Origin of the sequence: Neobacillus niacini NBRC 15566 (genome assembly GCF_001591505.1) — a bacterium.
In the GTDB taxonomy this organism is placed as follows: domain Bacteria; phylum Bacillota; class Bacilli; order Bacillales; family Cytobacillaceae; genus Neobacillus; species Neobacillus niacini.
Map to the genome: position 1 here is coordinate 1 of NZ_BCVA01000033.1, position 57,671 is coordinate 57,671.

At 37.7% G+C, this 57,671-nt stretch carries 63 protein-coding genes and 1 riboswitch (1 of these 64 running past the window's edge); of the genes, 18 read left to right on the forward strand and 45 right to left on the reverse strand.

Annotation, left to right across the window (positions count from 1 at the left end):
* Positions 1-281 precede the first annotated feature (281 nt).
* Positions 282-428 carry a hypothetical protein gene (locus BANA01_RS29625; protein WP_157411840.1) on the forward strand — a complete coding sequence of 49 codons (147 nt, stop codon included), beginning with the start codon at positions 282-284 and terminating at the stop codon, positions 426-428.
* Positions 429-476: 48 nt separating this feature from the next.
* Here the strand turns inward: BANA01_RS29625 and BANA01_RS20120 are convergent, their stop codons facing one another.
* From BANA01_RS20120 to BANA01_RS20145, 6 genes are all read right to left on the reverse strand, one after another.
* The gene (locus BANA01_RS20120) at positions 477-1,250 is read right to left on the reverse strand and encodes a class I SAM-dependent methyltransferase (RefSeq protein WP_034673460.1); all 774 of its coding nucleotides are present in this window, start codon (positions 1,248-1,250) and stop codon (positions 477-479) included.
* Positions 1,251-1,343: 93 nt separating this feature from the next.
* Positions 1,344-2,099 (reverse strand): exodeoxyribonuclease III, encoded by a 756-nt coding sequence (locus BANA01_RS20125; RefSeq protein ID WP_034673462.1) that lies wholly within the window; start codon positions 2,097-2,099, stop codon positions 1,344-1,346.
* 327 nt (positions 2,100-2,426) lie between these two features.
* Positions 2,427-3,212: a divergent polysaccharide deacetylase family protein gene (locus tag BANA01_RS20130; protein WP_063254424.1), complete on the reverse strand. Its 786-nt coding sequence runs from the start codon at positions 3,210-3,212 to the stop codon at positions 2,427-2,429.
* 106 nt (positions 3,213-3,318) lie between these two features.
* On the reverse strand, positions 3,319-3,756 hold the full coding sequence (locus tag BANA01_RS20135) for a peptidylprolyl isomerase (RefSeq protein WP_034673452.1): 438 nt from the start codon (positions 3,754-3,756) through the stop codon (positions 3,319-3,321).
* A 222-nt stretch (positions 3,757-3,978) separates the two neighbouring features.
* The gene (locus tag BANA01_RS20140) at positions 3,979-4,428 is read right to left on the reverse strand and encodes a CBO0543 family protein (RefSeq protein WP_235847188.1); all 450 of its coding nucleotides are present in this window, start codon (positions 4,426-4,428) and stop codon (positions 3,979-3,981) included.
* The gene (locus BANA01_RS20145) at positions 4,355-5,419 is read right to left on the reverse strand and encodes a DUF2515 domain-containing protein (protein WP_052106291.1); all 1,065 of its coding nucleotides are present in this window, start codon (positions 5,417-5,419) and stop codon (positions 4,355-4,357) included. The genes BANA01_RS20140 and BANA01_RS20145 overlap by 74 nt, the downstream gene beginning before the upstream one ends.
* A 153-nt stretch (positions 5,420-5,572) precedes the next feature.
* On the opposite strand from BANA01_RS20145, the gene shc reads away from it, so the two are divergent.
* Complete coding sequence (gene shc, locus BANA01_RS20150) at positions 5,573-7,438, forward strand: squalene--hopene cyclase (protein ID WP_034673474.1); 1,866 nt, start codon at positions 5,573-5,575, stop codon at positions 7,436-7,438.
* A gap of 762 nt (positions 7,439-8,200) precedes the next feature.
* On the opposite strand, the gene mug is transcribed toward shc, so the two are convergent.
* The 19 genes from mug to BANA01_RS20235 form a co-directional block, all read right to left on the reverse strand.
* Entirely contained in the window at positions 8,201-8,710 is a 510-nt protein-coding gene (gene mug / locus BANA01_RS20155) for a G/U mismatch-specific DNA glycosylase (RefSeq protein WP_034673456.1), read from the reverse strand.
* A 40-nt stretch (positions 8,711-8,750) separates the two neighbouring features.
* Positions 8,751-9,329 carry a YitT family protein gene (locus BANA01_RS20160; protein WP_034673458.1) on the reverse strand — a complete coding sequence of 193 codons (579 nt, stop codon included), beginning with the start codon at positions 9,327-9,329 and terminating at the stop codon, positions 8,751-8,753.
* A gap of 95 nt (positions 9,330-9,424) precedes the next feature.
* A complete protein-coding gene (locus tag BANA01_RS30435; protein ID WP_268875101.1) occupies positions 9,425-9,826 on the reverse strand; it encodes a Na+/H+ antiporter NhaC family protein in 402 nt (133 codons plus the stop codon).
* Between the two features lie 9 nt (positions 9,827-9,835).
* On the reverse strand, positions 9,836-10,738 hold the full coding sequence (locus BANA01_RS20165) for a Na+/H+ antiporter NhaC family protein (RefSeq protein WP_235847190.1): 903 nt from the start codon (positions 10,736-10,738) through the stop codon (positions 9,836-9,838).
* Positions 10,739-10,930: 192 nt separating this feature from the next.
* Positions 10,931-11,923: an L-glyceraldehyde 3-phosphate reductase gene (mgrA, locus tag BANA01_RS20170; RefSeq protein ID WP_063254425.1), complete on the reverse strand. Its 993-nt coding sequence runs from the start codon at positions 11,921-11,923 to the stop codon at positions 10,931-10,933.
* 98 nt (positions 11,924-12,021) lie between these two features.
* On the reverse strand, positions 12,022-13,896 hold the full coding sequence (gene abc-f / locus BANA01_RS20175) for a ribosomal protection-like ABC-F family protein (protein WP_063254426.1): 1,875 nt from the start codon (positions 13,894-13,896) through the stop codon (positions 12,022-12,024).
* A 146-nt stretch (positions 13,897-14,042) separates the two neighbouring features.
* Entirely contained in the window at positions 14,043-14,177 is a 135-nt protein-coding gene (locus BANA01_RS30785; RefSeq protein WP_369689650.1) for an RAxF-45 family protein, read from the reverse strand.
* Between the two features lie 120 nt (positions 14,178-14,297).
* The gene (locus tag BANA01_RS20180; RefSeq protein ID WP_063254427.1) at positions 14,298-14,711 is read right to left on the reverse strand and encodes a hypothetical protein; all 414 of its coding nucleotides are present in this window, start codon (positions 14,709-14,711) and stop codon (positions 14,298-14,300) included.
* Between the two features lie 23 nt (positions 14,712-14,734).
* Positions 14,735-15,628: a peptidylprolyl isomerase gene (locus BANA01_RS20185; protein WP_063254428.1), complete on the reverse strand. Its 894-nt coding sequence runs from the start codon at positions 15,626-15,628 to the stop codon at positions 14,735-14,737.
* Between the two features lie 21 nt (positions 15,629-15,649).
* Positions 15,650-17,062: a S1C family serine protease gene (locus tag BANA01_RS20190; RefSeq protein WP_082799610.1), complete on the reverse strand. Its 1,413-nt coding sequence runs from the start codon at positions 17,060-17,062 to the stop codon at positions 15,650-15,652.
* A gap of 160 nt (positions 17,063-17,222) precedes the next feature.
* Positions 17,223-18,644 carry a sensor histidine kinase gene (locus tag BANA01_RS20195; RefSeq protein WP_082799611.1) on the reverse strand — a complete coding sequence of 474 codons (1,422 nt, stop codon included), beginning with the start codon at positions 18,642-18,644 and terminating at the stop codon, positions 17,223-17,225.
* On the reverse strand, positions 18,616-19,317 hold the full coding sequence (locus BANA01_RS20200; RefSeq protein WP_063254429.1) for a response regulator transcription factor: 702 nt from the start codon (positions 19,315-19,317) through the stop codon (positions 18,616-18,618). The genes BANA01_RS20195 and BANA01_RS20200 overlap by 29 nt, the downstream gene beginning before the upstream one ends.
* A 179-nt stretch (positions 19,318-19,496) precedes the next feature.
* The gene (locus tag BANA01_RS20205; protein WP_063254493.1) at positions 19,497-20,471 is read right to left on the reverse strand and encodes a quinone oxidoreductase family protein; all 975 of its coding nucleotides are present in this window, start codon (positions 20,469-20,471) and stop codon (positions 19,497-19,499) included.
* 16 nt (positions 20,472-20,487) lie between these two features.
* Positions 20,488-21,267, reverse strand: a complete 780-nt coding sequence (locus tag BANA01_RS20210; RefSeq protein ID WP_063254430.1) for an enoyl-CoA hydratase/isomerase family protein — start codon at positions 21,265-21,267, stop codon at positions 20,488-20,490.
* A 34-nt stretch (positions 21,268-21,301) separates the two neighbouring features.
* Positions 21,302-22,363, reverse strand: a complete 1,062-nt coding sequence (locus BANA01_RS20215) for a phosphotransferase family protein (RefSeq protein ID WP_235847191.1) — start codon at positions 22,361-22,363, stop codon at positions 21,302-21,304.
* Positions 22,364-22,485: 122 nt separating this feature from the next.
* On the reverse strand, positions 22,486-23,049 hold the full coding sequence (locus tag BANA01_RS20220; protein ID WP_063254432.1) for a TetR/AcrR family transcriptional regulator: 564 nt from the start codon (positions 23,047-23,049) through the stop codon (positions 22,486-22,488).
* Between the two features lie 96 nt (positions 23,050-23,145).
* Positions 23,146-24,759, reverse strand: a complete 1,614-nt coding sequence (locus tag BANA01_RS20225; RefSeq protein ID WP_063254433.1) for a long-chain-fatty-acid--CoA ligase — start codon at positions 24,757-24,759, stop codon at positions 23,146-23,148.
* A 58-nt stretch (positions 24,760-24,817) separates the two neighbouring features.
* Positions 24,818-26,026: an acyl-CoA dehydrogenase gene (locus BANA01_RS20230; RefSeq protein ID WP_063254434.1), complete on the reverse strand. Its 1,209-nt coding sequence runs from the start codon at positions 26,024-26,026 to the stop codon at positions 24,818-24,820.
* Positions 26,027-26,135: 109 nt separating this feature from the next.
* Entirely contained in the window at positions 26,136-26,348 is a 213-nt protein-coding gene (locus BANA01_RS20235) for a hypothetical protein (RefSeq protein ID WP_374933543.1), read from the reverse strand.
* 211 nt (positions 26,349-26,559) lie between these two features.
* Here BANA01_RS20235 and BANA01_RS20240 point away from each other — a divergent pair, with 211 nt between their 5' ends.
* Positions 26,560-27,438, forward strand: coding sequence for a VanW family protein (locus BANA01_RS20240; protein ID WP_063254436.1), 879 nt, complete (start codon positions 26,560-26,562; stop codon positions 27,436-27,438).
* Between the two features lie 27 nt (positions 27,439-27,465).
* On the opposite strand, the gene BANA01_RS20245 is transcribed toward BANA01_RS20240, so the two are convergent.
* Both BANA01_RS20245 and pssA read right to left on the reverse strand, forming a co-directional pair.
* Positions 27,466-27,735 (reverse strand): hypothetical protein, encoded by a 270-nt coding sequence (locus tag BANA01_RS20245; RefSeq protein ID WP_063254437.1) that lies wholly within the window; start codon positions 27,733-27,735, stop codon positions 27,466-27,468.
* A gap of 145 nt (positions 27,736-27,880) precedes the next feature.
* Positions 27,881-28,378 (reverse strand): CDP-diacylglycerol--serine O-phosphatidyltransferase, encoded by a 498-nt coding sequence (pssA, locus tag BANA01_RS20250; RefSeq protein ID WP_411834977.1) that lies wholly within the window; start codon positions 28,376-28,378, stop codon positions 27,881-27,883.
* A 143-nt stretch (positions 28,379-28,521) separates the two neighbouring features.
* Here pssA and BANA01_RS20255 point away from each other — a divergent pair, with 143 nt between their 5' ends.
* On the forward strand, positions 28,522-28,773 hold the full coding sequence (locus BANA01_RS20255) for a sigma-G-dependent sporulation-specific acid-soluble spore protein CsgA (protein WP_063254439.1): 252 nt from the start codon (positions 28,522-28,524) through the stop codon (positions 28,771-28,773).
* 276 nt (positions 28,774-29,049) lie between these two features.
* On the opposite strand, the gene BANA01_RS20260 is transcribed toward BANA01_RS20255, so the two are convergent.
* Positions 29,050-29,919 carry a YitT family protein gene (locus BANA01_RS20260; protein WP_063254494.1) on the reverse strand — a complete coding sequence of 290 codons (870 nt, stop codon included), beginning with the start codon at positions 29,917-29,919 and terminating at the stop codon, positions 29,050-29,052.
* 1,168 nt (positions 29,920-31,087) lie between these two features.
* Between BANA01_RS20260 and BANA01_RS20265 the strand changes: the two genes are divergently transcribed.
* The 5 genes from BANA01_RS20265 (at position 31,088) to BANA01_RS20285 (ending at position 34,666) form a co-directional block, all read left to right on the forward strand.
* Positions 31,088-31,870, forward strand: a complete 783-nt coding sequence (locus BANA01_RS20265) for a GNAT family N-acetyltransferase (RefSeq protein ID WP_063254440.1) — start codon at positions 31,088-31,090, stop codon at positions 31,868-31,870.
* Between the two features lie 106 nt (positions 31,871-31,976).
* A complete protein-coding gene (locus BANA01_RS20270; protein ID WP_235847192.1) occupies positions 31,977-33,227 on the forward strand; it encodes an erythromycin esterase family protein in 1,251 nt (416 codons plus the stop codon).
* Between the two features lie 87 nt (positions 33,228-33,314).
* Positions 33,315-33,518, forward strand: a complete 204-nt coding sequence (locus tag BANA01_RS20275; protein ID WP_063254442.1) for a DUF1657 domain-containing protein — start codon at positions 33,315-33,317, stop codon at positions 33,516-33,518.
* Between the two features lie 64 nt (positions 33,519-33,582).
* A complete protein-coding gene (locus tag BANA01_RS20280; RefSeq protein ID WP_063254443.1) occupies positions 33,583-33,786 on the forward strand; it encodes a DUF1657 domain-containing protein in 204 nt (67 codons plus the stop codon).
* Between the two features lie 19 nt (positions 33,787-33,805).
* Positions 33,806-34,666, forward strand: coding sequence for a DUF421 domain-containing protein (locus BANA01_RS20285; RefSeq protein ID WP_063254444.1), 861 nt, complete (start codon positions 33,806-33,808; stop codon positions 34,664-34,666).
* A 40-nt stretch (positions 34,667-34,706) separates the two neighbouring features.
* On the opposite strand, the gene BANA01_RS20290 is transcribed toward BANA01_RS20285, so the two are convergent.
* A complete protein-coding gene (locus tag BANA01_RS20290) occupies positions 34,707-35,675 on the reverse strand; it encodes a DMT family transporter (RefSeq protein ID WP_063254445.1) in 969 nt (322 codons plus the stop codon).
* Between the two features lie 184 nt (positions 35,676-35,859).
* Between BANA01_RS20290 and BANA01_RS20295 the strand changes: the two genes are divergently transcribed.
* Complete coding sequence (locus BANA01_RS20295; protein ID WP_063254446.1) at positions 35,860-36,474, forward strand: PH domain-containing protein; 615 nt, start codon at positions 35,860-35,862, stop codon at positions 36,472-36,474.
* A 76-nt stretch (positions 36,475-36,550) separates the two neighbouring features.
* Here the strand turns inward: BANA01_RS20295 and BANA01_RS20300 are convergent, their stop codons facing one another.
* On the reverse strand, positions 36,551-36,751 hold the full coding sequence (locus BANA01_RS20300; RefSeq protein WP_063254447.1) for a cold-shock protein: 201 nt from the start codon (positions 36,749-36,751) through the stop codon (positions 36,551-36,553).
* Between the two features lie 260 nt (positions 36,752-37,011).
* A complete protein-coding gene (locus tag BANA01_RS20305; protein ID WP_063254448.1) occupies positions 37,012-37,233 on the reverse strand; it encodes a helix-turn-helix domain-containing protein in 222 nt (73 codons plus the stop codon).
* 140 nt (positions 37,234-37,373) lie between these two features.
* On the opposite strand from BANA01_RS20305, the gene BANA01_RS30210 reads away from it, so the two are divergent.
* Entirely contained in the window at positions 37,374-37,568 is a 195-nt protein-coding gene (locus BANA01_RS30210) for a hypothetical protein (RefSeq protein WP_063254449.1), read from the forward strand.
* Positions 37,569-37,617: 49 nt separating this feature from the next.
* On the opposite strand, the gene asnS is transcribed toward BANA01_RS30210, so the two are convergent.
* Entirely contained in the window at positions 37,618-39,009 is a 1,392-nt protein-coding gene (asnS, locus tag BANA01_RS20315) for an asparagine--tRNA ligase (protein WP_063254451.1), read from the reverse strand.
* Between the two features lie 245 nt (positions 39,010-39,254).
* Between asnS and BANA01_RS20320 the strand changes: the two genes are divergently transcribed.
* Positions 39,255-39,485: a hypothetical protein gene (locus BANA01_RS20320; protein ID WP_063254453.1), complete on the forward strand. Its 231-nt coding sequence runs from the start codon at positions 39,255-39,257 to the stop codon at positions 39,483-39,485.
* Here the strand turns inward: BANA01_RS20320 and BANA01_RS20325 are convergent.
* A complete protein-coding gene (locus BANA01_RS20325) occupies positions 39,474-39,959 on the reverse strand; it encodes a GNAT family N-acetyltransferase (RefSeq protein WP_063254455.1) in 486 nt (161 codons plus the stop codon). The two genes, BANA01_RS20320 and BANA01_RS20325, sit on opposite strands and share 12 nt — an antisense overlap.
* An 83-nt stretch (positions 39,960-40,042) precedes the next feature.
* On the opposite strand from BANA01_RS20325, the gene BANA01_RS20330 reads away from it, so the two are divergent.
* Positions 40,043-40,180 (forward strand): BA3454 family stress response protein, encoded by a 138-nt coding sequence (locus BANA01_RS20330; RefSeq protein WP_063254457.1) that lies wholly within the window; start codon positions 40,043-40,045, stop codon positions 40,178-40,180.
* Between the two features lie 43 nt (positions 40,181-40,223).
* Here BANA01_RS20330 and helD read toward each other — a convergent pair whose 3' ends face one another.
* The 3 genes from helD to BANA01_RS30000 form a co-directional block, all read right to left on the reverse strand.
* On the reverse strand, positions 40,224-42,548 hold the full coding sequence (helD, locus tag BANA01_RS20335) for an RNA polymerase recycling motor HelD (RefSeq protein WP_063254459.1): 2,325 nt from the start codon (positions 42,546-42,548) through the stop codon (positions 40,224-40,226).
* Positions 42,549-42,721: 173 nt separating this feature from the next.
* Positions 42,722-43,615 carry a hypothetical protein gene (locus BANA01_RS20340; protein ID WP_063254461.1) on the reverse strand — a complete coding sequence of 298 codons (894 nt, stop codon included), beginning with the start codon at positions 43,613-43,615 and terminating at the stop codon, positions 42,722-42,724.
* Positions 43,590-43,754, reverse strand: coding sequence for a hypothetical protein (locus BANA01_RS30000; RefSeq protein WP_169803729.1), 165 nt, complete (start codon positions 43,752-43,754; stop codon positions 43,590-43,592). The genes BANA01_RS20340 and BANA01_RS30000 overlap by 26 nt, the downstream gene beginning before the upstream one ends.
* A gap of 401 nt (positions 43,755-44,155) precedes the next feature.
* Between BANA01_RS30000 and BANA01_RS20345 the strand changes: the two genes are divergently transcribed.
* Positions 44,156-46,558: an immune inhibitor A domain-containing protein gene (locus BANA01_RS20345; protein WP_063254463.1), complete on the forward strand. Its 2,403-nt coding sequence runs from the start codon at positions 44,156-44,158 to the stop codon at positions 46,556-46,558.
* 40 nt (positions 46,559-46,598) lie between these two features.
* Here the strand turns inward: BANA01_RS20345 and BANA01_RS20350 are convergent, their stop codons facing one another.
* The 6 genes from BANA01_RS20350 to BANA01_RS20375 form a co-directional block, all read right to left on the reverse strand.
* Positions 46,599-47,330 (reverse strand): DUF3784 domain-containing protein, encoded by a 732-nt coding sequence (locus tag BANA01_RS20350; RefSeq protein WP_063254465.1) that lies wholly within the window; start codon positions 47,328-47,330, stop codon positions 46,599-46,601.
* Positions 47,331-47,453: 123 nt separating this feature from the next.
* The gene (locus BANA01_RS20355) at positions 47,454-47,948 is read right to left on the reverse strand and encodes a L,D-transpeptidase family protein (RefSeq protein WP_063254467.1); all 495 of its coding nucleotides are present in this window, start codon (positions 47,946-47,948) and stop codon (positions 47,454-47,456) included.
* Positions 47,949-48,066: 118 nt separating this feature from the next.
* Positions 48,067-49,566: an aminotransferase class V-fold PLP-dependent enzyme gene (locus BANA01_RS20360; RefSeq protein ID WP_063254469.1), complete on the reverse strand. Its 1,500-nt coding sequence runs from the start codon at positions 49,564-49,566 to the stop codon at positions 48,067-48,069.
* Between the two features lie 120 nt (positions 49,567-49,686).
* Complete coding sequence (locus tag BANA01_RS20365) at positions 49,687-50,034, reverse strand: hypothetical protein (RefSeq protein WP_063254470.1); 348 nt, start codon at positions 50,032-50,034, stop codon at positions 49,687-49,689.
* Positions 50,035-50,177: 143 nt separating this feature from the next.
* Entirely contained in the window at positions 50,178-50,603 is a 426-nt protein-coding gene (locus BANA01_RS20370; protein WP_063254472.1) for a sporulation protein, read from the reverse strand.
* 80 nt (positions 50,604-50,683) lie between these two features.
* Positions 50,684-50,819, reverse strand: a riboswitch (cyclic di-AMP (ydaO/yuaA leader).
* Between the two features lie 159 nt (positions 50,820-50,978).
* The gene (locus BANA01_RS20375) at positions 50,979-51,701 is read right to left on the reverse strand and encodes a polysaccharide deacetylase family protein (RefSeq protein ID WP_063254474.1); all 723 of its coding nucleotides are present in this window, start codon (positions 51,699-51,701) and stop codon (positions 50,979-50,981) included.
* Positions 51,702-51,820: 119 nt separating this feature from the next.
* On the opposite strand from BANA01_RS20375, the gene BANA01_RS20380 reads away from it, so the two are divergent.
* The 3 genes from BANA01_RS20380 (at position 51,821) to BANA01_RS20390 (ending at position 54,355) form a co-directional block, all read left to right on the forward strand.
* Positions 51,821-52,609, forward strand: coding sequence for an HAD family hydrolase (locus BANA01_RS20380; protein WP_063254476.1), 789 nt, complete (start codon positions 51,821-51,823; stop codon positions 52,607-52,609).
* Between the two features lie 172 nt (positions 52,610-52,781).
* Complete coding sequence (locus BANA01_RS20385) at positions 52,782-53,780, forward strand: MerR family transcriptional regulator (protein WP_063254478.1); 999 nt, start codon at positions 52,782-52,784, stop codon at positions 53,778-53,780.
* Between the two features lie 50 nt (positions 53,781-53,830).
* Positions 53,831-54,355 carry a MerR family transcriptional regulator gene (locus BANA01_RS20390; RefSeq protein ID WP_063254479.1) on the forward strand — a complete coding sequence of 175 codons (525 nt, stop codon included), beginning with the start codon at positions 53,831-53,833 and terminating at the stop codon, positions 54,353-54,355.
* Between the two features lie 35 nt (positions 54,356-54,390).
* Here the strand turns inward: BANA01_RS20390 and BANA01_RS20395 are convergent, their stop codons facing one another.
* Complete coding sequence (locus BANA01_RS20395) at positions 54,391-55,365, reverse strand: acyltransferase family protein (protein ID WP_063254481.1); 975 nt, start codon at positions 55,363-55,365, stop codon at positions 54,391-54,393.
* 278 nt (positions 55,366-55,643) lie between these two features.
* Here BANA01_RS20395 and BANA01_RS20400 point away from each other — a divergent pair, with 278 nt between their 5' ends.
* Positions 55,644-56,630: an NAD(P)H-dependent flavin oxidoreductase gene (locus BANA01_RS20400; RefSeq protein WP_174524437.1), complete on the forward strand. Its 987-nt coding sequence runs from the start codon at positions 55,644-55,646 to the stop codon at positions 56,628-56,630.
* A gap of 32 nt (positions 56,631-56,662) precedes the next feature.
* On the opposite strand, the gene BANA01_RS20405 is transcribed toward BANA01_RS20400, so the two are convergent.
* Positions 56,663-57,148 carry a nitroreductase family protein gene (locus tag BANA01_RS20405; RefSeq protein ID WP_063254484.1) on the reverse strand — a complete coding sequence of 162 codons (486 nt, stop codon included), beginning with the start codon at positions 57,146-57,148 and terminating at the stop codon, positions 56,663-56,665.
* Between the two features lie 178 nt (positions 57,149-57,326).
* Positions 57,327-57,671 carry the 3' end of a M50 family metallopeptidase gene (locus tag BANA01_RS20410; RefSeq protein WP_235847194.1) on the reverse strand. The gene runs 381 nt beyond the window's last position, so the window shows 345 of its 726 coding nt (coding positions 382-726); the start codon falls outside the window, past its right edge; its stop codon occupies positions 57,327-57,329.

The window sequence follows — 57,671 nt, forward strand, 5'->3', positions numbered from 1 at the left end:
GTAATATTGCCTTCTAAAAGGCTAACTAGAAAACTAAGTTGCTAACTTTGCTGCGTCGTATCAGCGACATTGATAATCTTACAACGATTCACGACAAAAATCAACACTAAATTTTAATTTTTTTTAAGCGAAAAGTAATACAGACATTATTCCACAATATTATCATTCTCAACCTACTCTTTGAAGAAGTTGTGTCGAGAAGAAAAAAAATGGTTTAGAACGTTTTTATTGGGTAAAAATACAATATAATTTCATTCATAAAAAAAGGAGATGATGTAACCTTGAGTTACAAACAGAAGAAAGACATCGATAAAATGACCGTAAAGCAGGTGGAACCAGAAGAAAACATAACCATTAATGAGAAATCTCCTGAATTTGATGTAATCGGAACTGCCCTAAATGACCTCCACAGTCCTTTTGAATTCTAAAAAACCCAGTGTATCAAAGAGACTGTTCTCTTTAATACACTGGGTTTTTTACTTACGCTTTAACGCCTTTAAAATAATTGCTTCCCCAATAAATGATATAATTTTTTCATCCTGAATGATTATTCTAAATTTATCTTTAATCTTGCTAGAAGATTCAAGAATAAACTTGGTTAAATTATTTTTTTCAAGTTCTGAAAGCTTCATATTTGCACACCACGATTCAAATCGAAACGTCTTCTCAAACCTGTGCCATTCAAAAACTTCCAAACCACTTTCCTCAAGTTTTTGAATCCATTCTGACTTTTTCCAAGCACGAAAATGACTATAATCCCGTATTTTCTCGATTGTATTGTAAAATGCGTCGTATTCCTTAGACTCAGGTGTAACATTATCATCCAATAAAAATTGTCCGCCTGGTTTTAATACTCGATATACTTCCTTTATGAATAAATCAACATTAGGAAAATGATGTGGTGCAATTCTGCAGGTAACGATATCAAACGATTCATCTGTAAGAGGGAGCTGTTCCGCATCCCCTTGAATAAATTCCACATTTCGATGACCGTTTTTATAAATAAAATTCTTAGCTGCTGCCAACATTTCTGCTGTCAGATCAACTGCTGTCACTTTTTTAACGAATGGCGCGAATGCATTTGCTGTATGCCCACCACCTGTCGCAATATCAAGCAGTACTTCCTGTCCATTGACATCTGCCATTTTTACCATCATCAATAAGTCTTTTCCATCCTTATGAATCGGACTTGAAACGTACGAAGCAGCATTGTTTCCAAATTGCTGTTGAACGTCTTTTTTAATATCCATCTGTATCACCTCTTACTTCTAATTTATTTTATAAAGCTAATAAAAGAAATTATGAGGTTTTTATGAATTCCCATAAGAAAAACTTATACAGAGTTACATTTCAAATTCAAGTACAACCGGACAATGATCACTTCCCATAACTTCACAATGAATATCTGCAGTAAGTAATGAGTCACGAAGTTTTTCTGAAACAATAAAATAATCAATTCGCCAGCCAATATTCCGCTCACGAACCTTAGCCATGTATGACCACCATGTATAGGCTCCTTCTTTTTCCGGATAAAAGTAGCGGTAGCTATCAAGGAACCCAGATTCCAGCAGTGTAGTCATTTTTCCTCGTTCCTCCACTGTAAAACCCGAGTTACCTAAGTTAGATTTTGGATTTTTCAAGTCCATTTCGCGATGCGCCACATTTAAATCCCCACAAAGAACAACTGGCTTAACTCGGTCTAGGTCTATCAGATGGGAGATAATTCGATCTTCCCATTCTAATCTGTATCCTAGTCTCGCCAAATCTCTTTGCGAATTTGGCGTGTAAACATTCACTAGATAAAACTTTTCAAATTCTAACGTTAGAATTCGTCCCTCATCTTGCGAAGCTTCATCCCCTAAACCATATCGAACAGATATTGGTTCAACTTTTGTGAAAACTGCTGTGCCTGAATACCCCTTTTTCACCGCGTAGTTCCAGTATTGATGGTATCCTTCAAGTTCAAGATTGATTTGACCTTCCTGTAATTTTGTCTCCTGCACACAAAAAATATCTGCATTTACTTCTTTAAAGTAATCTAAAAAACCTTTATTTACACAAGCCCTAAGCCCATTTACATTCCAAGATACTAATTTCATAGTTAAATCCCTTCCCAAGTTCATTACTTTTCAGGAGAAATTGTATCAGCTTTAGAGAGTGATGAAAAGCATTGTGAATTGAGGTATTCATTTTCTCATTTCGAAAGCAACATTAAATTTATAAAAGTTATTTTCTTCAGTTAGATGGATTAAATAAAACGGAAATGAGAATTTGCGTAAAAATTGACGGGCAAGAAAACAACGATATATTTAGTGAAATCAAAGATCAAGGAATCAAAATCATTCAAAATATTTACAATAACATTATTAAAAAATTCAAATATAAGGCTCTACGAAAAATGGCTTGGAAAAAATCCAAGCCATTTCTTATGGAACAAAATATTGTTCAGTTAGTTTTGTTGAAAATAATTGAGAGGCTGGTACAATTTTAATATTTCTCTTTTCAAATTCCTCCATGGATTGAAAAACACCTACAGAACATACTTTACCCGTTACCCCAACATGACCTATCGCAATCCCCTTACCAGTGTATTCCGTTATTTTAGCCAACCTGTTCATCTGTTTTCTGACGTGGCTTGAAGATGATATATCATCCAGGAAAACATCTCTTTTTAAAAGCGGAACATTCATTTCCTCTGCTACTTTAGGAAATTGGGATTTAGGGCTTGTTCCACTATCGATAATATATAACTTCTTTTCCTTCGCTACTTCGACAATCGCTCTAACGATCTCCTCATTCTCTACTGCTCTAGAGCCCATATGATTATTCATTCCTACTGCATAAGGAACGGATTTTAACGCTTCCTTAACCCTCTTTTTCACCTCTTTTGGTGAAAGATCTACTGTAATTGGTTTAGGTCCCAACCAAGAGCGTTTTCCTTTCTTCGGCTCCATCGGTAAATGGACGATTACCTCTATACCATTTTCATGTGCCCACTCCGCGTGTTTCTTAGAATTCTCAGTAAAGGGCATAACAGCGGCAGTGATCGGGATATCCCCTTCAAGAAAATCTTTCACACCACCTGTTCCACCGCCGAAATCGTCAATAATAATGGCTGCCTTAAGCTGATTTTCTCTATTTTTTTCAGCTAATGCCGGATTTTGCATAGAAAGCAAAAGAAATGGAATGAGACACAGCGCAAATCTTTTCATAAGAACCTCCATGTGAATGTTTTATGTTTTACGTTAATTTGCCCTGTGGTAATGGAATCATTCCAACAAAAAAGGACCTTATCAAAAGGCCCTTCTAGCTTGCATTCTATTCGTCGTATACTTCCACTTTTTCCATGATGTCACCATTTCTCATGGCTTTCGCTGCTTCAAGACCAGAAGTCACTTTACCGAAAACAGTATGCACACCGTTTAGGTGCGGCTGAGACTCATGAACGATAAAGAATTGGCTGCCGCCTGTATCTTTACCAGCGTGTGCCATTGAAAGAGCACCTGGAACATGTGTGTGTGGATTGCCTTGTGTTTCACATTTAATGGTATAACCAGGGCCACCTGTTCCACGGCCTTCAGGGCAACCTCCTTGGCTTACGAATCCTGGAATTACACGGTGAAACGTTAACCCATTGTAAAAGCCGCTAGTTGCTAACTTTTCAAAGTTTGCAACTGTACCAGGTGCCTCGTTTGGATATAATTCAAACTCAATTTTTTCACCGTTTTGCATTTGTATGTGTCCTTTTTTTGCCACAATGAACATCTCCTTTATGTAAAAAAATTCATTTTCATCATACACTTTCCAACGCAGAAAAGAAAGTTTCATGGTTTAATTTTAAAAATTTGTGGTATTATAACAGTACCCCTTCCGAACATTCGCTTGTTGCGGGACACTTAACCACTGTACGGACGGAAGGGGTACGTAGTGTCGTTGGTAGCGGCATTGCAGAAAGCCAAGACTCCGGTCTTGGCTTTTTTACTGTTCTTTATTTGTTAATTGATAAAATAAAAAAATAAATGAGAAAAACATGAAGTACCCATAGAAACTATATATATGTCTCCACTCACTAGAGTGCTCAAAAAGGCCAAATAGTTCAGAAAACCTTTCAAATATCGGTATTAATAAGCTGAGGAATAATATAATTCCCACTTTCCCCCATTTATTAACCTCTTTCATTTTCATAACAAAAGCTAGGACAAGAATCGGCAGTCCGACAAATGTAAAAGCAATATTAAATGAAAATACTTCAGGAAACGGCCGAATCGGGAACATGTACAAATTCTTCCCAACGAAGTAGATATCCAAGCTAGTACCCAGCAAGATGGACAAAACTAATACAGGAGCATATTCTTTAATCAAAAATGGTAATGACTTTTTTTGCCAAGGCGGCAAGTTCAAGCCTTTCGAGCGTTTTACAGTATTCATATTCAATCTCCCCATTGATTTGTGGTTCATTGAGTTCCGAGAGATAGTCGGCTACTTGCCAATCATGAAACCATTCTCCCTTTTCCGCTTCTTGGTGATGAACATTTTTCCAGACGTGCGTTAACTCTGGACTATAAATTTTTTTAGCTCCCCACCGCAGCTTGCATGCATTTAAACGAAGCTGATAGGGAATCCCGGGAATTCCTTCGTTGACATTATTAAAGATATGCGGCCAGTAATCTTTTCTAGACCCAGTATGGCGGTATGTTTTCGCCCATTGTACAAATTGATTTAATAATTCCTTTTTTTGAAAAAGCACAGCAAACAGTCTTTTGCCTATTAAAATACGCTCATGTAACGATTCAAACTGGTGAACCGTTTGACCAGCTAGATTCTTTTTACGATAGGGAAACAAAATATGATTAAAAGAAAGGTAGTCCTGCAATTTAAACTCTAAGGTGTTTAGTACATCTTTTTGATAGATGGGATTCTGAATAACCCTTTTTTCTAAATAATTCTGTTCATTGATAACGAGACCCATTGTTAGAATGTACGAGTCCGACTTCCTCCAAAAGTAATTCCAAACAGTCTCCATGAAGGTAGATATGTTTAAATAGTGTAAAAGATAAAATAGCGGTTTATTTCTTTTTAAGCTTTCGCTGTAGAGTAAAAATTGTGGATACGCATCTTGAAAAATCAGCCAATTGCTTCGTTCTAAAAACGTAAAATAGGCATTCCTTTCTTTATTTGTAAGTATACGTGTGAGAAATTCACCCTTTAAATCAGTCATATTCCAGCCGCCATTTCTAGAGACCATATGTCCTAAGAATGCCCAATGGATTTCTGGATGTTTTTGATAAAAGTCAAAATAGGCCATAGTCCTTGTGACATTATTCTGGTTCAAAGCACTTGTATCTTTTCTTATCCTTTCTAGCAGACTTTGCTCCTCACTCGTTAATTTATGATTGTCATGGTCGGCAGGCTGTTTCATTTTTGCCTTTAGTTCATCCTTAATGATATCGATTGGCGATTTTTCCCGGCTTCTGATAAATAAAATAACGATAACCCCCCTTGAGAATTCTCTTTCTACTTCCTGAATATGTATAGATGAGAATATTCAATTGGGAGAGGACTGAATGTGACGATGACCGATACTAGTAAAGGCATTGACTGGCTGATTAAAACACTTAGAAGTGATCAGTCTCCCGATGGCTCCTGGGATTATCCATTTGAAACAGGATTATCGACAGATGCCTATATGATCATTTTATTACGGACATTAGAAATAAATGATGAGGAATTAATAAAGGAACTAGCTGAGAGGATTGTGAGCAGACAAGATACAAATGGCTCATGGAAACTCTTTTATGATGAACGGGAAGGGAATCTTACGGCTACGGTGGAATCTTATTACGCCCTTTTATACTCCGGCTATTATGACAAAAAGGATAAACGCCTTCAGAATGCGAAAAAATTTATTTTATCTAAGGGCGGGATTGAAAAGGTTAGTATGTTCACAAAAGTGATGCTAGCCTTAACAGGGCAATTAGAATGGCCTTCCTTCTCCCATCTGCCGGTTGAAATTATTTTATTACCACTCTCATTTCCAATTAATTTCTATTCTTTTTCGGTATACGGCAGGGCAAACTTTACCCCTATGATGGTTCTTGCTGATAAGAAACTATCGATAAAGACAGATAAGAGTCCTGACCTCTCGGATTTACTGGACGGCAGGCTGGATTCTGGATCGTGGATTCGTTCAGAGGAAATGCGTTCTCTCTTTTCTTTTATCGGAGATGGGGTTAAGAATCTAATCGGACTACCCCAGCAACTTCATAAATTGGCCATACAGCGTGCGAAGAAATATATGCTCGATCATATTGAAGATGATGGCACGTTTTACAGCTACTACAGTTCTACTTTTTTAATGATCTTTGCCCTGCTCTCGTTAGGATATAAGAAAAGCGATCCTATTATCCTGAAAGCCATTGAAGGGATTAAATCAATGAAATGTGTGATTGACGGCCACCCACATTTGCAATATACAACAGCAGATGTTTGGAATACCTCGTTAATTGGTTATGTACTACAAGAGGCTGGGATTTCACCTGCAGATCCTATGGTTGGTGCTGCCAATCAATACTTACTGAAAAGGCAGCATACGAAATTCGGGGATTGGGTAATCCATAATCCTGCTAGTTTACCAGGGGGCTGGGGTTTCTCTGATATTAATACCATCAATCCTGATGTGGATGATACCACTGCCTCATTAAGGTCGATTTCCAGGATGGGGTCTGGTCATCATGATGCCTGGAGTCGAGGAATTAACTGGCTGTTATCCATGCAGAATGACGACGGCGGCTGGGCAGCTTTTGAAAAAAATACAGATACCAAGCTGTTCGAATTCCTGCCGATTGAGAAGGCAGAGTTCATTCTCACAGATCCATCATGTGCAGATATTACAGGACGTACCCTTGAATTCTTTGGTAACTATACGAATTTATCAAAAGATCATTCTAGTATTAAAAAGGGGGTAAAATGGCTGTTGAATCATCAAGAAGGTGATGGTTCTTGGTATGGGAGATGGGGGATTTGTTATATTTATGGTACATGGGGTGCGGTAACTGGTTTATCAGCTGTTGGGATACCTGGAAGTGATGAGAGTATTCAAAAAGCCGTAGATTGGCTTTATAGAATTCAAAACAGTGATGGGGGTTGGGGCGAATCTTGTTATAGCGATAATAAAAGAACTTATGTGTCGCTCGGGGCTAGTACTTTAATCCATACAGCGTGGGCATTGGATGCCTTAATCAGCGTTTCCGACAAACCAACGCTGGCGATCCGCAAAGGTATCTCATACTTATTAGAGAATTTGCAGAAAGAGGATTGGACTACTGCTTACCCCAAAGGACAAGGAATGGCCGGTGCTTTTTATATACACTATCATAGCTATCGTTATATCTTTCCATTATTGGCTTTGGCCCACTATCGTAAAAAGTTCGAAACGTAACACGATGGATAGTTGGTGAATTATTTCTTCAGTATCAAGTTGAGTTTCTAATCGCCTTTTTCATTCAAAACCTTCCTACCTGCCAAAATAGGTCCCTTACCTGCGAATTCTGTTCACTTACCTGCATAAATTCCTTTTTACCTGCATATTCGATTTGTTTATCTGCCTAATTAATTCCTAGCCCAAATTGAATGTGAACAAGCAGACTACTGCCCGGCACAGGTATCTAATTTTCCTTTATATAGAAAATTAGATACCAAATTTGTTGTTTGAGTCCTAATCATGGTGACTTTTTTCAATGAACTTTCTCATTCAAAATCTTCCTACATGCCAAAATGTGTCCCTTACCTGCGAATTCTGTTCACTTACCTGCATAAATTCCTTTTTACCTGCATATTCCTTTTATTTATCTGCCTAATTAATTCCTCCACCCAACTTGAAGGTAAAAACGCCAGACTACTGCCCGGCACAGTTATCCAATTTTCCCATATTTGGAAAATTGGATATCATATTTGTTTGAGTCCTAATCCTGGTGACTTTTTTTCAATGACCTTTTTCATTCAAGATCTTCCTACCTGCCAAAATGTGTTCCTTACCTGCGAATTCTGTTCACTTACCTGCATAAATTCCTTTTTACCTGCATATTTCTCTTGTTTATCTGCCTAATTAATTCCACTTCCCAAATTGAAGGTAAAAAATGCCAGGCGGCTGATTGGCTCTGTATTAATTTTCTAAATATGGTCATTACACATTTTCACATGGTCAGGAATTAATAATTTCACCAAGTCCCTTATAAATCTCTACGATTTCTTCCACCTTCATCCTCACAAGTCCGCTGGAAGATGGGGCAACAAAGTCAATCGTACCTGGTACGACTGATTCCTCTTGCCTTCCCCATGGAACATTTTTTAAGCCGCTATATTCCTGATATACTCCCTTACCTACAAAACAAACTACCAGAGGCTTAAACTTCTCGATTTTTTTCCTGAGAATATCTTTTCCTTCTTTGTATTCTTCCCTTGTAATCTCATCCGCCGCTTTCGTGGGCCTTGCTACAATATTGGTTAGCCCCATCCCCAGATTTAACAGCTTGGCATCTTCTGCAGGCAGGTACTTTCGAGGAGTTAATCCTGCTTCGTGTAAGATTTTCCAAAACCGGTTATTGGGATTGGCAAAATGATGTCCTGTTTCGCTAGAACGGATACTGGGATTGAAACCGACAAATAGAATGTTTAATTCCTCTTTTATATGATCATTTACTGGCTTTAACATGTTAACCTCGCACACTTTTTTCTTCTATATTACTAAACCGTCAGCTTTTTTCATAATACTTCCACGAGGTAATGACCGTTGCTAATAAACCTACGATCGATATAATCAACAACGAATATAGTAATCTAGGCTCTTGTAGAATAAATAGGCTTGATATAATAATCACTGTATCAATGGCAAAAGCAATGATCCCCACATTAATCTTTGTCCACTTTGCGAGCAGCAGTGCAAGCAGATCCATTCCTCCTGGACTAATGTGGTTCCTGAGCATTGTTCCTACTCCAATACCAATGATTGTACCTCCGATAATGACAGAGCTAATAATCGGTAAATGAAATGCATTCCTTAAAGGAACCAAGAATTCAATCATGAAACCGGAAAAAAAAGCTCCAATCAGGCCGTATAAAAAATAATTAAAATCAGATTTATAGGCATATAGGTAAACAGGAATATTTAATAACACAAAGGTTAATCCAATGCTAAAATGCCATAGGTAATTAAACACAATACTTATCCCAAACATCCCCCCATTGATTAGATTGAAGGGCAGTATAAATCCGTTTACCCCGATTCCGATCAGCGTACTTCCAAACCCGATCACAGCTAATTTTTTCAGCATGATTCTCATCCCTTGTCCAAAAATCTATATATCCACTTATATGTTTGAACAAGGGAGTTCATCACAACAAAAAACGGAGTTTACACTCCGTTTTGTTAAGCAGCCGCTGTTCTTTTTGATTTTTGGACATGTTTGAACAATGAAACGATCAGCGTTATTAGTGGTAAGAACCACAAAAATAAAGCATAAGGTAAATACTCCATAATCGGAACTCCAACAATGGTACTACACATAATCGCCAGCACACTCCACGGTACCATTCCTGGGAATAACATCGTCGTATCCCCCATTACTCTTGCCAGTTCCACTTCCCCGTATTCCTTTTTCCAATGAGGCAAGAAAGATCTTCCAGTTAAAATGATCGGAAGCGTTTGATTCGCTGCAATTACACTAATTAATAAGGTGGCTGTGAAGGTTTTTAATGTATCTCCAGTTAAAGAGGTGGAACGTTGCAGCCATTTATCCAAATATGGCTGTATAACATTCAATTCCTCCACTAAGCCATTCTAGGCCCCAGCCAAAGCAAGAAACAGCAGCAGTTCATACATATTCAGGAAGCCCCCGCCTAATCCTTCAATCCCGTTCCAAAATACAAGAGCTAGTTCCGAAACAGACTCACCGTTTAGGATCGAAATGAATGCTGCACTTACTATACTCAATAAAAAAGCATATATAATGCTAAATCTAAACATGACTAAAAGCAGCAAAATCATGGGCGGAATAAACTTCAACAGTGTCAATTCACTCCACTGTAATGATACTGTGCTATTTATTTTTGTAGCAGAAAAGAAGTCTAACGCACCATAGAACAGCAAAGATAACACAACAGCCATAACCGTTGTAGGGATCATTGCATTCCATTGTCTTTTTACCGGTAATTCTAATGTATGGGCTAAAAGCTGATGAGCACTAGAAAATGGTGAAGTTCGGTCTCCTACAAACGAACCTGAAACCAATGCTCCCGCTACAACTTCGGTTGGAAGGTTTAAGACCACAGCCGTTCCCAAAATTGGAATACCAATCGCACTTAGGGTTCCCACTGTTGTACCTAAAAGCATGGAGAATACCATTGCGGTAACAAACGTTAATAGGTAAAAATAATGTGGATTAATTAGATATAGAGCAATTTTAACCATTTGGTCAATGGTTCCTGACAGATACCATGACGGAAGCAGAAAACTCACTAGTGAAAGGATAAGAATAACAATCCTAGTCTTATAAATGCCTCGAATACTAATTTGAAAAATTTGTTTAAAATATTGTTTATTTCGCTTAGATAGGTAGACAAGAATAAGATAACCGGGCAGAAATCCAATGACGAGTGGATGATGGAAAATGACAGACCAAATTACTCCTGCTATTGTTATTGTTAGGAGTAAAGTTAATTGTTTTTTTGAGAAACGATTCATTTTATACCAACCTTAAGCTTTAATACATCTAATTATAATGATTGCAGGAAAATTCGGAAAGCAAAATAAATGGAGCCTCAATTTTCGGCTCCATTGTATAAATAGGTCATATACTTTTTTGGCATCCACAGCTATTATACTGAGTAACTATCGAAAATTTGAAAGAATAATCCTTCTAATAAATAGGCAGGTTTAACTTTTTAGTATATCTTCGATTCTATTTAATTCTTCCTCTGAGAATGAAAGATTGTTTAACGCCGTAACGTTTTCTTCTATTTGACTTACCCGACTTGCCCCAATTAGAGCGGAAGTTACCCTTCCCCCCCTGAGAACCCAAGCCAGGGCCATTTGTGCTAGATTTTGGCCACGTTCGATAGCAACCTCATTTAGCTTCTTCACTCGATTTACAATTTCCTCTGTTACTTGGTCTTTACTTAGGAAGCTTACCGGTTTAGCAGCTCTAGAATCAGTTGGAATTCCGTTTACATATTTATTCGTTAACAAACCTTGAGCTAACGGGCAGAATGCAATGGAGCCAACTCCATTTTCTTGTAGGACATCCTGCAGACCATCTTCGATCCAGCGGTTTAACATAGAATAGCTTGGCTGATGAATGACTAATGGCGTTCCCAAACGATTCAAAATTTTTACCGCTTCCTCTGTTTGTTCTGCACTATAGTTTGAAATACCGACGTATAATGCTTTACCTTGGCGGACGACGGAGTCTAAAGCGCCCATTGTTTCTTCAAGCGGTGTATTCGGATCTGGACGGTGAGAATAAAAGATATCAACATAATCTAATCCCGTCCGTTTTAAGCTTTGATCTAAACTTGCAATCAGGTATTTTCTTGAACCCCAATCCCCGTATGGTCCCGGCCACATCGTATAACCAGCTTTAGAGGAAATAATCATTTCATCGCGGTAAGGTGCAAAGTCCGTTTTTATCATACGGCCAAACATCTCTTCTGCGGATCCAGGTGGTGGGCCGTAATTGTTTGCAAGGTCAAAGTGGGTAATTCCTAAATCAAATGCTCTTCTTAGCATGGCACGGCCATTCTCATATGTATCCACTCCGCCAAAATTATGCCATAGACCTAATGATATGGCAGGCAATTGTAAGCCAGACTTCCCGCTTCTATTGTATTTCATCGTACCATATCGAGATTCTTCAGCTTGATACACCATTCAACCCCCTCCTTTTCATTTCACTTACCATTATAAACGTTACGATCCAAATAAAAAATCCCCCAAGAGAGGCTTTTCTCTTGAGGGTGGGGCGTATTTTAAACTACATCATCGAGTTGTTTATATAAATGTTCTCTTTCTGCTTCCATCCGCTCTAATTCTGTGAATTGTTTTTGCAGCATTTCCAGGTCTATTCCTGTTTCCATCCTCTGCTTTAATAAGTGTATTTGAGCCTCTAACTCCTCAAGCTTTTGTTCTATATCCATAACCAGCATAGGCACTGCAGAAGTTTTTAGCTTTTCAACCTTTTTTAGTGTCGTTTTTTCAGTCACAACTGGTTGAACCACTTTTAAAGCACCTAATTTCTCCTTAGCCCAGTCATAATTCCCATCAAAGTAGAAAACGGTTCCATCCTGAAGCCAATAAATTTTATTAAATAATTTATTGAGAAAATAACGGTCATGTGACACCGCTAAAATCGTGCCATTAAATTGTTCAAGGGCTTCTTCTAAGACCTCACACGAATCAATATCAAGATGGTTCGTCGGCTCATCCAGGACCAGAAGATTTATGTCCTGATACATAAGCTGCGCTAGGCGCAATCGCATCCTTTCTCCGCCGCTTAATTGATTAACCTTTCGGAAAACAGCGGGCCCATAAAACAAAAACCGCGCTAAAATATGACGTGCTTCGCCTTCATTCACAGTTACTTCAGAACGGAAAACATCGATAACCCGATCATCCCCAATTGTATGGAAGACATGCTGAGACAAATAGCCGATTTTCACATTGCTGCCAACTTTAACTGTACCCAGGTCGCTCTCACATTCACCTAAAATCATTTTTATTAGCGTGGATTTTCCTGTTCCATTTTCACCCACAATCGCGGTTCGATCCTTATATTGAAGAAGCATATTAACCTTTTCAAAAAGCGTTCTGCCGCCAAAGCTTTTTGATACATCCTCTAATTTAATAACATCCTTCCCGCTACGATCATTGGCTTCAAAATCAATTGCCATTTTTTTCACATCAAGCTTCGGACGATCAAGCTTCTCCATGCGGTCCAGTGCCCGCTGCATATTGGTAGCCCGTTTATGAAGGGCAGCACTAGGAGGATTGGCGCGATTGGCCCACTCACGAAGGCGTTTAATCGCTTCCTTCATTTTTTTAATCTTCCGCTGTTGCTCCTGATACTCCTGGAACTCCCGTAATAACCGTTCTTCCTTCTCTTTTACAAAGCCGCTAAAGTTCGTATGGTATAGCTCAATTTCACCATCCTCCATATCCAGTACTTTTGTGACCACTTCGTCTAAAAAGTAACGGTCATGCGAAATTAAAATAATCGTTCCTGTATATTCCTTAAGGAATGTCCCGAGCCACTCGATTGCCATTAGGTCTAAATGGTTGGTCGGTTCATCAAGTAATAGAAGTTCAGGGTTCTTCAGCAAGCTTAAAGCCAAACCAACCTTTGTCTTTTCCCCGCCACTTAAAAGTGAAAAAGGTTTATCTAAGAGCTCAATAATATTTAAACCATGGGAAACTCGGTCCATCTGCGCATCCATTTCATAGCCGCCATTTAAGATAAAATCATCTTGGAGCTTTCCATATTGGTCCATGAGCATTTGCAGGTGGTTAGGGGTCAACTCTTGCCCCATTTCGACTTCTAATTTTTGTAACTTTGTTTCAGTCTCGACTAACTGATCAAATGCTGTCTTTAATACGTCCTTAACAATTAAGTCCTTATATTCAGGAATTTGGGCAAGGTAGCCAACTTTCAGCCCCTTTTTCCAATGTATAACGCCGCCGTCTACAGTTTCTTGATTGGCAAGCAGCTTTAATAAAGTTGTTTTCCCGCAGCCATTTCGCCCAACCAAGCCCACCCGATTTCCTTCGTGGACCTCAAAAGATAAATTTTCAAAAATAATATTACCGCCAAAAGATTTTGCTATATGATTAACGCTACATACGATCATGTTCTATTCTCCTTTTTTTGAACACTCTCTTCACGCAAAAAAACTGCGGCATCAATAGATACCCGCAGTTCGAAAAATCGGCATGAAAAAAGAGTGCGAAAAAGGCACTCTCTTATTACCTATTTTGCTATGGGTAAAGAGATGTGTTACCGTTCTATATTCATTTTGTAATTTTTTAAAAAGGGCAGACTACCCCCTTGGAAAACTACCTCATGAAAAATTGCACGGCACAAATATAGCGCTTCAAGCCACTGCACACGTACAAACATAGAACGAACCATCTCTTTACACCTCCGTTTCACTTCAAGATATTTCTATTGTAAATAGTTCAAGCAATGATTGCAAGCCTATTTTTTCAGACTAATCAAAAGTTTTAAAATTGAATCCTTCATGGCTCAATCTTAATGTATATACTTCTTCTTTCCACCGAACCTTCTACGATAGACAAATTTTCTAACATCATCCTCGGAAATTTTCCCATCATAGGCCGCAAACAATAATGACTGAAGTTCGCGATAATGCTCCATAACGAAAAGGGCAAACTTCTTCCGTTCACCCTTTGCCTGTTTTTTAAATTCTTCATCATTCAAAATTGCTTGAATCTGATCTTGATAAAATGCCTTCGTATCCTCCCATTTTTCCATTCGGTTCTCCAAAATATCACGAGCATACTTAGGCATTTTTTCAACAATTAAATCAATATACCCTTGAGACCACATTAGCATTTTGTCTTTCTCCGGCAGTTCCATGACCATTTTCATCAGTTCGAACTCATCTACCTCATCACTTGCTGCATATCTTCCGACCTGATTCATCCTTTTCACCTCTTCATGAACAGTTATCCAACTACACTTTCAAGGGAATTTTCGATATCATAATCCTTTTTCTTTTCTTCAAGCCAAGTAGAGTATTCCGTTTCCACTTTTTGATCAATCAAGGTTTCCTTTATTTCGGCTTTACTGTCATCAAAATTCGCTTCTTTTGCTTCCTTTTTCTCTTCAACCTTTATAATATGATACCCATAATCTGTTTTTACTGGTTCACTAATTTCATTAACTTGCATTGCAAAGGCAACATCCTCAAATTCTGTTACCATCGTACCTTTTGGGAAAAAGCCAAGCTCTCCTCCATTTTCTTTCGTCCCCTCATCGGTTGAATATTCTTTCGCCAATTTTGCGAAATCCGCTCCATCGGTCAGCTTTTGTTTAATTTCCTTCGCAGTCGCTTCATCTTCAACCAATATATGGCTTGCTTTTACTTGTTCTGCTACTCCTAATGAATCCTTATTCTCATCAAAATAAGTTTTTAATTCCTCATCAGTAATTTCTATCCGCGGTACAAGAAGTTTACGTAAGGTTAAGTAACTTTTTAAATCCTCTTTCAGTGCAGTTAACGAGGTATTATTCGATGTCAGCATCTGGTCAAATACTTCATCACCGCCATAAGATTCCTTTAATTTTTCTACTTCTGAATTCAATTCTTTATCTGTAATGGTTATCTTTTCTTTTTTTGCTTCAGCAGTAACAATCTTATCGGTGATTAATTGTTCAACCGCAGCAGCTCCATATTGCTCCACCATCACGTCGTACAACTCATCCTTACTAATAGATTCACCATTTATTTTTGCAACAGCTTTATCCTTTGATAACGCCAAACTTAGAAAGATACCTATTGCTAGAATGAGTACCACGATAATACAAGACAGTGTTTTATTTTTCTTAATAAAAGTCATTCCTTTGATTGCTCCCTCAGATTATTTCGCCAGCTTAACGTTTACAGTGGTAAGCTTCCCGTCACGATATACTTCTACCTTCACTTCATCGCCAATCTTAACATCTGAGTACAAGAATTTTCTTAAATCTGAGGCATTTGCGATTTTGTTCCCATTCATGGATACAATCACATCTTGTGCTCTTAATCCACCATTCGCTGCAGCGGAGTTAGGTTCAACAGCCGTAATCATGACACCTTCTTTCACGCTATCAGGAAGGTTCTCCCAGTATAATTGCGGCACTTCTGATAAATCAGCGAGCCCTATACCAAGATAAGGTCTCTGTACTTTTCCGTTATCAATTAATTGATTCACAATTGGAATGAGGTCATTACTTGGAATCGCAAATCCTAATCCTTCGACACCACTATCAGCAATTTTCAAGCTATTGATTCCAACGACTAAACCTTCAGGGTTAATTAACGCACCACCGCTATTTCCCGGATTGATGGCAGCGTCCGTTTGAATAACAGTAGTTTCCCAAGTCCCAGCAGAGGTAGTAACGTCAATACTCCTATTTACTGCACTGACGATACCTTGTGTTACGGTTCTTGAGAATTCCAGTCCAAGCGGGTTCCCAATCGCATACACTTCATCTCCCGGCCGAAGTGTAGATGAATCCCCAAACTGGGCAGTAGCTTCAACGTTTTTACTATCAATTTTTAATACAGCCAAATCGGTTAAAGCATCTGTTCCCACAACTTCTGCATTTACCTTTTCACCGTTATATAATGAAACTTCTAGTTTTGTGGCACCCTCGACCACGTGGTTATTGGTTACAATGTAGGCAGTGTCATTATTTTTTTGAAAAATAACACCTGAACCTGTCCCACTTTCAACATCCTGTGAGTTATTACTTCCATATAAACTTCTGCTTTGACGCTGCTGGTAATTGACAATCCCTACAATTGTTTTTGATAGGTGCTCAACAGTATCAGCAATCGATGCTGAGGATTTTGCTGAGGTAAGCTGTGCTGTTACTGTATTCACCTCAGGGTTTGTGTTCTTTACGGAGATACCAGTTGACTGACTTCCTGCATTACTAAGGTTCTCCATATAATCGGTATAAGGTAGTACCGTTAACGTTAATACCGAACCAATCACACCTGCTGCTACCATTGAGGCAAATCCTTTAATATTTCTTTTTTTCTTCTTGGCACTATTCTTAAACTCGAAACGGTTAGTAGGTTGTTCTAGTGATTCTCCTACTTCAGGTTCATCTAATCTTTTATGTTCTAACTCGTTCGTTACAAATTCTGATTTACTCTCTCCTTCTCCATTATCTTGGATTACTGTTTCATATTCTGACTTGCTATCATGACCGTATGTGGTTTCGTCCACCATATGTTCGTTTGTTTTGTCATATTCCCTTTCAAATTCGTCTTTGTAGCTCATAGTCTTTCTTCTCCTTTACACTTGAAATTTGTGTAATTTGTTATTATATCTATACTTTAGCCCACAAATATGAAAAAACTGTTAACAAACTATAACGGGATTTGGAAATTATTAAGAAAAAAGTCGGATTTAAAACAAAATAAAAACAGTAGGGATCTCCCTACTGCTTAAAAGTAATGATAAATTTCGTGCCTTTTCCTTTTTCACTTTGTACCTCTATTTCTCCGTTATGAAGGAGAACAAGCTGTTTCACAATCGATAGTCCTAGACCAAATGCCCCGTAAGGATTACTCGTTCTCGAGATTTCGGCTTTGTAAAAGCGCCGCCATATTTTTTCGACTTCACTTGGGTCAATGCCAATACCTGTATCCTCTACTTCAATAATCGTATTATTCTGTTCGTTTCGCCCTCTCAGCCAAATCGTACCATCTGAAGTAAACTGAATACTGTTCTTCGTAATATTAATTAAAATTTGGACGAGTCGATCATAGTCAGCATTGACGATAATCTCTTCGTCTGCTTCTACCAGGATTTGAACATTTTTCTCGTCTGCCTGTACAGATAATTGTTCTTGGATGATTTCTAACAGTTCCAATAACTGGATATCTCCCCTGAATAATTGTATTTGATTCGAGCGGATTTTTTCATAATCCAGGTTCTCATTGACGAGTCGAATAAGCCGCTTCGCTTCCTGACTAACTAAATTGATTCCTCGTTCCTTATCTTCTTCTGGGATCATGTCATTTTTCAACCCCTCGATAACCCCGCTGATTGTGGTTAACGGTGTCCGCATTTCGTGAGAAACATCCGCCATAAATTGACGTCTACGATTTTCAAGTGCGTCAATTTCCTCCATCGAATGGTTTAATACTTTTACCATATGGTTAAAGTCATTGGCTAACTCCCCAATTTCATCAAAATTAGAGGACGGTACGTGAACATGGTAATCTCCAGCAGACACAAGCGAGGTCGCTTCTTGGAGTCGTTTAATTCGATTCACATGGATTTTTGATAGCAGCCAGCTGAATAAAAACGAAACACCTAGTGCGATTAGAATAGTGTAAATCAAGAATTGGTTCACTTGGCGAATCATCGCACTCGAACCGCTGATTGGCGAGGTTAACAAGATCCCGCCAACAAACCTATCACGATTATCTAAATACGGTAATACAACAAAGGTAACACCTTGGTCAAACCGTTTATAATCACTTTGAACAATGATGGTTTGCCCTTGTGTAATTTTATCCCACTCTGAAGGTTTCAGTTCAATGGCCGGACCACTTCGTCCTACAGCATAAAGTTTTGCATTTTGATCAAACATACTATAACTAATTTTTCGCGAGCGCAGAACATTACTATATTGATTTAATATTTGATCTGTTGCAATCGGATTCTGCTCAATGTCAGATATGATTGCTTTTCCATAAGAGATTAATTCATCCGCTTTCTCCTCATAAACCAAATTACCCACATAATGAGCAAACAAAAGACTTAAAACGAGAAAAGCTACAATAATGATACTAATATGGCTGATAAACTGTTGAGAAAAATAATTAATTCTTATCTGTCTGATTCGACTCATCAAACTTATAACCTACTCCCCATACAGTGTGGAAGAATGAATGCGTTGTCGTTTCCACTTTTTTACGCAGTCGCTTAATGTGAACATCTACCGTTCGTTCGTCACCGTAAAATTGATATCCCCAAACCCGTTCAAGCAGTTGCTCTCTTGAAAATACTTGGCGAGGATGTTCCACCATATAATATAATAAATCAAATTCCTTAGGTGTCAGATTTGTAACTGGAACACCATCGACAAGGACTTCTCTCGTATTTTTACTAATTTTAAAATGCTCCGTCTGGAGAAAATCATCCATTGGAGCAGGAACTTGCGTCTGATATCTGCGAGTGACCGCCTTAATTCTAGCCATCAGAGTCAGCGGACTAAATGGCTTGGTAACATAATCGTCGGCACCCATTTCAAGACCGAGTACTTGGTCTGACTCTGTATCCTTCGCCGTCAGCATAATAATCGGGACCGTATAATGTTCCTCTCTGATTTTCCGGCAAATGCTTACCCCGTCCATCCCTGGCAGCATCCAATCCACAATTAACGCATCCCATGTCCCTGTTTTGAACGTGTTATACCCTTCAAGACCATCATTAACAAAGGTTCCTTGAATTCCTTCCTTGGCAAAAAACATCTCAATCATTGAGCAGACACTTGTATTATCTTCTATCACGAGTATTTTCAAATCCGTCACTCCTAGGAATAAACTCTTCTTTTCTTCAGTTTAAACGATTTTTCTCTCATATCAACTATATCGCAAAAACTTCCCGGGTATTTAATACTTTGTTCATAGTTTGTTAATATACACATGAAAAAGTGGTCTGGAATTTACCAGACCACTTTTTCATGTATTGGTAAAATAATTTACGGTTCTAGAATTAACTTACCAGTTGTTTTCCGTGATTGTAGTAACCGATGTACATCCGCTGCGTCCTCTAACGGGAATACACCGCCGATTGTTAGATTAAGCGCTCCTTCACCAAGATAAGTTAGCAACTCTATTAAACTAGGTTGAAGCAGCTCAGGCTTTCTCATAATCTGTGGCAAGAAAAAGCCAATAACAGACTGGTTTCGAGCCATTAATGAAGAAGGGTACATTTTGCTCTGCTCGCCGCTCGCTGCCCCAAACACAACCAGGCGGCCAAAAGTGGCAAGACATTTTAAGGTTTGATTAAAAACATCACCCCCTACCATCTCAAGTGCAACATCTACTCCTTTTCCTCCAGTCGCTTCTAATACCTGCTCCACCCAGTTTGTTTCTGAATAATTCACAAGCACATCCGCACCCATTTGACGGGCTAGTTCTAGTTTTTCAGCATTACTAGCGGTTGCAATAATCTTGCCAGCACCAAAAAGCTTTGCCAATTGTACCGCTAGTGTTCCTACACCCCCGGCTGCTGCATGAACGAGAACCGTTTCCCCATTTTCTAATCGGCCCATCGTTTTTAAGACATGATAGGCACTTAATCCTTGGAGAGGAAGCGCTGCTGCATTTCGAAAATCTAAATGCTTGGGAAGTGGAATTAATGAGCGCTCATCGGCCAGCGCAAATTCTGAATAACCACCTGACTCAATCAATGTAACTACTCTCATCCCTGGTTTAACGTTGGTTACTTTTTCTCCCACATCTGCTACCACCCCTGCGATTTCTGCCCCCGGAATAAAGGGAAGTGGTGTCTTGACCACATATTGACCTTCCCTTCTTGCCGTATCAGCATAATTGACGCCGATTGCCTTAATTTCAATTAGGACTTCACGACCTGCAGGTACTGGTCTCTCAATCTCTACTATTTCTAACACTTCAGGACCGCCATATTTCTGTAATTGAATCGCTTTCATGTTTAAAACTTCCTTTCTACCTTCCTTTATAAACGGGCTTTCTTTTTTCCTTAAATGCCGCAACGCCCTCCTTGTGGTCGTCCGTTTGTACCATTAAAACTTGAGTAAGTCGTTCTTGTTCCAATATTTCTTCAAGTGACCTGTTGAAGGATTGGTCAATTAATTTCTTTTGTTTCCCGTAAGCTTTACCTGCACCTTGGGCTAAACTTAATGCTAGTTTCGTAGTCTCTTCTTGGAGCCTCTCTAATGAGAACAAAGAATTAATAACTCCTAATTGAAAGAGACGTTTTGCCGGAATAGGCTCTCCACTAAAGAAAAACTGCTTTGCTAAATGTGGACCAATCAGCTTTGGAAGAAAATAAGAACCTCCTCCATCCGATACCAAACCTACCTTAGAGAAGCTAAGCGCAAACTTACTGTCCTCAGCTGCAACAATGATATCGCAGGCGAGAGCTAAATTAAATCCCGCTCCTGCTGCAAAGCCGTGAACAGCAGCGATAATCGGTTTTTCTAAATCTTTCATTTGTAAAATTAATTCGTTTAATTTTCCGATATGTTCATAGACTTGATTTCCATCACTCTGTCCCATGGTTTTCACATCACCGCCAGCACTAAAGGCGCGGCCGGCACCTGATAAGACAATTACCTGTACATCCGGGTCATTTTTTGCTTGACTAAGAGCGTTTGTCAATCCCAAAACCATTTCGGAACTAAAAGCATTTAGACTCTCTGGTCGATTTAATGTTAAGGTCAGAACAGGACCCAACTTTTCTACTAATAAATGTGTATTCTCCAATAAAATCTTCCTCTCTACATTTATTAAATTCTCTTTAAAACTCTCCAGAAGCAACCTTTACGGCATGTTCCATTAACATTTTTGTTTTAAGGTTGAAGTTGGCAAATCGAAGATCATTGGTTTGCCCTTTCTTATAGCGGTAATATATTTGTTGACAGATAACTGCTAACTTAAAGTAGGCAAAGGTTAAATAATAGTTCACATCTGTAACGTCCCTACCGCTTTTCTTTGCATAGCGCTCAATGAATTGCTTCCTTGTAAAGAAACCATCGTTTACCGTTACCGGTGCTTTACCCAGCCCCAGTTTTAACTCCTCCGGATCATCCTCTTGATTCCAATAGCCCATCACAACACCAAGGTCACAAAGAGGATCGCCTACCGTTGTCATTTCCCAATCAAAAAGCCCAACCATTTCAGACAAGTTCTCATTAAACATTGCGTTATTAAACTTATAGTCATAGTGAATGATTGCAGTACTCTGTTGGGCTGGTATATGGTCTGACAGCCATTTTTTGAGCGTATCTACAGCATTCACTTCATCCGTTTTGGACTGTTCATATCGACCAATCAATCCATGTACCTGCCTTACTGTGAATCCCTCAGGTTTACTGATTTCACCAAGTCTTGTTTCTTTGTAATTAATTCCGTGAAGTTCGACTAATTTATCAACCATAATTTCTGAAAGCTGCTGGCACAGTTCCTTCGTTACCGTTATTTCATCAGGGAAAAAAGTATCAATGACAATGCCATTTTTGCGTTCCATGATAAAGAATGGACTTCCAACTATGTCCTGTCGATTGGAAAATAGGATTGGCTTTGGTGTAACGGAAAAGACTGGGTTGAGCTCAGAGATGATTTTAAATTCTCTTTCCATATCATGCGCTTTCGGTGCGACTGGCCCTAACGGCGGGCGACGTAAAACGGCTTGCCATTCACCTACTTTCATTTGATAGGTTAGATTTGAGTGGCCAGCGGAAAACTGAAGAAGTTCAAGGGGGCTATTGGGCAGATTTTCAATATTTTCCCGCAAAAATTGCTCTAAAATATCTAAATTTAATTCCTCTCCTTTTCGGACTGGAATTGTATCTTTGCTCATTTGGTGAGGCATACGATCACTCCTGTCATTCAAAAGATTCAGTCTATTTTAAATATACCTACTGGTTAGTATGCCATAGTGAAAAGGAGAGCCTAGTGTCAGACACCCTCCATAAATTTTTATTAATTTGCTTGAATTCCCTCTAATATCATTTCAACAAAAATCTCTGCTACTTCACGGTCTGTAGACGGCCCCTCTGGATTAAACCATTGATAGCTCCAATTGGAAGCCCCTAGAATACCAAAGGTAACAATATGAGCATTCAAGTCTGACCGAAACTCTCCTTTTTCGATTCCATCTTTAAGAATCTGCTCAACATTCAATCGGAATTCGTCCCGCTTTGGCACAATTAAAGCTAGTCTTTCTTCATTTAAGTTTTTCATTTCTCTAAAAAAGATCTTCGCAGCCGATCCTTGTATTTTAATGTTACTAATTAGCATGTAAACAATATCGAAAAGCTTCTCTTTGCAGCTTCTATTATCATCCAGTATTTTCCTTTGTTTTTCTAGTAAGTAATTAATATATCCGAGATGAATGTCCATTAGAAGTTCTTCTTTACTCGAAAAATAATAGTAAAACGTCCCTTTGGTCACACCAATGGAATCTACGATGTCCTGGATGGATGTTTCCTTGAAACCCCTTTTCTCGAACAGATTAATGCTATGTTCTGTTATTTTGTCTTTCACCGTTCATGTCCTCACAATCTGTAATATGTCTAGTGAAATTATACCATATTCTATTTCGCAACAAACATGGGCAACGAGCGAAAATTGGTTGACCTCTTAGTTTTTAACAGTTTCCTCTCGTAAGGCACGGCGGAGAATTTTTCCAACCTGTGTTTTTGGTAATTGTTCACGAAATTCAACCATGCGAGGAACCTTGTAAGCTGCCATATTTAATTTACAGTATTGAATCAATTCTTCTTCTGTTGCTGTTTGCCCGTTTTTTAAAACCACAAAAGCCTTTACATCTTCTCCACGGTAGGGGTCTGGTACTCCGATGACAACTGCTTCTTGGACAGCAGGGTGTTCATAAAGCACCTCTTCAATATCACGAGGATAAATATTGAAACCGCTCGCAATAATTAAATCCTTCTTACGGTCAACGATATATAAATACCCATCATCGTCTATTTTTGCGATATCACCAGTAAAGAGCCAGCCATCTCGTAATGTATTGGCTGTTTCCTCAGGCATATTCCAATAGCCTTTCATGATTTGAGGACCCTTTATAATGACCTCACCCAATTCACCAACCGGAACTTCCTCCTTGCCACTTGCAACATCTACAATCTTGTATTCAGTCGATGGCATGCCTATGCCAACACTTCCTGGTTTGCGATTTGTAAATGGGGGGTTACAATGGGTGGTTGGCGACGCTTCAGAAAGTCCGTATCCTTCTAGGATTTTTGCCCCTGTTTTTCTTTCAAACTCCCGAAGAAGTTCTACTGGCATGGGTGCACTGCCGCTATTGCAGGTTTTAATACTATTAATTCCATACTCCTCTGCATGCGGATGGTTCGTAATCGCGACATACATGGTTGGAACTCCTGGGAAGGTAGTGGGCTGTTCGTTTTTAATCGTGTTCAATACTTCCTCTAATTCAAACCGAGGAAGCATGATGGATTCCCCGCCTGTAAAAATCGTTAAGTTCATACAGGCTGTCATACCAAATACATGGAAAAGTGGAATTACCGTTAAACAGCGATCTTTCCCTAATTCAAATTCATGCTTGAAGAATTCATAGGATTGAAGGACATTGGCCACAATGTTACGGTGTGTTAACATCGCTCCCTTCGATCTTCCTGTTGTTCCGCCAGTATACTGCAGAACTGCGATGTCATGTTCGAGTTCAATCGTAACAGGAGTCACTTTTCCATTTCCATCTGCAAGAAAGGTTTCAAAACTCCTATCTGGAGAAAAGTCTTGTCCAGAGGGCTGCAGGCTGACGACAATAATATTTTTCAGGCTCGTACGGTGTTGAACGCTTTTTACTCTCGGATAAAAAGCGTCCATAACAACAATCGTGTCGGCACCTGAATCATTTAGTATATATTCAAGCTCGCGTTCAACACTCATTGGGTTTACCTGCGTTACGATTGCCCCTGCTCCTAAAATGCCATAATAAGAAATGACATATTGTGGGCAGTTCGGAAGCATAAGTGCCACTCGGTCTCCCTTCTGAACTTGATTTTGCTGTAGTGCTGAGGTAAATCCTTTAGAAAGACCTAGTAATTGTTGATAAGAAATTTTTCTGCCATAGAAGGAAAGTGCATGATTTTCGGGATATTTTGCTGCAGTATCTTGAAGTATTTCTACCATATTTTTTTCAGGGTTAGAGATTGTTGATGAAATTGATTCTGGGTATTGAGCCCGCCATGCTTTCTTTTCAGCCATTGGTTTCCCTCCAAAAATATTTTTTTTTTTAAAAGTAACCCTTCCTCAAGTTTGATTACTACTGGTATTTCTTTAATTCAAGCTTAGCGACCTGAGCACGGTGTACTTCGTCTGGTCCGTCAGCCAGCCGCAATGTTCTAGAGTTTGCCCACATCGCTGCAAGTGGAAAATCATTTGAAACTCCTGCTCCCCCAAATGCTTGAATCGCTCTATCAATTACACGTAATGCCATATTAGGCGCCACTACTTTAATCATCGCAATCTCTGTTTTTGCTTCTTTATTTCCAACAGTATCCATCATATAAGCTGCCTTTAAAGTCAAAAGCCTTGCTTGTTCGATCTCAATCCTTGAATCGGCAATCCACTCTTTAATAACCCCTTGGCTTGAGAGCGGTTTTCCGAAGGCTTCACGATTTTGAACGCGCTTACATAAAAGTTCAAGAGCTCGTTCTGCAGCACCAATCAGTCTCATACAATGATGTATTCTTCCGGGTCCTAATCGTCCCTGTGCAATCGCAAACCCTTTTCCTTCACCCCAGAGAATGTTGTCAGCCGGAACCCGAACATTTTCAAAAGTAATTTCGGCATGTCCATGCGGGGCATGGTCAAAACCGAAAACAGGAAGCATTCTTTCAATTGTAATTCCTTGAGTGTCAAGTGGGACTAGAATCATCGATTGCTGCTCATGACGGTTGGCATTAAAGTCCGTCTTACCCATTACAATCGCAATTTTGCACCTAGGATCACCTGCACCAGAAGACCACCATTTACGTCCATTTATGATGTACTCATCACCATCTCTTACAATGCTTGCTTCGATATTCGTTGCATCGGAAGAAGCTACTCCCGGTTCCGTCATCGAAAAGCATGAACGAATTTCTCCTGCCAATAATGGTTTTAGCCACTTTTCTTTATGTTCCTCTTTACCATAACGAACAAGTACCTCCATGTTACCTGTATCAGGTGCATTACAGTTAAATACTTCTGGCCCAATTAACGAGCGTCCCATTATCTCGCAAAGTGGAGCATATTCCAGATTGCTTAGACCTGCTCCATATTCACTTTCCGGGAGAAATAAGTTCCAGAGACGCTCTGTTTTTGCCTTTTCCTTTAAGTCTTCCATTACCTGTGGAATAGCACTCCAACGATTTTTCTGGACGTTCAACTGCTGCTCATAAATATTTTCATTTGGATAGACATGCTCCTCCATAAAATTGATTAGTCTTGTCTGTAACTCTTTAACTCTAGCAGAATATGAAAAATTCATCTCCCCACCCCTTTACACATACTAACCAGTTGGTATCTACACCTGCTATTATACCTCCAAACATTAAATATTCCAATTTATTTCAAAATATTCTAACAAATAATCTGTTTTAATATCTTTTTATACCCTTTTTTTGCTTATTCATCAATTCATGTGATTTTTCAATGATATCGGTTAAGACGTCCCCTTTATATACTCGACCTAATTTGAGGTTTTCCTGATAATATTCTACAATTTCATCTAATTTGTCTGATGTTTCTTTTGAAATTCTTACATTTAATTGTATTCTTCCATTCTCAGCCAAGGGAGACACTCCTATCATATTTATAGCAACCTGCTAGCACATTGCTTAATTCGTGTAATAACTTGATTATATACTATTATTCTGCACTTATTTCAACAAATCCAAAAAAAGAATGATACTTCTATCCAAAACCTTATCTAATAAAGTATAAATTTAGATATTATTCAGCTTAGTTTTTACATAAAAACACAAATTTTGCTTCACATTATGGTGAGGAGGTTTGTACGATATGGGTATAAAATGGTTATTTAGTTTATTACTTACGATTCAAGTGATTCCTCAAGCCGGTATTCAACTAACAAAAGAAGGAAAACCCATTTCGACTATTAATCGGGATGAATATGCTGTTGGTGATCCAAATTTCTTTATTTTGGATACAGAAAAATATGATCTTCTAGTAAATGAATTGGAAAAAAAGTTTTCTACTCCTCCCAAAAATGCAAAATTGGACCAACATGGAAATATTATTCCTGAGGAGCTTGGCCTTCGTGTCAATCGACAAGCTTTTACAGAAAGCTTTTATTCCTTTTTTTTCAAACAGAGCACTTCAAGCTTAGAGATCCCAATGTATTCTGTTTTTCCAAAAGTAGATAGTGAATTACTATCAGATATTAGAAGTATTCGCATTGGCCGTTATATTACTTCTTTTAATACGAGTAATACAAAGCGTTCCACCAATATTAGGCTAGCTGTCGAAGCGATTAATAATTATGTCGTTTTTCCTGGCGAGACATTTTCATTTAATAAAGTAGTCGGTAAAAGAACCTCAAAAAAGGGCTATGAAAAGGCTAAAGTGATTGTGAGAGGTGAATATGCGGAAGACATTGGCGGGGGAATCTGCCAGGTTTCCTCAACATTATTCAATGCCGTTGATAGTGCAGGTTTGAAAATTGTCCAGCGCTTTTCACATAGCAGACATGTTCCATATATTCCGCCTGGACGTGATGCAACTGTTAGTTGGTATGGTCCGGATTTCGTATTTAAAAACATGTATAACCAACCAATATTAATTCAGGCTAGAACAATGGGGCGTCTTTTAGTGATTACGCTATATTCCTCCGAAGTCATTGAATACAGTCCCAAGGAGGTTCCATTTCCCCCATTATGAAAAAGCCCGCAATAATGCGGACCCTTTTTAACGCTCTTTATGATCATTTCTCAACGCACTTGCTAATAGTTCTTCGGAGAATTCAGCAAGTGCGGTGTTATTAATATTTATGTTGTTTTTCGGTGTAAAGCTTTGGACTACATCCTGAAAAGGCACCGAAACATTCTTTCGTTTTCCTCTTGTTAGTCCAATAACGGCAGCGCTTATTCCAACTCCTAGAAGAGATACCCACATGGTTCCTCTACTCTTTCGTTTTTTTCCAAACATATTGAAAAATGGTTTTACTACATCTCTCATCCAAAGCACTCCTTCTTTTAACATGAAATGGAAAGTAAAACTCCTCTTCCATTAGCTTAATGTTTGTATTTAAGGCAAGAATATGTTTGGGAACCTTCGGTGGAAATGTTAGTTGTTTACAGATGTTAGAGGTTCACATAAAGCGTTATAGCTTTTTTATCCTTATAGGGCTAACCATTAGAATTGAAAGTAAAATCGTAATGAGTGAATTGCTATATTGGAATACTCCCAAACAAGCCATTAATAGTCCCGCTGCCGTTATTGGCAGACCCATAAAATAACCTCTTGTTGGTTTTACATTAAATTTCGCCAACCGTAAGGCACCCATAGTGGGAAAGAGCATAAATGCAATAGTTGTTAGAAATGATGGTGCTTCTAAACAATAAAAAAGGAGTGCAGGTGCAACACCAAGGCTGACAATGTCTGCTAACGAATCAAGTTCAACTCCAAATTCACTGTTAACCTTCAATCTTCTCGCTAATCTTCCATCAAAAAGGTCGAAAATTGCTGATAAAAAAATAAACATGGCTGCCGTCCGTAAGTAACCATTCATATTAAAAGTAATGGAAAATACTCCTGATAATAAATTTCCAATAGTAAATAAATTTGGCACTGCTCTCGCCAGATGGTTTATCAAGCAGATCCCCCCTTTCGTGGTTATGCTTTCATCCACGAATTGCTTTTTTATATTCTGCACCAAATATATAAATGTGAATCTTAATAATGATGCAGGTATGATAAAATCCATTTCGTCAAAAGATATTTAATGAAAGGCGGTTGACAAAAATGGACAAAACATTGGGCTATTTACGTGAAATCTTATCAAATTACACTGATGACCACTCCGAGGGTAGACAAATATACCGTAAATTGTCTGGGGGGCATTTTTCAAATGAGGGTGATTTTGTTAGGCATTTAACTCAAAAGGAGATAAACTTTTTAAATAATATGCTTCCTAAGGAAATTAACCATGCCAAAGAGGAACTAGATGAGAAACGTGCTCATGAATTAAATGAAGTATATGAACTCCTTTTCTAATTTTAATACCAATACCAACAGGAGAGATGTTAGCTTTTAACCTGATATCTCTTCTTCGGGAAATAAATCGAGTTCTTTTTTAATTATTTCCTAGGTAAGCGCATACATTGACAAAAGATGATGTTTTACTGTGTATTTTTCCCCAATAAACGACAGAAAACGGGCAATTTCATAAGACGCCCGCCTGTTCCGAATCACTCCTCTTAACTCTATATAAAAATGATATCACTTTAATAACAAAAAAAGACATAAAAAAACCGCCAAACGGCAGCCTCTTTAATGAATATTTCTTTTCTTAAACCTGCCTCCGCGAACTTCCGCGATATCGGCAACCGCAAGAAAGGCATTTTCATCATTTTCAGTAACGATTTCCTTTAACTTCGCTTCTTCAAGACGGTTAATGACACAGAAAATGACCTTCTTGTGATCGCCTGAGTAGGCACCCTCTCCATTAATATACGTAACACCACGGCCAAGACGATTCATAATCGCCTCGCCAATTTCCTTTGAATTATCACTTATGATCCAAACTGATTTGGATTCATCAAGACCAGTGACAGTAATATCAATGGTTTTGTAAGCTACAAAATAGGCAATCAGCGAATACATTGCCCGATCCCATGAGAAAACAAAACCTGCGCTTCCTAGAATAAATAAATTAAAAAACATGATAATTTCACCAACAGAGAAAGGAAGCTTTTTATTAAAGAGAATAGCAAGAATTTCAGTACCATCCAGGGATCCTCCATAGCGGATGACCATCCCTACGCCAATTCCGAGAACGATTCCACCGAAAACGGTTGCAAGTAAGATATCCTGAGTAAATGCTGGTACTGGATGAAGCAATGTGGTGCCAAGTGATAGAATGATAATTCCATAAAGAGTGGATAAAGCGAAGGTTTTTCCAATTTGTTTATAACCGATATAAAAAAATGGGATATTGAGAAAAAAGATAAAGAAACCTAATTTCCAACCAGTCAAATAGGAAAGCATAATCGAAATTCCTACAATGCCTCCATCAATTACATGATTGGGTACAAGAAAAATTTCCAACCCTACCGCCATTAATGCTGCGCCAACTGTAATAAGCATAATTCTTTGAATAATCTTTGAAGTTGGCAACCCCCGGTGTTGAATTTTCTCCATAAGTATTTTATGTTGCTCATTTTGATCAATATTTGGAATTCCTGACATTATCTTGCCCCTTTCGAATAAAATTTCTAATTCCATTATAACAGGATATTGATAGTTTTTTGAATTTTTATGCACTTTATTTCCCATTTTTCCAACTAGGTTTTCAACTAACATACTGCCAAATAAATTACTTAAACAACGCCGATTAAGAACAGGAAAGAAGCCGCCTCTTATAGAGACAGCTTCTTGGGAATTTAACCTCTTAGGGGACCCAACCATGACATCAGCTATAATGTCTTCACACTTCTATCGAATCGTTTTACAACTCTAATAGAAGGTTTAAGATTCAGCCGATGTGTGTTGTTCCGTTGAAGGAATTAATTCACATGAAATGAATGGAATTCAAATTCCTTTAAAGAAACAAACCTTACCGGTATTACCGATGACTCATATCCTCTTATTTATTTGGATCAGCTTCTTGGCAATGCAGTTTTTGATTTGGTTGAAGGGTTAGATAAACATACCGATAAAGAGGCTTCATTTATCAACTATATTTATCTGTTAACTTAATCCTTACTTTTAGTTGAGCTCCTTTTTCAATGTTTAGTACCAAATAGATTTATTGCGCTCTAATTGTTTCGGTCATTGGAAATTTTGATTCTTCTTTTTTTCATTACTTTAGGTTTCTTCTCAATAAGGAAGCTTCCATTATAATTTTAAGAAAAATCATTTTGGTTTGAGAGATTTACCTGCGTACCCTTTTGCATAGGCAGATAAATTTAACTTTACTCCCATATCCAATAACTTTTGTACCTTCATTTGAATCAGGTGATTTCCTCATTCACTAAAAGAGGATTTAGTTAGGTATCCACCTTTCCATTTCAAGTTACATCGCTCCACTTACCAAACATTGCAAAGGGAAAACCTTTACTACTCGTTCACAAACGGAACGAACACGGATGGTTGAGTCTCCTAAGAAGTTAATTCTTATTTATTTATCCTTTACACCTATAGTATAACACCAAAAATATCTGTTTACACAAAGGGTTGTGACAAATTGGTGAATTTTTCAAAATTACTAGATTATTATAAATATTAATAGTTTAGTATACATTAAATATTATTATTGAAATTTTGCAATGATTTGATTACGCTAGTAACAGCAAAGGAGGATAATATGATGATAAGAAAGTTAACTAAAAATGACCACGCTATGGTCCTTTCATTTTTAAGCGAGGAACCCTCCATTAATTTATTTATTATTGGGGATTTAGAGGTTTTTGGGTATGATTCTGACTTTCAAGAAATCTGGGCAGAATTCGATCAACAAGGTGAAATCAAAGCTGTCCTTCTCAAATTCTATCAATCGTTTATTCCTTATGCAAAAGGCGAATTTAATGTTAATGAGTTTGTATCTATTATTACCTCCTATTCACAGCCATTCTTCATGTCCGGAAAATCAGATATTGTGGAGAAGTTCGAAGCATTCCAGGAGCTAAAGCTAGGAAAAAAGCAAGAAACTTTTTTTGCAGAGTGCAAAAGCACCGAAAAACTTGAAGAAACGAATATGGAGATAAAAAAGGCTACTCTTGATGATATTGAAAAAATATTATTGATCCGTAAATCAATTGAAGAATTTCAAATCAGAGACGACGCAGCTGAAATGTTACGTTCGTCAATGGAAACCAACACTGCAAGGAGCTATTACACAGAAGAAGACGGACAGATGACAGCATGTGTATCTACAACGGCGGAAAACTCCATTTCCGCTATGATTGTTGGTGTTTGTACACGGAAGGAATATCGCCGCAAAGGATTAGCAACAGCGATTATGCAAAAGCTTTTTAAAGATGTATTAAATGAAGGCAAAGTACTCTGCTTATTTTATGATAATCCTGAAGCTGGACGTATCTATAAACGACTTGGTTTTAAGGATATTGGAATGTGGACGATGTACAGATGAAATATGCAAAAAAAACTCCTTAAATTAATTTGGGAGTTTTTTTGTTATTTAGGTGAGCCAATAGGGAACATTAGCAGTATCACTTTGAATGAAAGGATGTCTGCATATGTTTGAGTCCCTAAAAAAATACAGTAAACCCTTTACGACAGTGGAGGATCTTGCTCCTTTGCTAGCAGCAATTGGTGATGCCAAGTATGTCCTCCTAGGTGAATCTTCACATGGAACTTCGGAATTTTATACAATTCGTGCTGAACTCACCAAAAGGTTAATCAAGGAAAAAGGCTTTTCTGTCATTGCGGTTGAAGGAGACTGGCCATCCTGCCAAAGCATTAATCGTTACATAAAAAACATAGGATTCCACACTGATGTTAGAAGTTCTCTTGAAAGCTTTAATCGCTGGCCAACATGGATGTGGGCGAATGAAGAAGTGATTGAATTAGTAGAATGGTTAAGAAATTATAATCAACAAACCAAACGAAAGAATAAAGTAGGATTTTACGGTCTAGATGTCTATAGTCTTTGGGAGAGTATGGACGAAATCATAAAGTATTTAGAGAAAACTGGTAACTCAGGGCTAAAACAAGCAAGAAATGCCTTCTCCTGCTTTGAGCCTTATAATCGAAATAATGAATCGTATGCAGTTTCTGCAGGATATTTATCAGAAAACTGTATAAAAGAAGCAGTCGCACTTCTTCATTCCATTCAGAAAAACAAATGGAAATATGACGATGAGGAAGAAAACAGCTTAAATATGGAGGTCAATGCCCTTGTTACAGTGAATGCTGAAGAGTATTACCGCACTATGGTCTTAAGCGATTCAAAGTCTTGGAACGTAAGAGACATCCACATGGTTGAAGCTTTGAATGCTGTCATGAAGTATTATGGTGAAGGTGAAAAGGTCATCATCTGGGAACACAATACCCATGTTGGCGACGCGCGTGCAACCGATATGATGGATGCTGGAATGGTGAATGTCGGTCAGTTGATAAGAGAACAGAATTATCCTGATGATGTATACATCGTTGGCTTCGGAACAAACAGTGGTACGGTGATTGCATCAACGGAATGGGGAGTAGATTTTCGTGTTACGAATGTTCCAGAGGCCCAAGCTGGGAGTTGGGAAAACCTTATGCATAAAGCGGGTGCATGTAACCAATACCTCTTGTTTAACAATGAAAATCGCGGAGAATTCAAACAAACGATTGGGCACCGTGCTATTGGGGTTGTATATAGGCCAGAATATGAACAATATGGAAATTATGTACCATCTGTCATGAGCAGCCGGTACGATGGGTTTATCTTTGTAGACAAAACACATGCATTACACCCAATTGTAATGGAAAGTCTTATTTATTAGAACTTTTTTCTCATCACATAAATTTCAACTATTTCCGCAAACTAAAATTTGTAATATATTTTTGAAATAGAAAGAAGGATTAATTTCATGACAGTTGGAACACAAGTAAAACAAGCAGTGGCAGCATTAAAGGGTGCTCAAGCTAGTTTTGAAACTTTTGCTTTAGCAACTGATAATCAAAATGCTAAAAAGCTCTATCAGGACGCAGCTCAACAAACTCAATCTGTCCTAGATAGTCTTGAACCCCGACTACAAGAAATTTTGGCTGAAGAGCCACAATATAACCAATAAGTAGGAAAAGGGTTGGCTTCCCTGCCAACTCTTTTAGTTATTCAATTTGAAAGGATGTATAATTATGACCATTGCTACAAGTGTAAAGCAATGTCTGGCTAATTTGAAGGGAATTGAAGCACAATTATCTTCGCTTGCCTTAAACTCCAATGATAAAGGTGCTCAAGAAGTTTTCCATGATACTATGTTAACAATAGCTTCCGTTAAAAAAGATTTACAGACCCGCGTTTTAGAACTTGAACGACTTGAACCACAATATAAAGGTTGAAAGTTATGAGGTGAATATTATGCCCAGCTGGATTGATATTATCATTCGTTCCTTTGTCTTCTTAGCTCTTTTATTTTTCATGACAAAAATATTAGGAAAGAAGCAAATATCTGAACTTTCTTTTTTTGAGTATGTTTCCGGGATTACAATTGGAAGTATTGCAGGTGAGGCGATTACTGGTCTTGAAAAAAATATGCTCCAAGGCATGGCTGCTATTATTATCTTTAGCCTTGCTACACTCTTGGTTGATATTTTAGCATTAAAGAGTAAATCTTTTCGGGACTTTATTGAAGGACGAGGGACTGTATTAATCAAGGATGGCAAGGTGCTGGAGGAAAATTTAAAGAAAGAAAAATACACCATTGATGAATTATCTGCCTTGCTCCGCCAGAAGAACATCTACCGAGTAGCTGATGTTGAATTTGCCGTTTTGGAACCAAGAGGGACCATTAGTGCTTTATTGAAAAAAGAAAATCGTCCATTAACCCCGAAGGATTTACAAATGAAAGTCCCTAGTGAAAAGGAACCTCAAACAGTCATTATGGACGGAAGTATTCTAAATGAAGCATTAAGATCTTCCGGGAAAAGCAGAGGCTGGCTAGCGACGGAATTAGAAAAGCTTGACCTAACCCTCGACAATGTATTTATCGCGCAAGTTGATTCTTATGGCGAATTAACTGTCGACATTTATGATGACAAATTACAAGTCCCGTCCCCCAGTGAGAGACCTTTATTATTGGCAACACTGAAAAAAACTCAGGCGGATTTGGAAATATTCTCTCTAGAGACACATGACGAGAAATCAAAAACCATGTATGAGAAAAACGCAAAACTTTTACAAGAGACAATTGATAAATTAACTCCATACCTATCCAGTTAAAAATCATATAGCCTAATCGAAATGATTAGGTTCTTAACTATTATACACTGACTTTTTTCCCATCAGGAATATCGCCTTTATGCGACAAATAGCTATGAAGTACCATTCCTGTCATGACCAGCATTATTCCAGCCCATGATAACGTGGATGGTAATGGGGCTTCCAACAGGATTAATTCACCGATTAAAGCAAATAAAACCGAAATTGACTGTGTCGCTTCTACATTCCCAAGTTTTTGCATATTTCCTCTAACTAGATTTGTTGCTTGGAAGAATAAAATGGTTGCAATCACACCAGAAGTAATGGCAATGATACCAGATTGGACAGATTGGCTAATGCTTGGCGGTCCCACCGTAAACATGCCATAAATAGCTAAAACAATCCAAACTGGCATACTCGCTATGGTCATTCCCAATACGCGTTGAAAAACATCCAGCCTCCCTCCACATACATCCATCATCTTCCTATTTCCAAGAGGATAAGCAAATGACGCGACCACGACAGGGATAACGCCTGAGAATACTTCCATTAAACTTAGAGAATCTGCCTGCTCCACCTGCATTAATATTATCCCCAGCAAAATAATCGAAGACATTGCCATGCCTTTCATCGGAATTCTTCCCTTTATCTTGACTGGGCCGTCTTGAGTCAGTACAGTCTCTAAAAAAAACGGTGCTAAAAGAGAGCCAGAGATAATCGTAATCTGCCAGGTGGAAGCAATTAGCCAGCCGGGTGCATAAGCCGCTGAAAAACAAATCGGACCGTAAAATAGACCAAATCCAACAAAACTCCATAACAGCCACGCCCGTGGATTTTTTCTCATCTCCACAAATAGCGGCTTAAGGTTTTTCCTCCAGTAAACCAATAGAAGCAGAAAAGGAACCATAAAGAAATAACGGAGCGAAGCACTCCAAATCCAGTTCCCCCCTTCTAGTTCCATGGATCGATTTATAATAAATGTAAACGCAAAAAAGAAGGCAGCCATAGTGCCAAGGATCATCGGACGCATTTATGTTTTTCCCTCCAATCAATTTTGATCCTTCTAGGAATAATTATTGATAATTTAGACAAAGAGCATAAGTGAAAATTCTCCAGCATAAATTGTTTTGTCGTTCAAAAATCTTGAAACTTCTTAAGAACATATTCGTATAGTTGAATGGCAATTAAAATATGGGGTTAGTGAGGTTGATACAATGTTTGGTAAAGTAGCAGCAGATATTTTAGGACTCAGTGATGTGGGTTCAGTCATTAAACCAGATAATTATGATAAGGTTGATTCTGATGATTATGTTATGCATGAAGATAACGAAAGGATTTATTTTTTAATAAAATCCAAATCAGATGAATACTGTTTCACCAATAATGCCCTCATTCATCTTGATGGAACTAGTGCCACAAGTAAAAAAAGGATGCTGCACCGCTATAGTTATGCGACAAATCGAATCTCTGATGTTAAGCTAGAAACAGCGGGAACGGTCGACCTCGATGTCGAAATAAAATTTAAAATCGGAGCACAGCCATTCTCCATTGACGTTCATAAAAAACATATTGAAGAGGTAAAAGATTTATATAAGGCCCTAATAAAAATTTCAGAAATCACTCATGACAATGAAATTTCTCTTCGTTTTGCCAAAGAAAGTCTTGATATTGCTTCAACCACTTTAGGCCGGGTTAATAGTTCAGATAACAACTTGGTCGTTCAATTTAAGATGCTAAACCAAGCAGCTTTCCAATGGTTAGAGGATAGCAAAAAGCAATATAGTGTTAAAGATTTTGGCACTGTATTTGAGAAATATATTAATAATTAAATCAATACCCTTTTGGTAAAGGTAATGATAAACAAAAAACAGACCTATAAAGGTCTGTTTTTTTCACACTATGTGATTAAGCTTTGTTTACGTTAGCTGCTTGAGGTCCACGAGCACCTTGCTCAACATTGAAAGTTACTGATTGACCTTCTTCAAGAGTTTTAAAGCCTTCGCCTTGGATTGCTGAAAAGTGAACGAATACATCTTCTCCACCTTCGCGCTCGATAAATCCGAAACCTTTTTCTGCATTAAACCATTTTACTTTACCGTTTTCCATATTTGTTGCCTCCTAGTGTGTATACCACACATTGTATTACTATTCTTGCTCTTTAAAGATCCAGGCGAAAAGCTATAACTTATTCTTCCCTTTACTACCGAACAAAAATAATTCTTCATAATCATACCAAAGAAAGAAGAATTAAGCAAGGTCTCGTCCATTATTTTCCTCATTTCAGCCTTGCATAATCCTCTAGCAGACTGGTCAAGTTATTAAAAATGTCACTAGGATGATTACCCCTAGTGACATATTAGTAGAACTTAGATTTTCTCTTCTAGTTCCCAGTCGTATAAATCCTCGATCTGGCAATTTAACTCTTTAGAAATCGTCATTGCTGCACTTAGGTTCATCACTTTTTTTGACATGTAACCATTAAGTTGTTCCAAAGGGATGTGTGTACTCTTTTCTAATCCTTCGAGATTCATTCTATTTTTTGATAATAAGTCTTTGAGGTTACTCTTTTTCGCTTTATAAGTTGACAAAATGACACCTCACTTTTTAAATAGTGTAACACAATGAAAATGTAAATGAAAGGAATCACGCTTTATCCTACAATTTAGATGTCACTGAAAAAAAAGCGAATCAAGCGGCTAAACAAAAAATGTGTTATAATTAAATTTGGATGAAAAAAAGGGGTGTTGATTTGAGAAATTCAAATAACAGATTCAATAGCGGACAGACTGTGAAACTTAAAGACACTGGCGAAGAAGTAACGATTTTAAAATGGCAGTATGTCAAAAACATGAAAAGATACTCTTATATTGTAAAGGAACATCCCGGCACATTTTTTTTCGAGGAAGAATTACAAACTCAATAGATGATGAAAAAAAGACCAAATCCAAGGGATTGGTCTTCTTTAATTGTTATTAAAATTCTGCGTTACCTGTGGTTCTTGGGAATGGAATAACATCTCTGATGTTTGACATCCCTGTGAGGTACATTATTAACCGTTCGAAACCTAGGCCATAGCCAGAGTGTTTTGTACCGCCGTATTTTCTAAGCTCTAGGTACCACCAATAATCTTCTTCATTCATACCAAGTTCATTAATTTTTCCAGCAAGAATGTCTTCGCGCTCTTCACGCTGACTTCCGCCGATTAATTCTCCAATTCCTGGTACAAGTAAATCAGTTGCGGCAACCGTCTTATTGTCTTCATTCAGCCTCATATAAAAGGCTTTGATTTCCTTCGGATAATCCGTTACAAAGACTGGTTTTTTAAATACTTTTTCGCATAAATAGCGCTCATGCTCTGTTTGCAGGTCGAGTCCCCATTCAACTGGGTAAGCAAAGGTTTCGCCTGATTCGATTAAAATATTTATTGCTTCTGTGTAGGTAACACGTCCAAAACTTGAAGTATGCGCATTGTTTAAGCGATCTAGTAATCCTTTTTCAATAAAGCTGTTGAAGAAATTCATTTCCTCTGGCGCCTGCTCAAGAACATAGCCAATTACATACTTAACCATATCCTCAGCTAGGTCCATAATATCCGGAAGCTGAGCAAATGCTAATTCAGGCTCAATCATCCAGAATTCTGCAGCATGTCTCGCAGTATTCGAATTCTCCGCTCTAAATGTAGGACCAAATGTGTAAACATTTCGGAACGCTAAGGCAAATGCCTCTGCAGATAACTGTCCGCTTACCGTTAGGTTGGTTTCTTTATTAAAGAAATCCTTCGTTAAATCTGTTTTTCCCTCTTCATTTTTAGGAGGGTTATCGATATCTAACGTTGTAACTCGGAACATTTCGCCCGCGCCTTCTGTATCACTCCCTGTGATAATTGGTGAATGAACGTAAACGAATCCTTTTTCTTGGAAGAATTTATGAATCGCATAAGAAGCTAAGGACCTAATACGGAAAACAGCTGAGAATGTATTCGTCCGTGGTCTTAAATGAGCAATCGTTCTTAAATACTCAAATGAATGCTTCTTCTTTTGTAAAGGATAGTCGCTATTAGAAAGTCCTTCAATAGAAATATTTGTCGCTTTAATTTCAAACGGCTGTTTTGCTAGAGGAGTTTGAATGAAATCTCCTTCTACTTTAATCGATGAACTAATAGGGAGTTTTGCAATCTCCTTAAAATTGTCCAGCTTCTCATCAAATACAATTTGAACACCTTTGAAGAAGCTGCCGTCGTTCAACTCAATGAACCCAAAGGTTTTTGAATCCCGGATTGTACGAATCCAGCCTGATAATTCAACCTTCTGGTCTATATAATTTTCTGTATTTCTGTACAAATCCTTAATTAAGGCTTGTGTCATGAAAATGCTACCTCCAGATCTTATGTAAAAATAAAAACCCTCCCGTCCACGGGACGAAAGGTCATTTCCCACTTTTTGTTTCTTTTATCCCTTCAATATTATATAAAACTCCCGCTAAATAAGCAATATTCTACAAAAATCATGTTGCTCTATGAAAAATTCAGAATATTTAGCAGGATTTTCGATAAAGGAAGTTGAATTATTTGTATATGTTAGATTCTTGATATAAATAAGGAGTGTTGGTGTTGGATAAAGTTACTTGTATTGCGTATCTCCTATATCATTCTTCTACGAGTCAAGACATCCGAGAAAAAGCCATTCAATTATTAAATGGCGATGTGTCCATTAGGGATTTAAAAAGAAATGCAGCTTTTCAAGCCCCTTTAATTTTGGCAGAATCTTTGTACAGAAAGAATAACGTCGACAAACTCCAAGTCCAGCGGTTTGCCGAAGAGTTTCTATTACTAGAGGTCTAATACTTCCTTCGGGAAGTTTTTTTCAAACACTAAAATTTCCTTGCCATTTTCATTAAAAGCTGTTTTAATATTAAGAAACCCCAATGATTCCCAGAACTGTTTTGCCTTTACATTTTCTTTTATGACACCGAGTCGAACACACTTCAAACCTCGATTATGCATTTCACTTTCATAAAGTGCATATGCTTGTGCACCAAAACCAAATCCTTGATAATCACGATGAATCATTAATAGCCCCAGCCATGGGCTTTGGTCTTTTGGATTTTCCAATAAGTAATCCATAACCCCAATATAGGTTTCATCAAGCTTAATAAAAACACTAATGGTTTCTTGGTTCAAAAACTCTTCTTTTATATCTGCAAGCTCTCTTAGGGCAATGCCATTTTCAACAAGATTGTATTCTGGATTTGAATTTATCATTTCAAGCGCAATATAAAGCGTTTCTTTTGTTATCTCTTCAAATTGGACTGACATACATGTTCCCCCTTCTATTTGAACAATAAAATTATATCAATGAGCCTAAGAGGCATTCAAATCTGAATGAGAAAGGTGATTTTATGCTCCAAGTAAATGTAAAAGTAACCTATGATGGAAAAGTGTATCTAACCAATGTTTTAGCAAATCCAAACACATCCGATGAGGAAATTTACCAACTTGCATTTGAACAGGTAGAAAAGCAATGGAAGAATAACTAAAGTATAAAAGACAGCGACCAATACCATTTTGGCCGCTGTTTTTTTATTCCCACTCGTATAAGGTCTCCGGAACTCTGTCCATGAGAGGACTGATTCCATTCGCAGCATACATGTGCAGTCTGTGCATCGCACGCGTGCACACGGTGTAGAATAATTTCCGTTCACTCTCATTTTTATATTGAGAACTATCATAAAGAATGACAGCATCGAACTCAATTCCCTTTGCCAAATATGACGGGATTACCAATATTCCTTTTTCATAAGCAATCGTCGCCTTTTCAATTAGGTGTACAGGGATATACTCCTTTAATGCAGAGTATACCCTTTTACTCTCTGCCGCTGTTCTACAAATAACCGCAACGGTTCGATGCCCTTCTTTCATAAATTCATTTATTTCACTCAAAATAAATCCATTTATTTGGCTTGCCTCTGTTAGTTTTATCGTTGGCTTTTTGCCATGGCGATTAAATGGTTCAATTGTTTCACCACCATCAATCAAGCTGCTGGTGAAATCAACAATTTCCTTTGTAGAACGATAGGTTTTTGTCAAAATAATCTTTTCAACATCTTCCCCTTTTTCCTCATAATCCGAAATAACTGTGGCTGATCCTGTTGCACCTGAGAAAATAGCTTGATTAAAGTCCCCAAGCAGCGTCATTTTACTATAAGGGAAAAGTCTTTGAATCAAGGCAAACTGAAATGGGGAATAGTCCTGAGCCTCATCAATAAAAATATGTCGAATACCCGTAGAAGATTTTCTTCCTTTTATTAAATCCTGTAGGTAAACAAAAGGCGTCGCATCCTCGTAAGATATTTTATAGTTTGCTAATGTATTAAGTGTGTGCGTACAAATTTGAGTCCAGTCATCCAGAAGGACTTCTTGGTTATCAACACCCTTTATAAATAACTGGCTGTACAATCCCTTCATATCGAGAAAATTCAACTTTTTAACACGAGAAAATAATGGCCTGAATTTTTGTTTGACTACCTTTTCAGCAAGAAGCTTTTGTTCCTGTTCAAAATCATCAAAACTCTTCTCGGTAAAACGGTCTTTCCCTTCTAATTCTTGGTATGCCTCTAAATAATCCTCTTTTTCAAGAAATTGAATCTCATCCTCCACCCAGCTTTTAGAGCGTTCCTGTCTGACTTTTCTCTTTAACTCTCTTAACAGCCAATCCCTTACCATTTCCATTCGATTAGGGATAGTGAAGCTATCATCGAGGGAATAAAAATAATCATAGATGAGTTCCTTAGAAAAAATCATTTCGCCTCGAAAAACTAGATCTTTAAAAAACAAACCTTTATTGGATAGTACACTTACATATTGATCAATGTTCTCTTTGAACGCAAGACTTGCCTTATACCGGATCCCTCTTAACCGTGCAAAGTAGTCGGGATGTTCCTCCTCATTCAGTAAAAATTCCATCTGATCAAAAGGGTCCTCCACATCGAATTCACTGCCAATTCGATGGTTTAAATATTCCATAAAGGTCGCCTGCTCCATGTTCTCTTCCCCTAGTTCAGGGAGTACCGTCGATACGTAGGAATTAAATAACGGGTTTGGCGAAAATAACATGATATTCTCTGACTTTATGGTTTCACGATATCTATACAATAAATACGCAACCCTTTGGAGGGCTGCAGATGTTTTACCGCTGCCTGCTACTCCTTGAACAATAAGGAGTTTACTTCGCTCATTACGGATAATCAAGTTTTGTTCCCGCTGAATCGTAGCGACAATACTTTTCATTTGGGCGTTTGCATTATTCCCAAGGACCTCTTGGAGCATCTCGTCACCAATGGTTACACCAGTATCAAACATCGCTTTTATGTTGGAATCACGAATGATAAATTGTCTTTTCAGCTTCATTTCGCCTTCGATTTCCCCATCCATGGTTGGATAAGAAGCAGGACCTGGAGCATAATCATAATATAGGCTTGAAATAGGGGCACGCCAATCATAAATTAAAAAATTCTCATCATGCTCATCCATTAAAGAAGCAATTCCGAGATAAACCTGATCAACATTTTTTTCATTTGTTTCTAAAAAATCAATCCGTCCAAAATACGGTGAATATTTTAAGCGTTCAAGGATTCGAATCTGTTTATCCATTTGTTTAAACGTACGTTCCCGCTCTGATAATAACTCCGCTTGTTGCTTTATGCTCGCAGCCGTCTCAATCACATCATCCGGTTCATCCATATTTACGGTTACATCTTCCCAGAAAGTCTTTCGAAGTTCCAGCACATCTGAAGTAACACCTCCAGTGTTCTTCTGGAGTTTTAGCTTTTTCCTATCAATTTCCTTACTAACAAAATTTACACGTTCCTGCTCCAACTGCAGGTCATTTTTTACCGTATCACTCATTTGACCACTCTCCAGAAAATTTTGTCCCAAAATGTTTGACAGCCACATCGTTGTATGTTATTATATTATAGAGGTAATTTGCCGTTCTCGGAATTACCATTTAAGACCAACACTATTCTATCATGGTTCATTACTAATTACAATACATACCCTAACGCCCAAAGGCGTTTTTTTTATGTCGATTTATGATTCTTTTCCAGCACTTTACCCTCACTATTATGTTCACCTCTGTTTCTCACTCCATAAACAATATCTCTAAACCATCCATATAAAAATATTACCAGGACTCTGACCGTAAAATAATCTACTACATGAAACTTATCCTTTACTACTTTCCCCCTCTTAAATAGTTGATCTAATCCAATTGTCATTATTAAAACCCTTAGCTTTGAAGACCAATTATTCTGTTTCAAAAATGACAATGTTGAAAAGGAAGAAAGGGTAATGGCATATAACGGAACCATAATAAAATGTTCTCTCCAAGCATGATATCTCCCGATACCGAAGCGAATCTTTCTTGTTGCAGCAAATAAAAATAACAAATTCGCTTCTGTGACCAATATCATTAAAAAAAGAGAAATCACACGAACGATTGGATTCCTTTTTTCTAAAAACATTTTCCACCAGTCACTAATTTTAAAGTACAAAGGAATCAAAATTAATGTATAAATCGTTCTCCACCAATTATGTTTATAAACTTTTAACCTTATAAATATTAGTTCAACTAACGAAAAATAAACTCCTCCGAGAAATAATTTACCAACCCACCCTATTTTTAATACCGTAGAGAAAACAGCTGTAAAAGGCACAAAAATACCTTGGGATAAAATAGCGCCAAAAACGTTGTCAAAAAAGTTCTTTTTCATTATTTTCGGTTTATAAGTATAGGCATGAAAGACATTTAAAACTACATACTCTAACAAATAAGCAAATCCGATATCAGCCATTAATAGTGTGAATAATTGCTTTTTATTTTTGCTTTTGTAAAAAGAGTAGCCAAGCATGCTTGTATGGATGATAAACAATATTATAAATGGTATTTTATTTCGTTTCTTTGGTTTCTTCATACACATATCCCATTTCATTCATGAGTTTATAGTTAGTATTTGAAAAACCCACCTTTTCATTCCAACATATACCGTAATATCCTTCATCTTTTAAAAATGTTGGATGATATTGAATATTTTTAGAAAAGATTACAGCCACTTTTAGTATATCAACATAACAATTAATACACCTTGATATTTTCATATAATAAAAAAGAGTTTAAGATACAACTGATTTCATGCTATAACCTGTTAATAATTGCCCCCATTTTTATTTTCAACCTAGTTGCCACTACTTCTTTGGTACTCAAATGTTTTTCAACACGCACACAACTAATTACCACTGAAAATAAATTATTATTATTTTCAAAACACATTTATTTTTCTTTATAATTCGACAAATAGCAACAAAACCACCCGGTTTTATGTCGAAATACCATCCTATTAGACCTATACACCAATGATTACAGCTATAAATTGGGGTAAATTTTCCTATTGTTCTGTCGTAATTTTCAAAATATTATATGAATACGGCCGAAAACATTGAAATGGGGAATACAATTGAATAAGTTTATAAAAACTAGCCTTTCTTCTGTTATGCTTGCTGGTACTTTAGTTGCAGGATTCCCAAGTATTGATGCTTCATATGAGAATGTGGGACTACATAAAGCGGAAGCCTCATCTTTTTCTTCAAACAGCTCACTCGATTTAGCGATTGTGAATGAAGAGCGTTTAATAGAATCTTTTATGAAACAAGGGCTTCTCCCAAAAAATGCTTCAGAAGAAGTAAAGCAAACATTCCTTAAAAATTACCTTGAGCTAAAAGGGAAACAATCCAAAGTTAAGGAATCAGATCCATTAACCGCTAAAGTAAAAAAGGCTGAAGCAGAAAAACAAAGTAATTTTAAGGAATTTAACAATGGTCTATTAAATGGCAAAGGAAAGAAAAACGGGCATTTAAAGGGTAATCCAGATCCTGTTCAAGAATCCGATTATACTGGTGCAGCTAGAGAGGATAAGGTTCTTGTTTTAGCTGTTGAGTACTCTGACTTTGCTCATAATAACATTAAGAAGGATGAATCTGATAATTACTACCCTGATTATCCATTAGAACACTTTGAGGATATGATTTTTGGGGAAAATGGAGTAAAAGGTCCAAACGGCGAAAATTTTGTATCCATGAAACAATTTTACAAAGAGCAATCGGGGGGAACATACTCAGTAGCTGGTAAAGCATATGGCTGGCTAAAGGTTCCAGGAACAGCAGCTTTTTATGGCGCTGACAAAGCATCTGGCGGTCATGACAACGTAGCTCCGGGTGGTTCAAAAAAATTAGTTGCAGATACTTACGCTGCAGCAAAAGCTGCTGGTATTCCTTTAGATCAATATGATTTAGAAGATCCACACGATTTAGATGGGGACGGAAACTTACTTGAAAAAGACGGTTTAGTAGACCACTTAATGATTATTCACTCAGGTGTCGGTCAAGAAGCGGGTGGCGGATCATTAGCAGATAACGCAATTTGGTCTCACCGTTCAGCATCCTTTGTAGACCCTGATGGATTAGGTAAGGGCTTACCTGGATTTTATGATTACACTATGATGCCTGAAGATGGTGCAACCGGAGTATTTGCACATGAATATGGTCATGATTTAGGGTACCCTGATGAATACGATACAATCTACTCTGGTACTGGTGAGGCAGTTGCTTACTGGTCAATTATGGCAAGTGGTTCATGGGCTGGTAAAATAGGCGGTACAGAACCAACCGGTTTCTCGCCGTTGGCAAAATCATATTTCCAATCCTACCTTGGTGGAAACTGGACAAATGACACGGTTGAATTAGACTGGAATGAAGTAACGACCAAAGGTACACAAGTATTACTTGATCAAGCAAACTCACCAAATGGTAAAAATGCCATTGCCGCTAAAGTAAACTTGCCTCAAAAGAAAACACCAGTAAACACTCCTGCTGCGGGCACCTCCCAATATTGGGGTGGACAAGCAGATGAAATTGATAGCAAAATGGTTACAACCGTTAATTTAACTGGAAAATCATCTGCTACTTTAACTTTTGACGCTTGGTACGATATTGAAGAACAATGGGATTTTGCCTTTGTTCAGGTTTCAGAAGACAATGGTGCAACTTGGAAGTCATTAGGTAACGCAAATACTCGTTCAGACGTAACAAGCCAGGGTTACCCTACCATCCTAGATTCAATGCCAGGTTTTACAGGTAATTCAAATGGCTGGCAGGCTCAATCCTTTGATTTATCAGCTTTTGCTGGTAAGAGCATACAACTTCGCCTGCGTTATGCTACGGATTGGGGTACTTCCCATATTGGTTTCTTTGCTGATAACATTAAAGTTATTGCTGATGGTCAAACTTTAGTTGATGATGGTGCTGAAAATAACTCATCCGTTTTTAGTTTAAGTGGATTTGAAAAATCAGACGGAAATAAATATTCTGATCACTATTACCTATTAGAATGGCGTAATCACGCTGGTGTCGACCAGGGTCTAGCAAATATTAAACGCGGAAACTCTATAATGAGCTATGACGGAGGTCTTGTCGTTTGGTATGTAGATCCAACTTATACTGACAACTGGACAGGTGAACACCCTGGCGAAGGTTTCGTCGGAGTTGTAGATGCTCATCCAAATACAGACTTATTATGGAGCTTTGCCAATGGTTCTGATCCTGTCCAAGCTTCTACTCGTTATCATATAGCTGATGCAGCTTTTGGCTTAAATCCAACTTCTGGATTAGATCTTGACTATCCAGGACTTCAAACATTGTTAGGACCAAGTCAGCCAGCGGTTTCGCTGTTTAATGACAGCAACTCTTTTGAAAACACGTTCATGCCAGATGCCGGACGTAAAATCGGTAACTATGGACTTAAGGTTCGTGTGAACGGACAAGCTAAAGATAAATCGGTTGGTTCGATTGTAATCTACAAATAATCAAAAAAATCTCACCTCCCCTGCTAAGGAGGTGAGATTTTTATTGTCTTAATTCCGCTTTCTCCCTTACCTGCTCAAACCAAGTCTTCGTGTGCTCGGGATTCTTATCATTTATAAAAATCTTCTTATCTTTCAATTCAATATAAATATACGGGGATGACACTTTTTGAATAAAGAGCAGACTGCTGCCATAACCAGTCACTTTAAAATGTCCTTTTGAAAGTGTGGGCAGTCCCACCCCATTTGTCCTGATAGTAACCTGAGGCAGTTCTTCCATTAATTCAATTGAAGTAATATCTTCATAATTCCATTCATCTCCGTACATCCCTGTAATCTCGAAACTCTCTTCCTTTGTTACTAACTCATATCCCTGATAGCTATAATAAGTAAGACCACTTATTCCGCCAATAATGGCAATAAACAGCGTAATATTTATGATATAACTCCTCTTCCGCTTCTTTGGAACTTCATATTTAGATAGGTAAACCATTCCACCCATTAAAAATATCATCATAAATCCAAATTGAACTTCCATCACATACTTAAAGGTTGTAAACATAAGCGGAAGCAATATCAACATACCCATAGCCGTAACGATTAGTAAGCTGCCTATTTTATGGAGATAACCACTGTGAATTAACTCTTCCTGTTCTTCCTTTGGACGAGAGGCAAAACCAGAAATTAACCAATAGGCTTCCTTCTTCCTTACTGCCCAACCAAGGATAAGGAATAAAAGGATAATAATCATATGGACCGCTAAAAGCCCCCACACGCTACCAACCCCCAATGACAATTTAACTCCATATATGTTATACGGTTGATGGGTTGCATTAGATTCACTTTTATAAATAAAACAAGGCCGATTCTAATAGAAAATCGGCCACCACTGTTATTTTCACGGTCTGATTATAACTCTTGTACCATTGGGAACCTTTTCAGCAAGTTGGAGTACATCACGGTTATGCATTCGCACACAACCGTGTGAAACTGCTTTTCCTATTGAACTCGGATCATTCGTACCGTGAATTCCATAGCCTTGTTGCGATAAAGACATCCACAATACACCAAAAGGTCCACCAGGATTCATTTGTCGATTAACTATGACAAAATCACCAGTCGGGGTTCCAGTTAGCATTTTCCCTACTGCAATCGGATAGATTTTTTCTAACCTTCCATTTCTGTATAACGAAAGTCTTCTCTTCCCTATCGAGATTTGTATCGAATAGGGGATTGTATTCGGATCCGGCAGACCTGGAATTTGAATTTTTTGTCCTACATATAACTGCTGGTAATTAACCCCAGGATTGGCTGCATAAAGACTGGCGAGGCTTACCCGATAATCCAAAGAGATTTGGTAAAGTGTTTCGCCCCGCTTCACAATGTGAATCATGTTATCCCCACCTTTTTCTTATTAACATATGTGGGGATATAAGAAGCGTTGCCACATAAAAAAGCTGCGAACCGGACGATTAGCGTCAGAATGCAACTTTTGGGTTTTTGCAATCATATTACTCCTCTAGATTAAAGAATACTGACATATCCTCACGAGTGTGTTTTGTATAAAAATAATCATTTGTAGCCGGGTCATACACATAATCATTTTTCCAATCCACAATATTAGTCGTAATCTCCTTCATCGCCTTAATAAACATTTGAATTTCAGCATTAGACATTACCGGGTGTATCGAAAACCTAACCCAGCCTGGCTTGGAAGACAAATCACCTAAATCAATTTTATTTGAAATTTGTTTAGATTTGTTCTGGTCTATTTTCAATAGATAATGACCGTACGTTCCGGCACATGAACATCCACCTCGAACCTGAAATCCAAACCGGTCATTTAACAGCCGGACAATAAGATTGTAATGAATGTTGGTAACAGTAAATGAAACTATCCCAATCCGGTTTCGTTGATGACTCTCTAATACATGCAGATTAGGAATCTTTTCTAATCCAGTTAAAAGCAGCTTTAGCTGTTCTTTTTCTCTCTTTAAAATATTCTCAACACCCATTTGTTCCTTTAACTTTATACATAAAGCCGTACGGATTGCTTGAAGAATACCAGGGGTTCCACCATCCTCCCGAAGCTCGATGTCCTTAATGTATTGGTGTCCACCCCAAGGATTTGTCCATGTAACCGTTCCTCCTCCAGGATGATCTGGTACCTTACTTGTATAAATTCTTTTGTCAAATAGTAAGACACCACTCGTACCGGGTCCACCTAAAAATTTATGTGGAGAAAAGAGAATGGCGTCGAGTTTTTCCATCGGATCTTTTGGGTGCATATCAATCCTCACATAGGGTGCAGAGGCAGCAAAATCTACAAAACAAAGTCCTCCGTGCCTATGCATGATTTTTGCCAGCTGATGATAAGGGGTTTGTATTCCAGTTACGTTCGAGCAAGCCGTAAAGGAGCCAATCTTAATGCCTCTGTCCCGATAATGATAAAGAAGGTGTTCCAGATGACTTACATCTATTCCGCCTCTCGCGTCTGGCCTGATAATCTCCACATCTGCCATTGTTTCAAGCCATGAAGTATGATTGGAATGGTGCTCCATATGGGTGAGAAAAACAATGGGTTTTTCAGCAATCTTCATGCTGTCTCTCCATTGCTCTGGTACTCTAAGCCCCAGTAATCTCTGTAATTTATTCATAACAGACGTCATTCCAAAACCATCAAGAATTAGCGCGTCGTTCTCATCAGCATTTACATGTTCCTTAATGATTTTTCTCGATTGATTATAGATACCAGTCATCATTAGACTCGTTATATTGGATTCCGTATGCGTATTTGCCATAAACGGACCAAATACCTCCGAGATTTTTTGTTCAATAGGTCGAAATAATCTTCCGCTTGCCGTCCAATCCGCATAAATAATCGGTTTCATACCAAATGGCGAGTGAAATTTCTGATCAATGCCAATAATCTCAGACCGAAACTTATTAAAATAATCCTCTAGATTTTCTGGCAGACGATAACACTTGCTTCCGATCCTTGCAGTAATCATACTTCAGCACCTCTCGATAAAATCCTGTTAATTACTATATGCAAAATTCCTCCACTTGCCGATAATTCGCAAAGAATGATAAAAAAAGCCTGATCCATATGGACCAGACTATATTATGAATTATACATTTGCAGCCTTAGAAGATTCCTTGCGGTTTACTTCATCAATTTTTTGCACAAACATATGAAAAACGCGTTGCTTCTCTTCTAAATCTTTTATATATTCCTTTAATTGATTATAACTTTCCTCAAACGGTTTATGATACCTTTGGCGTATACTCTCAATAATTTCCTCATTCACTGTCGACTGGATAACTTGCTTGGTAATCCCGTATTTGTATGAGTAAACTTTTAATTCTTGTGCCACTTCTTCATATTCTTTATCAATTTCAGAAAGGACTACTGAAATATCATCCTTCCATTCTTCTAATGATTTCTGTAAATAAGATTTTACCATTGTTTCTTCCATCATTGCACCCGCCTATAAAGTCATATGTTAACTTTATTATACTTGTGCAAGTTTACATAGAAATTTCTAGCAGTTTACAATGCTATATCAATAAATAGGATAATCTTCCGATTTACAATGAATAACTAGTTTTAATAGATATACTATGAAACGGCCCCTATCATAATCGGTACATTTTGAGTAATATTATTTGCATTTCCTAGATCAATATTAATCATTAACGAATATTGAAAGGTATTTTGATCTTTTTTTATATCGTCTGGAACATCGATAAAAAAAGAAATCTTTCCGGTCTGATTTGGACTGCACTCAAGAGAACAGAAAACAGAATGACTATTTAATGTTTCTTCTACAAAGGCCTTTGAATCAATGCCCACGAGGTCAATATCATATCTTTTTATTCTATTTTTTAACATTCCGCCCGTTATCTCGATAGTGCCATTAATAACACTTCCAGCCTCATATACCTGTTTATCGAGATGGACCATTGTTTTTGGCAAACCTATTTTCAATTTCGTTAAATAATCTTTTAATGTCATTTTCTTCACCTGTTCCCTAAAAATAGGCATAAATAAAAGACCCTCCATTTCAGTCAAGCTGCTTATTCTGTCTCAAAAAAACAAAAAAGCCCCTGTACTTGGCGGTCTATGACCTCCTTCGCTTTAGCCGACGAAGTTAGCTGACGGGTAGGATGGCGAAAGACAGTCTCATCCTTTCTACTTTGTAGAATTAACCCCTGATTAGTGGTTCCTCCGTACCCATTTGGGTTTTGGCCGACATATAGGATTTCGTGTGGATTATGACGATAATTTTATCTTCAACCTGATTCATTGTAAAGAGGAATATTTACGTAAATTCACTCGCAAGTCTCCAATTTAAACTAAAAACACTCAGTTTTCTATCGATTGCTCATGAATCATCACTATTTGGTGCTTGTTTGACCATTATTTAACCATAGCAGCAAACTCTTCGAGAGTGGTAGAATACTTTACATACACACGTGGAAGGTAAAAAAGCTCGTATTTAAGCCCCTTCTTGGTAAATAGTTCTGGTGTTGTAGTTAATCCAAATGAATAATATTTCTTCACTTCAGAAGTCACTCGATCATTAACGTTTCCATATGGATATGCGAGAGCAATGACAGGTTTTCCAGTAATTCTCTCAATTTTTTCCTTTGATCCCTTTAATTCATATTGAAGATTATCTGACTTTGTCAAATCAGGATGTGTAGCTGTGTGGGACTGAACAGATATAATACCGGATGCTGCCATCACTTTTAACTCAGACTGAGATAATCGATTGGAAAGACCAATAAAATCAGAAATGACAAAAAAGGTCGCTGACGGCTTAAATTGGTTATCTTTTAGTTTTTGAAGGATTTCAAATGCATGTTGATTATTCTTATAACCATCATCAAATGTTATAAAAATAGGTTTGTTATACTTCCCAATATCGTTCCATCTCTCAAATGTTAATAAAGTATATCCTTTATTTTTCAAATAAAGCATTTGTTTTTCGAAATTCTCTGGTGTTACAAATAACTCCTTCGATCCTAGACCCTTATATTCATTAATTGAATGGTAAATTAAAATTGGTACCTTCTGCTGTGCTAATGCATGCCCCGGAAGGCTAATAAAAAACAGAAAAAAGATTATATTTCTTAACATAACTGTTAGATCCACCTTTTTGCCGAAGTTGTCTGGTACTATTATTCCCTCTAGGATTATTTTATCTATAAGTTATAAATGGTAAACTAAAAAACATACATCAAAAAAGGAGCATGACAATGTCTAAATATAAAGTTTTATTTTTAGATATTGATGGAACCATCATCAAGTCTGATGATTCCATTGATAAAACTACCATCACAGCGATTCAGCAGGCTCAAAAAGTCGGGATAGAGGTTTTCCTAGCAACAGGCAGACCCTTACACGAAATAAGAGAGCTTGCAGATCTGTTAAAGGTTAACTCACTTATCGGGTATAATGGTGCTTTCGCCATTTATCAAGGTAAGGACCTCTTCCGGGAACCGATGAAAAAGGAAAGTGTTAAACAATTCATTGACATAGCGAAAAAGTATCAACATGAACTGGTTTTCTATACCAAGGATCAAAATATATTCACTGACCTAGAAGCAGATTGTGTGAAAGAATTTATCGTGAAGTTCCATTTACATAAAAACGACACTTACTTACCAACAAACGATTATGAGGTTCTTGGAATGACCTTAATAAACGTAGAATCTGAGGAAATAGCTTTATATAAAATGGAAGATGAAATTCACTTATCGCAAGTAAACCTTGAAGGAATGCGACATTGTTATGATGTCATTAGAGACAAAGTCAATAAAGGGATTGCCGTTCAGTACATACTTGAGCATCTGGGTCTTTCAAAGGAAAGTGCTATTGCGTTTGGAGACGGCTTAAATGATAAAGAAATGCTGATGAGTGTCGGTGAAGGGTTTGCGATGGGAAATGGTCATCCTGACCTCTTTCAATATGTGAAACATAAAACTACAACCGTAAATGATTCAGGAATTTTTAACGGATTAAAAACCCTAGGGATTGTTGAATAAACAAAAGCTGTGCATTGCGCACAGCTTTTTTTGCATAAATTTGTTGGTATTTCGTGTTATACGTCTTGTTTTGATAGCTTTTGTCACTCTGCAGGAAAATGAGGGGTTTCATAGAGAATTTACTATCAAGAGCTATTTTTCCGTAAATTAGATAGAAGGGATTTGAATACTTATGAGAACTTTCACTTTAAAGGAAGTTTCCAAAAAAATAAATGTTAAACCTGCTACATTAAAGAAATGGGAAGAAGAACTTGAAGAATTTTTAGATATTCCCCGTACCAAACAAGGAGCTAGAATTTATTCACAAGTAGAAATAGATTTACTTTTAGAAATTAAAGAACTGCATGATAAAAAACTAAATACGACGATGATTTTACAAACCTTGCGTGGTGAAACTGATATTGAAAACATAATTTCTGAACTGAAAGATGAAATATATCTTCCTAAAGATATAGCTGATGAATTTGATGAAGAACTTTCCCAATTCGAAGAAGATGTTTCTGAAGGTGCAGTAGAAATTTCTGAACCGATAGAAGAAATTTCCGGGCCAGAAGTCCCAGAGTTGGCAATTGCTGCCCAAGAACGAACTCCTGTACCGAATGAGGAGCTTGCCATTAAAAATGCCGAAGAATTTTTCGTGGCTATGGATCACTATAAACAAACTTTCTTAAATGAAGTAAAAGAGGAAATAAGAAATGTTCTCCGAAAGGAAGTCGTTGAAGAGGTAAAAAAGGAAATTGCAGACGGCGCACATTATACGGTTAATACTCTTTCTGAATCAATTACCAGGTCCACAGAAACAACCAAAGCTGAATTTCAACACCTATCTGGCCATCTAGAAAAAAATGCAGAACAGACAACCGATAGACTGCTTTATTTATCAAAAAGTATCGTCAATGCCTCTCACGAAACTTCAGAAGAGATTTATACGCTATCAAAGCAATTATCTCAATCCACAGAAGAACTGGCGCATTATGTAGATATTACAAATACAGAAATCTTTAACCTAACGGAAGTGATTGAAATCGACCGTTTTGAGCGTGGCAAAGAACGAGACCAATTCCGCCATGAAATTACTCAAAGAGAAGCAGCCTTTCAGGATTTGTTAACAAGTTTTCGAGATGTGGCCGCGGCAAAAGAGAAGAAATGGTGGAAATTTTGGGAGTCATAGAGTATTGACACTTGCTGCTTTAGTCAAATTTTTAAGCGGGAGGAATGATGATGAATACTAACCAAGTTGCAAAATTATTAGGGGTATCAGCTAGTACCATACAGCGATGGGTAAAACAGCTAGAACTGCCGATGGAACGGAATGAGCGAGGACATTATCATTTTAATAATGAGGATATACAACTTCTAAAAAATATTAAGACACAAATCCAAAATGGAACTTTGCTTCAAGAAATTGCTCCAGTACAAGAAAAGAAAGTTAGGAAAGGAACAGTAAAAGCAATGGAAAGCAATGCTGAACTTGAAAGATTGTATTCCATTGTCAGTGAACTAGAAGCAAAGGTGAATTCAAAAGCAGACTCTGTTGCCTCCTATCAGCTGCTCCAGCACCGTAGAGAAATAGAAGAATTACAAAGTCAAGTTATAGACTTAACGAAACACGTGAAATCCCTAGAGTCACAGCTTCATGAGATTCAGAAAATCACCCTGCCAGAAAAACCACTATCCTTGGAACAAGGGAACCTTAATCGAAAAAAGAAGACATTTGTTAGTTCGTTATTTGGATTTTTAGGATAGAAAAAAGCCGAATGTGTTGTGAAACACACTCGGCTTTATATTTTCAACTCGACAAGCGGCCGGGTATATTTTTTTATCATATAACTTCCCAGAACCATACAAACCATGAAGGAGAAGGCTAATAGGAATAAATAACTTTCTGTGAAGGCGTTCGGTAATATGGCTTGAATAGATTTAATAATAAACCCATGGAATAAATAAACATATAGCGTTCTTTCACCAATTTTAGTTATCCGATACTGATTAGAAGGGATTAACGGCAAGAAGCCAAACACTACAATTAACGTTAAACCATATTGCATTGCACGCAGCAACCCATCACTAAGCTGCATTCCTCCCATATTTTCATACGAGGTATCTCCTAACAGCCACGGGACGGCATCCTGAGGAAACCTAAATCCAAAAAATAGAAACGTCATGGAAATAATGACCACTCCAGCTGGAACCGCAAATTTCGCCCCTATGATCCGTTTTAGGTGGTCCCCATTTAATAAGAACCCTAAAAGGAAATAAGGAAAGAAAACAAAGGTCCGAGATATACTCATAAAACTACCTGCAGCCTCGAAATAACCTACTGTGATTCCAAGTATTACAGCAAACAACAATCCAACCCATTTCAATCTTGCAAACACATAAAGTAATAAATTCCAAAAGAATAAACTTAATAAAAACCACAATGACCAATGCGGCTGGAACAAATCAAATTCAAGTGTTTTTTCCTTTCCCACTAGAAAGTAAAAAACAGAATAGATGATTTGAAAAATAAAATAAGGAACCAAGATTTTTTGAAAAGTTTTCAGCAAGTACCCTTTCTTTTTATACCCTTTAGCGAAATAGCCGGATATCATAATAAATGCTGGCATGTGAAAAAGAAAGATCACCGTATATAAGGTAAATAAAACTTTATCCTGTTCCTTATACGGGCTAATCATATGCCCGAAAACAACAAGAAAAATTAATATAAATTTGGCATTATCAAAATATTTACTCCTGCTTGTTGCGGAAGCCATTCTATCCCTCCTTTAAATTTTCACACAAAGTTATATTGGAAAAATTCCACACCTATTTTACACTATTTTACCCTATTAATGTTACAAAGACATTGAATAAAAGTTACTTTCTGTTTCGAGTAAATTACAATTTCAAAATAATAATAGTAATGTCCTATGCTTTTATAACTATTTGGTAATATATTCTATAACCTACTTTTATGACCTGATGATAAAAATCACATACACAAATGAGAATTGGTGGTAATATGCAGAGTAAGTTCTAAATTCTTAAATAAATGAAATGGGGTTATAAATTGAATTTTCCACAATTAAAAATTGCACATATTATGCCAAAGGTACCCATTTTCCAAGGCGGTATGGGAGTCGGTATTTCATTAAGCAAATTAGCTTCAGCCGTAGCAAATGCTGGCGGTGTTGGAATCATTTCAGGTACTGGTATTTCAACGGATGAAATGCGCGAACATATTAGAAAAGCAAAAAGTTTAGTCCAAGATGCCGGATATATCGGCGTAAATGTATTGTTCGCAATGAATGATTTTGCAGAAAAGATGAAAGCAGCACTTGAAGAAAAGGTGGATTTTATTATTTCCGGAGCAGGCATTTCAAGGGATATGTACGCTTGGGGGAGACAGGCTGGCATTCCTGTCATTTCAATTGTTTCTTCAGCTAAATTAGCAAGAATTTCAGAAAGACTTGGAGCTGCAGCTGTAGTGGTGGAGGGATTTGAAGCTGGTGGACATCTTGGTACGGACAGACCAATGTTTGATATTCTTCCTGAGGTAGTGGAAGCTGTTTCCATCCCTGTCCTAGCCGCTGGTGGAATCATGACGGGCGAAGATATTGCGAAAGCTATTTCCATGGGTGCTGCTGGGGTTCAAATGGGAACAAGGTTTGTAGCCAGTGAGGAATGTGACGCTCCTAATTCATTCAAACAGAAATATGTGGACGCTCGAAAGGAAGATACAGCTCTCGTTAAAACAACAGTAGGTTTGCATGGAAGAGTGATCGTTAATAACTTTGCAAAATTGATAAGCGGTACCGACAAATTAAAAATTGCCAAGTGCCATGATTGTTTGAAAAATTGCTCTTATCGCTTCTGTACCCTTGATTCCCTGCTTACAAGCATGGGAGGAGATGTCGAAAATGGACTTGTCTTTGCTGGTGCAAGAGTAGATGAAATCAAGGATATTCTACCCGTACAACAAATTATTAATAATCTTACATTGGAATATCAAAATGCCGTTAAGAGACAATACGCCTAATGAAAAAAGACAACCAGTCGGTTGTCTTTTTTCTAAGGTAAATTTGTTATTTTATTCTGGATTGATGTTCTTGGTTTTGGGTCTGGTACAATCTCGGGATACCCAATTCCGATTACACCAATGAGGTCATAATTGTCAGGAACTCCTAGAACTTGGCGGTTTTTTGCTGTTATTCCAATTGATGACCAGAATGTTCCTACCCCTTCAGACCAGGCTGCTAAATTAAAGTTTTGCACAAAACAAGCTGTTGCTAACGCGTTTTCCTCTTTTTCAACTAAGGTTGCTCCATGTTTGGATAATACAGCCATTAGTACAGGTGCATTCCCAAAATTCGTCTTATGATTCAGTTTTGCCCTTGTATCTTGACCTATAAAGTACATTTCCCACGGTTCAGTCATTCGGTGATTTGGAGCCATTGTAGCTGCCTCCAGCCAGGAATAGATTAAGTCTAGTTGAACAGCTTCAGATTTGAACTTTTTAATATTCCTGCGGCTTTTTATGATATCAAGGATATCCATTATAGCCCTCTCCTTTATAAATATAATTAAAGTCATTTTTTCACATTAATCTATCCTATGTTCTATCCATTTTCTTATTACTATTAATGTAGAGAATGCTCGCCAATCTGAACTGCACCTCCATTATTAGTTTAGTGTCTAATAAGTTGGGGGCGGTTCAATCCGGCGGGCTTTTTGGTTAGTATTCTTTTGTTCCATCCAGCGGATAATTATGCTGTATTACACCCTCTCCTAAGCGGAATAAGCCCTTTATAAAACTTAGAAAAATGAAAAAAATTGATTGGGCAAAGAAGAAAATCCCCCATCCTTGAGCTGGAATAAACCCCGTTAATTGTGATAAGTTGGTTGCGTCTCCTGCTGCATGCGGCTGAATCAAACTGATGACGAAGATATCATATGCTGTACTGACAGATTCCACTAATAATACAGAAGCAATTAACAACACTATATTGTGGATTACCTCTTTACTTCCTTTAATAAGTAATCCTAGAAACAAAAGTCCGAACGATGCGAGCCAAAATAA

Excerpts from the sequence above, each read along its gene's own strand:
- BANA01_RS20120 (WP_034673460.1), bottom strand. The coding sequence starts at position 1,250 with ATGGATATTAAAAAAGACGTTCAACAGCAATTTGGAAACAATGCTGCT.
- BANA01_RS20125 (WP_034673462.1), bottom strand. The coding sequence starts at position 2,099 with ATGAAATTAGTATCTTGGAATGTAAATGGGCTTAGGGCTTGTGTAAAT.
- BANA01_RS20130 (WP_063254424.1), bottom strand. The coding sequence starts at position 3,212 with ATGAAAAGATTTGCGCTGTGTCTCATTCCATTTCTTTTGCTTTCTATG.
- BANA01_RS20140 (WP_235847188.1), bottom strand. The coding sequence starts at position 4,428 with ATGAATACTGTAAAACGCTCGAAAGGCTTGAACTTGCCGCCTTGGCAA.
- BANA01_RS20145 (WP_052106291.1), bottom strand. The coding sequence starts at position 5,419 with ATGAAACAGCCTGCCGACCATGACAATCATAAATTAACGAGTGAGGAG.
- shc (WP_034673474.1), top strand. The coding sequence starts at position 5,573 with ATGACCGATACTAGTAAAGGCATTGACTGGCTGATTAAAACACTTAGA.
- mug (WP_034673456.1), bottom strand. The coding sequence starts at position 8,710 with ATGTTAAAGCCAGTAAATGATCATATAAAAGAGGAATTAAACATTCTA.
- BANA01_RS20160 (WP_034673458.1), bottom strand. The coding sequence starts at position 9,329 with ATGCTGAAAAAATTAGCTGTGATCGGGTTTGGAAGTACGCTGATCGGA.
- BANA01_RS20165 (WP_235847190.1), bottom strand. The coding sequence starts at position 10,738 with ATGAATCGTTTCTCAAAAAAACAATTAACTTTACTCCTAACAATAACA.
- mgrA (WP_063254425.1), bottom strand. The coding sequence starts at position 11,923 with ATGGTGTATCAAGCTGAAGAATCTCGATATGGTACGATGAAATACAAT.
- abc-f (WP_063254426.1), bottom strand. The coding sequence starts at position 13,896 with ATGATCGTATGTAGCGTTAATCATATAGCAAAATCTTTTGGCGGTAAT.
- BANA01_RS30785 (WP_369689650.1), bottom strand. The coding sequence starts at position 14,177 with ATGGTTCGTTCTATGTTTGTACGTGTGCAGTGGCTTGAAGCGCTATAT.
- BANA01_RS20180 (WP_063254427.1), bottom strand. The coding sequence starts at position 14,711 with ATGAATCAGGTCGGAAGATATGCAGCAAGTGATGAGGTAGATGAGTTC.
- BANA01_RS20185 (WP_063254428.1), bottom strand. The coding sequence starts at position 15,628 with ATGACTTTTATTAAGAAAAATAAAACACTGTCTTGTATTATCGTGGTA.
- BANA01_RS20190 (WP_082799610.1), bottom strand. The coding sequence starts at position 17,062 with ATGAGCTACAAAGACGAATTTGAAAGGGAATATGACAAAACAAACGAA.
- BANA01_RS20195 (WP_082799611.1), bottom strand. The coding sequence starts at position 18,644 with ATGAGTCGAATCAGACAGATAAGAATTAATTATTTTTCTCAACAGTTT.
- BANA01_RS20205 (WP_063254493.1), bottom strand. The coding sequence starts at position 20,471 with ATGAAAGCGATTCAATTACAGAAATATGGCGGTCCTGAAGTGTTAGAA.
- BANA01_RS20215 (WP_235847191.1), bottom strand. The coding sequence starts at position 22,363 with ATGAGCAAAGATACAATTCCAGTCCGAAAAGGAGAGGAATTAAATTTA.
- BANA01_RS20225 (WP_063254433.1), bottom strand. The coding sequence starts at position 24,759 with ATGGCTGAAAAGAAAGCATGGCGGGCTCAATACCCAGAATCAATTTCA.
- BANA01_RS20230 (WP_063254434.1), bottom strand. The coding sequence starts at position 26,026 with ATGAATTTTTCATATTCTGCTAGAGTTAAAGAGTTACAGACAAGACTA.
- BANA01_RS20235 (WP_374933543.1), bottom strand. The coding sequence starts at position 26,348 with ATGATAGGAGTGTCTCCCTTGGCTGAGAATGGAAGAATACAATTAAAT.
- BANA01_RS20240 (WP_063254436.1), top strand. The coding sequence starts at position 26,560 with ATGGGTATAAAATGGTTATTTAGTTTATTACTTACGATTCAAGTGATT.
- BANA01_RS20245 (WP_063254437.1), bottom strand. The coding sequence starts at position 27,735 with ATGAGAGATGTAGTAAAACCATTTTTCAATATGTTTGGAAAAAAACGA.
- BANA01_RS20255 (WP_063254439.1), top strand. The coding sequence starts at position 28,522 with ATGGACAAAACATTGGGCTATTTACGTGAAATCTTATCAAATTACACT.
- BANA01_RS20260 (WP_063254494.1), bottom strand. The coding sequence starts at position 29,919 with ATGGAGAAAATTCAACACCGGGGGTTGCCAACTTCAAAGATTATTCAA.
- BANA01_RS20265 (WP_063254440.1), top strand. The coding sequence starts at position 31,088 with ATGATAAGAAAGTTAACTAAAAATGACCACGCTATGGTCCTTTCATTT.
- BANA01_RS20270 (WP_235847192.1), top strand. The coding sequence starts at position 31,977 with ATGTTTGAGTCCCTAAAAAAATACAGTAAACCCTTTACGACAGTGGAG.
- BANA01_RS20275 (WP_063254442.1), top strand. The coding sequence starts at position 33,315 with ATGACAGTTGGAACACAAGTAAAACAAGCAGTGGCAGCATTAAAGGGT.
- BANA01_RS20280 (WP_063254443.1), top strand. The coding sequence starts at position 33,583 with ATGACCATTGCTACAAGTGTAAAGCAATGTCTGGCTAATTTGAAGGGA.
- BANA01_RS20285 (WP_063254444.1), top strand. The coding sequence starts at position 33,806 with ATGCCCAGCTGGATTGATATTATCATTCGTTCCTTTGTCTTCTTAGCT.
- BANA01_RS20290 (WP_063254445.1), bottom strand. The coding sequence starts at position 35,675 with ATGCGTCCGATGATCCTTGGCACTATGGCTGCCTTCTTTTTTGCGTTT.
- BANA01_RS20295 (WP_063254446.1), top strand. The coding sequence starts at position 35,860 with ATGTTTGGTAAAGTAGCAGCAGATATTTTAGGACTCAGTGATGTGGGT.
- BANA01_RS20300 (WP_063254447.1), bottom strand. The coding sequence starts at position 36,751 with ATGGAAAACGGTAAAGTAAAATGGTTTAATGCAGAAAAAGGTTTCGGA.
- BANA01_RS30210 (WP_063254449.1), top strand. The coding sequence starts at position 37,374 with ATGAAAAAAAGGGGTGTTGATTTGAGAAATTCAAATAACAGATTCAAT.
- asnS (WP_063254451.1), bottom strand. The coding sequence starts at position 39,009 with ATGACACAAGCCTTAATTAAGGATTTGTACAGAAATACAGAAAATTAT.
- BANA01_RS20325 (WP_063254455.1), bottom strand. The coding sequence starts at position 39,959 with ATGTCAGTCCAATTTGAAGAGATAACAAAAGAAACGCTTTATATTGCG.
- BANA01_RS20330 (WP_063254457.1), top strand. The coding sequence starts at position 40,043 with ATGCTCCAAGTAAATGTAAAAGTAACCTATGATGGAAAAGTGTATCTA.
- helD (WP_063254459.1), bottom strand. The coding sequence starts at position 42,548 with ATGAGTGATACGGTAAAAAATGACCTGCAGTTGGAGCAGGAACGTGTA.
- BANA01_RS20340 (WP_063254461.1), bottom strand. The coding sequence starts at position 43,615 with ATGAAGAAACCAAAGAAACGAAATAAAATACCATTTATAATATTGTTT.
- BANA01_RS20355 (WP_063254467.1), bottom strand. The coding sequence starts at position 47,948 with ATGATTCACATTGTGAAGCGGGGCGAAACACTTTACCAAATCTCTTTG.
- BANA01_RS20360 (WP_063254469.1), bottom strand. The coding sequence starts at position 49,566 with ATGATTACTGCAAGGATCGGAAGCAAGTGTTATCGTCTGCCAGAAAAT.
- BANA01_RS20365 (WP_063254470.1), bottom strand. The coding sequence starts at position 50,034 with ATGGAAGAAACAATGGTAAAATCTTATTTACAGAAATCATTAGAAGAA.
- BANA01_RS20370 (WP_063254472.1), bottom strand. The coding sequence starts at position 50,603 with ATGCCTATTTTTAGGGAACAGGTGAAGAAAATGACATTAAAAGATTAT.
- BANA01_RS20375 (WP_063254474.1), bottom strand. The coding sequence starts at position 51,701 with ATGTTAAGAAATATAATCTTTTTTCTGTTTTTTATTAGCCTTCCGGGG.
- BANA01_RS20380 (WP_063254476.1), top strand. The coding sequence starts at position 51,821 with ATGTCTAAATATAAAGTTTTATTTTTAGATATTGATGGAACCATCATC.
- BANA01_RS20385 (WP_063254478.1), top strand. The coding sequence starts at position 52,782 with ATGAGAACTTTCACTTTAAAGGAAGTTTCCAAAAAAATAAATGTTAAA.
- BANA01_RS20390 (WP_063254479.1), top strand. The coding sequence starts at position 53,831 with ATGAATACTAACCAAGTTGCAAAATTATTAGGGGTATCAGCTAGTACC.
- BANA01_RS20395 (WP_063254481.1), bottom strand. The coding sequence starts at position 55,365 with ATGGCTTCCGCAACAAGCAGGAGTAAATATTTTGATAATGCCAAATTT.
- BANA01_RS20400 (WP_174524437.1), top strand. The coding sequence starts at position 55,644 with ATGAAATGGGGTTATAAATTGAATTTTCCACAATTAAAAATTGCACAT.
- BANA01_RS20405 (WP_063254484.1), bottom strand. The coding sequence starts at position 57,148 with ATGGATATCCTTGATATCATAAAAAGCCGCAGGAATATTAAAAAGTTC.